We start from the raw sequence: 57,671 nt of genomic DNA on the forward strand, positions 1-57,671 counted from the left end.
TTTTTTTGTATGCAAATTTAAAACCCTCATCCCTAACCCTTCTCCCTTAAAAAGGGAGAAGGGAACAGATTGTGCAATCGGTTTAAGTGTTGCCATTGATTTTCTCGCTCCTCCCTTTTAAGGGGGAAGGGAATAGTTTGTATAACCGGTTTAAAATGTCGCTATGGACCACCTCCCTTCTTCCTTAAAAAGGGAGAAGGGAACAGATAGTGCAATCGGTTTGAGTGTTGCCATTGACTTTCTTCTTCCTCCCTTTTAAGGAAGAAGGGAGTAGTTTGTGCAGCCGGTTTATAGTGTTACCTATCTACCAGGTCATTTATGTTACCTATGTTCCGGCCATACACTTCTGCTGGTGAATATTTTGGATTATGATCCAGCGCATTGAATCGAATCAATAATTACCGGTATTTGTCTTATGTATAAATTATGTTTCAATGTTCCTGAAACCCATCTTGAATTAGTTAAAGATGCTATTTTCGCAGCTGGAGCTGGAATTATTGGTAATTACTGCAAATGTTCATGGCAAATATTAGGAGAGGGGCAGTTTATGCCGCTAGCTGGAAGTAATGCATTTGTTGGTGAAATGAATCAATTAGAAAAAATAGCTGAATATAAAGTAGAGACGGTTTGTCAGAATGAATGCATCAAGGAGGTTATTGATGCTTTAAAAAGCAGTCATCCCTATGAAACACCTTCATATGAAGTCTGGAAGCTAGAGGCATTTTGATAGGAAAAATAAATAATGTCTTGGTTGTTGATTGATTCGGTTTAAACCTTATAACCAGAATAATCGTACCCAAAGGTATAAGAGGGACATTCCTATAACTGGAATAATGACAAAGCCAAAAAATAGGTGTATCTGAGTTCGATTTTCTGCAGATGAGCGATAATATTTTAAAAATTTTTTGAACACAGACATTCCATTCAGCCATTTATCAATTAAATTCACAACAGAATACTATGAATTCTTTGTTTGTTGAACATTCCGTTTACTAAAGATTCATCAATGAACATTAAAAATGTTGAATTAATAAATGCTAACGAAACGATTTGGCATTTTTCGTAAGTCCTAAAACTTGCAGGGTTGAAAAAACAGTATGCTGTATTGCATACTGCATTCCTGACATTAATAAACAAAGATCGCAATGAATAAACTACAGAAAATCTCCTGCCCAATCTGCGGCAAACAAAATACCTGGGATTCTGAAAATGCTTTTAGGCCCTTTTGTTCTGAACGATGTAAATTGATAGATTTAGGCGAGTGGGCCAGCGAAACCCGAAAAATTCCTGGAGACTCTATTGATTCAAACAGCCTTCCCATTGATAGCGATGCTGCTGATGAGCCTGATGATCCCTTCTTTAGATAGCACGGATGTTTATGGAAAGGGGACCTCAGAATAGTTAATCCTTTATTGGTGTCTCAACCCCGCATCCTGTTCTTTATGAAGCTCAGGCAAATTTTGTTTTATCGTACCAAGCGCCTCTTCAAGTGAATTGGCTTGTCTAATTGCAGTAAATACAGTGATGCGTTTATCTATTTGGCTGGTATCTCTGCTGGGATTTTGATCTTTGATTTCAACATTTTTCTCAATGCCTTTCTCTGCAATGGATTGAATCACTGAGAAATCATCATTTGCTTGTAACGCTCTGATTAAATTAGCTAAATTAGGGTATAGCTGTGATTTAATAGTGACTCCGGGCTCAACAAAGAGACCACTTTGCAGGATGGAACATAATTCACTATAGCAATTCTTATCCTGTTCAGAGTCTTGTTTCATCAATAAATCCTGATCAGTCGACGCTTGAGGATTGGAAGTTATTCCAAATTTATTTTTATATTGATTCCATTCATTCTTTAATGCTGTCATTTGAGGGCTGTCGTCCAAACTGCTCATATAAAGTTCTGTTAAATCAATGAATGCAGGAGTTGAGTGCTTAGTACTATTAATCAAAAGAGCGATCCCTTCACTCAATGCATAGGCCTGCTCATTTTCCTGATATTCAGTGGCGTTTTTTTCTAATGAAAATCTTCTGGAAAATAAGATGTTAGCTGATTTTTCGATTAAATTATTAACTTTGATATTTAATAAAGGACCGACTTCATTAATATTTTTCTCAACGATCTGAGTTAAACGACTTGCAGATATCCCGTATTTCGCCTTAATTTCCGACCATTCCTTTTTAATAGCAGTTGTTTCTTCAGTGTCGTCCAGAATATTAATAAACAGCTCTGTTATGTCAATTGTTTGTGCCGACAGTGGCGCTTTGTCATCAAAGAGAATAGACATGCCTCTTATAAAGTTGATGAATTGTTCATTTGATTGTATTTCTATTGGATCACTTAGAGTCGTGCTGTGTTCTAGAAGTATATTTTCTGTTTTGGAGAGCAATTGAGAGAGCTTTTTAGTACCTTCTTTCCATTTGGCAATGTTTCTATTGAGATGGCCTTGTCGAGTATTCAAATTATTCGCGGTATCTTCTACAAGAGCGATTAGTTTGGGTTCAATTTTGCTCCATTCATCAGCTGAAAATTCGCTTTGATGGTCATATAGAAAATCACTTAAAACATTTATTGCAGAAAAAACACAGTTCTTTTCAGTTAGGTCATTGGCTGCTTCGCGTTGGCCCGGCATTAGGGTATATTTTTTTTGAGTGTCTGCTTTAACTTCCTTAAAATACTCCATGAATTTGTCTATCATCTCAGTAGACATCTCAAAACTAAGCGTGTCTAATTTGGGATGTTTTAACATAGGACTATCATCTTGCCATGATGCTTCTTTGGAACCTTTAAGCTTTTGGGCGATTGAATGGTGAAGGATATTTTCCAGCCAATAACTGGCAACGGGTAGAACCATATCCAGATCATTATTGGGTGAGAAACCTTCTGTTACGACATTTCTTCCATGATTAACAACGTTAATAGCAGTGTGCCCACTGAACGTTCTTTTTTCTTTAATCCAATCAATAGGGTTTGTAGATCTGGGGACTGTTATTATCTGGATAGCGCTTCGGGCTGCTCCTGCGTCTAAATCATTCATGATGAATCTCAATTAATCACTATATAGTTACTATATTAGACTAATTTTAGATTTTCTGATTGATTTTTGCGCAGAATCACTGAAATAATCCAGGTATTGTTATCTTGAGGTATCAGCTGCTCGATCGGAATCCAAAGAGAGTTATTGAACAGGATCCTCGAGTCTTAATCTTGAATTAATCATAGCCTGTCCCACTGCACGCAATATACAAATGGTGTGTATAAAGGATGACAAATATGATGCTGCTGAAAATTCTCAATCAAGTAAAAAAAACGGATGAACTTTTAACTCGACTGGAAAAAGCGCATTTTGCACTACCTCACAAAAGCATGCCTGAATTGATCTTTGTATTTTATTTCTTTCCGACCAGAGTGAAGTAGCTCGTCATGAGATTCCGATAGTTTGGTATGTAGTTTGAGAACAATGTACCCAGTCCTTCGATGTCGTTACGCCAGTCGCGGTGCAATTCACAAGCCATGCCAAACCAGTTAATCAATTGTACGCCAGCGGCCTGCATTCGCAACCAGGCACTATGGCGGGTGACCTCATTAAACGTCCCTGAAGCATCAGTGATTACAAAAACTTCATATCCCGCTTCCAAAGCTGACAGTGCAGGAAAGGCCACGCAAACCTCGGTAACCACACCGGCGATGATGAGTTGTTTGCGACCGGTGTTCTTCACTGCATTAACGAATTCCTCATTATCCCAGGCATTGATGTTGCCAGGGCGTGCGATGTACGGAGCGTTCGGAAACATTTCTTTCAGCTCGGGTACCAGGGGGCCGTTGGGGCCGTTTTCAAAGCTGGTGGTGAGGATGGTGGGCAGATTGAAATATTTAGCGCAAGCTCCAACAGCCAGAACGTTGTTTTTGAACTCATTGGGTGTAAAATCTTGAACTAATGAGATCAAGCCGGCTTGGTGATCAACTAATAGCATGACGGCATCGTCTTTGGAAAGGCGGGAATACTTAAATGCTTTGCTCATGATTAAATCCCTTTCAATGTGATAACTTCAAGTTAATTTAGTTTAATGCTCAATGTGTTGCAGATCCTGTTTCATTTTAATATTGATAATCAGTTGTTTAAGCATGCTATGCGTGCAGATCATCATTCGGATACCTCCTCCCAGAGGGAGAGGGGAGAGAATTTTGACATTCACTGATTATTAATATGGTCGGAGTGACAGGAATTGAACCTGCGACCCCTGCCTCCCGAAGGCAGTGCTCTACCAAGCTGAGCTACACTCCGATAAGATTGACGAGCGATCGTTCTCCTTGTTTCTATACAGTGTGATTGAACGAAACTAATTATTCAAGGGTCGTTGTGTCTCTTGAGAGGGTTCATTCAATGCTATCATGCTATTAATGCCTGATCCGATAAAATCAATCAAATTGATTACAGGACTGGCTACACCGACAACGGCCGCTATAAAGGAAAAAACCAAATAAACTGCAGCATCTATAATATCGATTTTCGCAACCTGCGGATTTAATTTTGCCAGATTAACAATGGATTTGAGCCCGAGGTATACAGATGCTGCAGCGAGTTCCAGGGTGATAATTGTAAGGCATACAGGAGCAGTTATGGCGCTTGCTCCTTGGTAAAAAAATTCATTAGGAGATTTATATGGATTAAAAAAAAGAGATTTTATGGGGGTTCTTTTATCTAATCGTACATGGTCAAATACTGCATAGGTCACACCACATTGGTCAAATAAAAATTCATTAAATTTTTTTATTAATTCCTGAGTAGTCATAAGAATCTTAGGTAAATAGCTTTGTAATTTCATCATACATGAATATTTGTCTGTTATTAAAGAGCTATCATGGCTCTATTTCTGATTTTAATAGTGTGGCTGGACCCTGTTAACAGAAACAGGGGAGGGTAGACATGCAGAATTTTCGATTAGGTGTGGATCCGGCTAATTCGTGTTATTGATTTGCAAACAATCAGTTGGGTTATAGCGACCAAGGAAGAAACTTAAATGGTGTTCTTAGACTTTATGCACTAAATTTATTTATCGCAAAAAAAGTGATTGCGAGCGTTAGCGAGGCAATCCAGAGCGAATCGTCGCTAATAGGCTGTACTGAATTACTGCATGTCGTTCGTAACGACGACTTATTTGTAGTGAATTAAAAATTCGTTCACAGAACCCAGCCTTCTCGACATAAATGAACTCAGTTGGCAAGGATTTTTAGTAATTTCGTTCCAGAGCAAAATTGGCCAAATCAATCAGTGCTGTTTTATATTCTGAATCTGCAAGAACTGTTAAGCAAGACAGTGCTTTATCTACTTCCTGAGCAGCGATTCGTTTGGTATAGGCTATGGCCTTAGTTTGCTCAATCGCCAGAAGAATATCGGGTAAATGGTCTAAACTTCCCAATTTTAAACTGTTTTTTATTTGCTCTTGTTGTGTTGGCGTACCATGCTGTAATGCGTGGATTAAAGGAAGGGTTGCTTTGCCGTCCGCAAGATCGTCACCAATATTTTTACCCAGAGTTGCAGAATCAGAGCAATAATCCAGTGCATCATCAATCAGTTGAAAAGCATTCCCCAAATGCAAACCATAAGCATAGAGGCTATTTTGTACTTCAATGGGTGAGTTTCCCAGAATAGGACCTATACATGCCGCAGCTGCAAAAAGTAGAGCGGTTTTAGACCGAATAACATCGAAATAATCTTCAATACTCAATGCTGGGTTATGTCGATTTGCAAGTTGCTTGACCTCGCCACAACTAATTTGGTGTGATGTATTGGCGAATAGATTGAGAATCGCGGAAGTCCCGACTTCTACCATTAATTGTACCGATTGAGTAAATAAATAGTCTCCGACCAATACGCTGGCTTTACTACCCCAGATGCTGTTTGCGGTTTGTCTTCCTCTTCTCAAGGTAGATTCATCAACTACGTCATCATGTAATAAAGTGGCCGTATGAAAAAATTCAACCATGGCTGCTAAAGAGATGTGATCGGTACCTTTATAGCCGCAGGCATTGCTGGACAAAAGTACCAGTAAGGGGCGTAATCTCTTGCCACCGCTCTCAACGATATGATGGGACAAGTCATGAATTAAAACGATTTGTGATTGAATTTTATCAATAATCAAGTTATTAACCGCGTCAAAATCTTCAGTTACCAAGGCGCGTATACGGTCAATAGTCATTCTATATCCTCTACCAATTAGTCAATGCATGCTAAGGGGGGATATGTTAATTGTCAAGTATAAGAAGGAACTTGCGGTTTGCCCAACGGGCGTAGAAAAGATCTATTGACTATGTTTATTGTGTTTCGTTTTTATTTTTTTGTTTTTATACATGTTGTTGTCAGCCAGCTTGAGTAAGTTCTCTGCATTTGTAGCATCATCTGGAAAAATTGCTGTACCGATACTGATCGTACAATTTAAATCCAGATTTTTAATGTGAAAGGGTTCAGAAAACTCCTGTTTTATCCTTTTAATTATTGTATCGGATATCGACTCATTCGGTTTATAAGTGATGACTGCGGTAAATTCATCACCGCCTAATCGCGCAATAATATCGTTCGCCCTAAAGCAGTTTTTCAGTCTTTTACCAACCTGTAATAAGAGGATGTCACCTACGTCATGGCCGTATTTATCATTAATTTTTTTAAACCCATCCAGATCCATAAAAAATAAAGTGACTGTGTTTTGGGTTGATACAGCCAAATCGAGAATTTTCTGTAAATGAGTATTAAAATAAGAACGATTAGGCAAATTGGTTAATGAATCATGATTTGATAGGTAGTGAAATTTTTGTTTATCTGCTTTGAGTAAGAAATTTTGTTCCCTTAATACTGTTTCATAAAGTTTATTTTCTTTCAATAAATTATAGAGAATGGTGATCGTAAGTAAAAAAATAAAAATATGATTTATATTTTCGATGTAGAGAAGATATTCTGCAGGGACCTGGTATACCGGTGAGATGTATTGATAGACAAATATCAATACTATTGATGCAGATAATAGGCTGTAGAAAATTAATCCCTCAAGTCCTATTGTTGCAGCGGCAAGGATGGGCGACAGATAGAACCAGCCAAAATAGGAACTGGATATTCCTCCTAAACACAAATTACCTACAGTCATTACCAACAGGCATAAACTATTCAATACATGGCCACAAAGGATGATGCTGTATTTCTTCTTGAGTAATATCAAATTACCGATTGCAATAACGCTGGCAAAACATAAAAAATAGGCAATAATCCAAAAATGCAAATAAATATTGAGTGCAGCGAAATTAATACCAATGACAAGGAGTTCAACAGTGATTGTAGTGAGCAGGCGGTATTTTCTATCATGTTCACTGGGAAGTGGTAGTTGTGACTTACGATTCATAACCTCTTGTTCACCCAGTGTCATTTAAAGACCTCAGATTCTAGATATGAAGAAGTTAAATTATTTCATATCAATACCTACAGTATAGATTATTATTTGTACAGATTTGCATTGTTTATTCTATTCAAATTGATAAATTATCTTGATCATTAAGTCAAGAGAACAGCTAAGTTAAAGTCGAATACTGTTTAAAAAGAATTAAAAAAAGCGGCAAGTTCTTGGGGGTGGCTCTGCTAGCCCCAAACAGGAATTAAAACTGACGCGCGATCAGTACCTAACTCCTGTTTGGGGCATAATAAAACTACACGATTTCTGATGGGTAATCGCTACACATTAAAACGAAAGTGCATCACATCACCATCACAAACAATATAGTCTTTCCCTTCAAGACGTAGCTTTCCGGCTTCTTTAGCTCCCTGTTCGCCACGACAAGCGATGAACGCCTCATAAGAAATGACTTCTGCTCGTATAAAGCCTTTTTCAAAGTCTGTATGAATTACTCCAGCTGCCTGTGGTGCTGTTGCTCCCTTGTGAATGGTCCATGCTCTTACTTCTTTTACTCCGGCAGTAAAATAGGTTTGTAATCCCAATAGGTCATATCCTGCCCTGATCACTTTGTTTAACCCCGGCTCTGTTAATCCCAGGTCAGTCATGAATTCTTTGCGATCAGCATCATCCAGCTCTACCAGCTCAGATTCAGTTGCTGCGCATAAAGCCACAATGCGCGCCTGTTCCTGGGCCGCAAGATTTTTAACTTGTTCCAGTAAAGGATTATTTTCATAGCCATCATCATTAACATTGGCTATATAAAGTACCGGTTTTGCAGTGAGTAAAAACAGTCGGCGCGTAATGAGTTCTTCTTCAGGAGTAAGTCCTAAAGTTCGAACAGGATATCCAGCATCCAGGTGCGCTTTAATTTTTTCGAGAGTTTTCATTTCGAAAATAGCATCCTTATTGCCACTTCTGCTGTTTTTTCCTGCTTTTAGCATGGCTTTTTCAAGTGTTTCCATATCTGCTAAAGCAAGTTCTGTGTTAATCACTTCTATATCGCTCAGCGGATCAACACGACCTTCAACGTGTATTACGTCTGAATTTTCAAAGCAACGCACTACATGAGCAATCGCATCAGTTTCGCGTATGTTTGCCAGAAACTGATTCCCCAGTCCTTCACCGCTGGAAGCCCCTTTAACCAAGCCGGCAATATCAACAAACTGCATGGTCGCAGGTAGTGCCTGCTGTGGCTTTACGATGTCGCTTAATGCATCCAGACGAGGATCGGGAACAGTCACGATACCCACATTAGGTTCAATGGTACAAAATGGGTAGTTAGCCGCTTCTATACCTGCTTTGGTCAGGGCGTTGAATAGAGTTGACTTTCCAACGTTAGGTAAACCAACGATACCGCATTTAAATCCCATGTGTACTACCTCTTTGCTAATGTTCTAAATGAAGCGTCAATCGTGTGGATTGGATGGTTTATTTAGAATTAAGTGTTTAATTGATTCATTGCTCTGGCTATATCTCCAGACAATACCAAAGGCATTACAGCTATGCCTCTATCTATAGCATCATAAATTTTCTGTCTGTCATCGACGGAAGGTTTGCCCAATACAAATTGGTGGACGAGATCTCTATGGCCAGGATGGCCAATCCCAATTCGTAATCGGTGAAATTCACTGCTTCCTAACTGAGTTATGATGTCTCGTAAACCATTGTGCCCCCCATGGCCTCCACCTGTTTTAATTTTTATACGTCCAACAGGCAGATCCAGCTCATCATGTACGACCATAATTTCGTCTGGTTGAATTCGATAAAATTGACTGATTGCTCGGGTAGGTAACCCACTGTGGTTCATAAAAGTTAAGGGTAATACTAATTTGCATTGATGATGATTGATATCCAGATCAGCAATTTCCGCCTGCATTTTTTTATCTGACTTATAATGAGCACTGTGCCTTTGTGCCAGAGAATTCACCAACCATCCACCGGCATTATGCCTGGTTTGTTCATAGGCAGAGCCTGGATTACGTAAACCGATGATTAGTTTAATGGCCATAGACTGTAGTTTCTTAATAAATGTATCGGATTCATCGTAGAGTAGCAGAGCGTGTTTTCATTGAACTATCCTTACAAACAGACAGAATGAACATATTCTGGCTGTCTGCAAGAAATGAATCCAGAGTAAATCTTACTCTGCGCTGTTCTCTTCATCAGTAGTAGGTACCGCTGAAGCTGGAACTGATGTTTCTTCTTCTTCAGTTGAGCTGACTTTAGGTGCATGAATGCTCACTAAAGGTGCATCATGACTTCCATCTTTAACATCAACCGTCAAATGAACACCCTTAGGTAGTTTCAGATTAGACAGGTGAACTACATCATCCATTCCAACAGTAGTCATATCCACTTCAATGAATTCAGGCAAGTCTTTAGCTTGACAACGAATTTCAACCTGAGTCATGGTGTGGTTTATGATACCACCAGCTTTAACGCCAGCAGATTTTTGTTCATTGATGTAATGAATAGGAACAAGTTTAACCAGAACATCTTTTCCTGAAACACGTTGTAAATCCATATGCATAACGAGTGGCTTGTATGGATGGCGCTGTAATGCTTTCAAAATCACGTGTTCAACTTTACCGTCAACAGAAATATCAAAAACACTGGAGTAAATACTTTCAGTTTCCAAGGCTTTAATTACTTTATTGTGTAGAAAGTGGATTGATTTTGGTTCTTTATCACCGCCATAAATGACAGCGGGAACTTTATTTTCAAGACGACGTAGGCGGCGGCTCGCACCTTTCCCCATATCCGTTCTTGTTTCGGCTTCTAAAAGAATTGTTGACATTATATACTCCAATAAATTTAAGGATCCCTATTTAATCCGCGACCAGATTAAACACCCGAATACTCACTAAAAGGGAGTAATTAAACCGGGAAAGGGTGAAGAAGTATACAATATTTTAAAATGAACTTGAAGTCATAGCCATAATTTCATAGAATATGGCACTTTGTTGAAATTGTGATAGCCAATCAGGCGAGTTGGAGAATAGTTATGTATGCGGTAATCAAGACAGGCGGTAAGCAATATACCGTAAAAGAAGGTGATGTTCTAAAAATTGAATTGCTGCCTGAAGATGTTGGCAATGAGATCAAATTTTCAGAAGTACTGATGTTGGCAGATGGCGATAAAGTCGTGTGCGGCACTCCATTTGTTGCTAAAGCAGTAGTTAAAGCTGAAGTCCTTGATCACGGTCGTCACAAAAAAGTAAAAATTATTAAATTCCGTCGTCGTAAGCACCACATGAAACAAATGGGGCATAGACAATATTATTCGCAAGTTAAAATTACTGCGATAAGCAAGTAAGAGGGGATAGCAATGGCTCATAAGAAGGCAGGTGGTAGTACTCGTAATGGCCGCGACTCGAATCCAAAGTTTCTTGGTGTAAAGCGTTTCGGTGGTCAATTTGTTAATGCGGGTGAAATTATTGTAAGACAGCGTGGAACTCGTTTCCACCCCGGAACAGGTGTTGGTTGTGGTCGTGATCATACCCTTTATGCTCTGGTATCCGGTTTGGTACATTTTGCCGTTAAGGGTGAAAAGAATCGCAAATACGTCACTATAGTTGCCGAACAAACAGAAGAAGCTGCGAATTAATTTGCAACAATGCATCATGATTTGCAATGATCTTGCAAAGCACAGATGTATTTTAAAGTGATTTCAAAAATAATAGGATGTAGCAATTATTTTGTAGAACACATTTTTGATGGTATCTAAACGTTACGATATTTGTCATCCAGTTTATAACCCCGGTAACGGGGTTTTTTTTTAGTTTAAGGTTGGTCATGAGATTCGTCGATGAAGCAATTATTAAGGTAGACGCCGGTAATGGTGGAAATGGTTGCGTCAGTTTCAGGCGTGAAAAATTTATCCCCCGTGGTGGTCCCGATGGCGGTGATGGTGGGGATGGAGGCAGTGTTTATTTTGAAGCGAGCAGTGATTTAAACACCCTGGTAGATTTTCGTTATATGCGTCATTATAAAGCAGAGAACGGTCAACAAGGGATGGGTGGCAACTGCAGTGGGAAAAAAGGAGCAGACCTGATTATAAAAGTTCCTGTAGGCACCATGGTTTATGATATCGATACAGGTGAGTTACTCGGAGATATAAATAAACCCGGCGAACCCGTTCTTATTGCTCAGGGCGGGTTTCATGGATTGGGAAATACACGGTATAAAAGCAGTGTAAACCGATCTCCAAGACAATCAAGCCCAGGTAGCCCCGGTGAATGCCGGCATTTACGTTTGGAATTGCGGGTTTTGGCTGATGTTGGCTTATTGGGGCTTCCAAATGCCGGGAAATCCACATTAATTCGTGCCGTTTCCAGTTCAAAAGCAAAAGTTGCTGATTATCCCTTTACTACACTGCACCCAGGTTTAGGTGTGGTTAGTGTCTCATCACACAAAAGCTTCGTAATGGCTGATATTCCCGGGCTTATAGAAGGAGCAGCTGCAGGCGCAGGGTTAGGTCATCGGTTTTTAAAACATCTTTCCCGTACTTGTGTTTTATTGCATGTAATCGATGTTGCTCCTCTCGATGATAGTGATCCGGTTGCGTCAGCAAAGGCCATTATTAATGAGCTGGGTGAATACAGTCCTGACCTCTTGAATAAACCTCGCTGGCTGGTGCTTAATAAAATCGATATGCTTCCCGATGAAGCCAGCAGGCAGGAACGGGTAGAGGCCATCGTAAAAGGTCTGAATTGGACGGGTAAAGTATTTGCCATTTCAGCGATTAGTGGCCAAGGAACTCAACAACTGTGTTACTCATTGATGCAATTGATTGATGAGATGAAAGAGTCGGAAGCTTAACCACTCGGCTGCATAATAGACCACCAGAGGACTGCGATAAGGTATCTGGTGTGTCTCTCCTCCTTCCTGGATTTGATTACTGTAGTTTATGGTTAATTGCGTTGAACCTTTTGCCGGTTGTTGCGACCAATATTCCTCCAGGCCTCTGAGATGAAAATATAATCTTGTCGATTTAAGATTATGGAAGTGAATCAAGTGCTGAGTCCCTGGTTTTATTAAAAGGGATTGCAATAATCCTTGGGTGACTTCGTCTATTATGGTTATAGGTTCATTATTTTTAAGGATCAGTTCCCTCAGATTATCCGATGCTTTTTTGTCAATAGAAGCAATGATATGCGGAGACAGGATAGGATCGATAATGTCTTTAACTGTATCCACCAGATCACGGGTACAACGAACCTTGAATTCGATATAAGGCACGTCCAGGCGGTATCCTGTTTGACAATCAATATCAGCCAGCGCATCTTCCAGGGTCTGGGCAATTTCGCTCTCTGCCACACCAAAAATCCGCCACTTAATGATCTGTTTCGTGCTGCGCTCCATTGTCAAAAGGTTAGGAAGAACATGGTTATTGAACATGGGCAGACATTCACGGGGAGGTCCGGGCAGTAAGATAAAAATTCTATTATTCCATTGGTAATAACACCCTACAGCACTGCCGTTTGGGTTAGGCAGTATTCTGGCTTGTGGTGGAAACAGGCATTGCTGTAAATTTCCTTCGTTAATGACTACCTGGGCTGATTGCAGTCGTTTCTTGATATGTTCTAAAGCTTCATTATGTTGAACTAAAACATCACCTGTGTATTTTGCTAACGCAAAACGAGTCAGATCATCTGTTGTTGGCCCCAGCCCGCCGATTACAATAATTATTTCATGGTTTTGGGCTAAAAATTCCAGGCAGTTTACTATGTCTGTTTCTTTATCGCTGCACGCCATTTGCAATCCCAGAGACAAGCCTTCTGAACAAAGAATATGCGCAATATCATGACTATTGGTATTCATTGTGTCCCCATGAACGATTTCATCCCCTGTAGCTAAAATGGCAATAGTCATTTGTTTTTCCAATATTGAAATAGATTGTGAGAATTCTATAGTAGAATGTAAAAATAAGTAATATTTATTAACAGGAGGTTGACATTTAGGGTGTGGTTGGGTAATTACTAAATCAAGATTTTTATTTCGGAATTTACAAAATTTTCCGGCTTTGAGCCCTGAGTTATTTGTAATTCCTGTATTTATCTCCCTGAGTTGTCATCCCGAAATCATTTTGGGTTTTCTCCATTGTGTGACTTAAATTAATTCTTTATACCGAGAATAGAGCCACATTTTAAATAGAGTGTATAGACAATTGCTGGTGTAGTTGAAATATAAATGAGTGAAGGAGAAGTTATGGGGTTTGAAAGTCGTTATGTTGCACATATTCCTGACGCTCAGGGTATAGTCAATTATTCTGCAGAAGAAAACAGAATCTGGAATATATTATTTGAACGACAAATGAAATTATTGCCTGGTAGAGCCTGCGATGAGTTTTTGGCTGGTTTGAATACATTGGGTATAACCGGGAATGCAATTCCCCAGCTCCCAGAAGTAAGTCAAAAATTAAAGGCAAAAACAGGATGGCAGGTAGCCCCTGTCGCTGCATTGATTTCAGCACGGGAGTTCTTTGAACTTTTGTCAAATAAATACTTCCCGGCAGCCACCTTTATTCGTTGTGAAGAAGAATTGGATTATGTGCAGGAGCCTGACATATTTCATGAAATATTTGGTCATTGTCCTATGTTAACGGACAAGGTATATGCGGATTTTATCCATGATTATGCGTGTAAGGTTCTAAGCTTTCCAGAAACCGATTGGCCATTATTGCAACGAATGTTCTGGTTTACAGTTGAGTTTGGTTTGATTAATACAGCAAAAGGCTTAAGAGCCTATGGTGGCGGAATTTTATCGTCCATTAGTGAAACCGTTTACAGTGTAGAAAGTGATATTCCTCTGCGCGTACTTTTTGAGCCTGTTGCAGCATTTCGAATGCCTTATCGGATTGATAGGTTACAGCCAGTGTATTTTGTTATTAATGATTACCAGACCTTATATAATTTTGTTTCGTCTAATATCAATGATTTTTTGGAGCGAACACGACAACTGGGCGAGTATCCTCCGTTTTTTGATGTTGATCCTGATAACCCGAATATCCATATCAGAGCCTGTTAGCAGGAGAAGGAATAGGATGTGTATGTATTGTAATGACAGAAGAGTCTTGTTAACATCATCCAACACACTTTGTTCATTGGCTGGTTGGTCAAGGAGCATCATTTGATTAAAGTATTAATTGTTGATGACCATGCATTGGTTAGAATGGGTATTCGACGATTGCTTGAAGACATGGCGGATGTAGATGTAGTTGCGGATGCTGAGAGCGGTGAGCAGGCCTTGGCATTTGTAAAAACTCATAACCCTGATGTCGTTCTTTTAGATATGAAAATGCCTGGTATTGATGGTTGGGAAGTTACTCGTCGCTTAAAAAAATCAAATCCTCAAATTAAGGTCATTGCGGTGACTGCAATATGCACTGATCCTTTGCCTACTCGCGTTTTGCAATTGGGTGCCATGGGCTATCTGACCAAAGAGTCAGGAGCGGAAGAAATGGCGGCTGCAATTCGTAAGGTAGCTAAAGGCGAAAAATACCTCAGTGCTGAAATTGCTCAGAAAATGGCAATTAATAGCTTGCAGGATGCCCAGGATTCTCCCTTTGACATGTTGTCAGAAAGGGAAATGCAAGTCATGCTAATGATCACCAGCGGTATGAATGTGCAGGATATTGCGGATCGATTGTTTTTAAGCAGTAAAACCATCAATGGCTACAGATATCGTATGTTTGAAAAATTAGGAATAAAAAACGATGTCGAGCTTACCTATCTGGCAATGAAACACCGCGTTATCGAGCATCCTAATGATATAATCCAAGATGATTAAACCGGATAGTCCAGGTACATATTGTGTTGGGTATTGGTTTAATTGAATTTCCAAGTAGCAACAAAGCAACCAAGTATAAGCTATGATGCTATATAATTACCTTATTTTTGTCGTTTATGAATATTAGGCAGTCATCCGCTGAATTAACTTTATTTCTTAGTAAACTACCTGGTGAACCTGGTATTTATCGCATGCTTGATGAATCAGGTACCGTCTTATATGTAGGTAAAGCATCCAATCTTAAAAAAAGAGTGAACAGTTATTTCAGTAAACACACTACCGCAGTAAAAACACGATCTCTGGTCAGTCAAATTGCATCAATTGAAATATCGGTCACAAGAAGTGAGACAGAGGCTTTATTACTGGAAAGTAATCTTATTAAGGCGTTACGGCCAAAATATAATATATTGATGCGTGATGATAAGTCTTATCCCTACATCCATATATCAAATCATCCTGAATTTCCACGCATTGAGAGTTATCGAAGTAAAAAGAAACCCGTATCCGGTAATTTTTATGGTCCCTATCCCAATGGCTCTGCCGTAAAAGAGACCATTTTAACGATACAAAAAGTATTCAAGATTCGAAACTGTCGGGACAGTTATTTTAATGCCCGTTCGCGCCCATGTTTGCAATACCAAATCAAACGATGTACCGCACCTTGTGTCTCTTATATTAGTCCTGAGTCTTATCGTCAATCTGTGGACGATGCCATGCGATTTTTGCAGGGTAAATGTCAGGTGATTTTGGACGAGCTGACGGAGCGTATGGAACATGCTGTTGAGCAACTGAATTTTGAAGCAGCGGCAGTTTTTCGAGATCAGATTAAAAATCTGCGTCTGGTTCAGGAACAGCAAGCAGTGGTTCAGCTTAAGGGGGATGCAGATGTAATTGCTATTGAAGTTCATCCCGGTTTTGCCTGTATTCAGTGCGTTACGATTCGGGAAGGGCAGGTATTAGCCAGTCGTAGTTTCTTTCCTTCAGTTCCACATAAAGGATTGAATGAAGAGTTAGATGTTGAGGATCTATGGCAACAGACCTTTGAGGCTTTTGTTGGATTTTACTACTTGGATTCTATTGATCGAATTCCTGCGTTAATTATTACAAATAAAACACTCTCCGATCACCATTCTTTAGAGGAAGCTCTGACTGAGAAACGGGGCAAAGCATGTACGATCCAAATCAATCCCCGCGGTGTTAAATCTCGATGGATGGATTTTGCTGTCAATAATCTGCGAATCTCAATAGCAGAGTACGTCAGTCAACATTCTACGATTAAATCCAGATATCATGCTTTGGAACAGCTATTATCGCTTGATAAGCACATTGAACGAATGGAGTGTTTTGATATCAGTCATACACAGGGAGAAGCAACAATAGCTTCCTGTGTGGTTTTTGACGCAGAGGGGCCGTGTACTAAAGAATACAGGCGATTTAATATCGAAGGGATTACTCCGGGTGATGATTATGCTGCTATGGAGCAAGCCGTTACACGGAGGTTCAAACGATTGCTAGAAGCCCAATCTTTGCCTGATGTATTGATTATTGATGGTGGGAAAGGGCAGGTTGCAGTGGTTCAGCGTGTTTTATTGTCCTTGAATGTACACGATGTGATTCTCCTGGGCGTTGCGAAGGGACCATCTCGTAAAGCCGGTTGGGAAAAACTGATTTTAGTTAATGAAGATCGAGAGTTTACCTTGCCTGAAGATTCAAAGGCTCTGCATCTATTACAGCATATTCGTGATGAAGCACATCGATTTGCGATTACGGCGCATCGTAAAAAAAGACAAAAAGCCCGATTGGATTCGACTCTTGAGAGCATTGAGGGCGTCGGCGCCAAAAGGCGCCAGGCTTTACTGCACCGATTTGGAGGCTTACGGGAATTGTCCAAAGCATCCGTAGAAGAAATCAGCAAAGTTCAGGGGATTAGTGAACATTTGGCGTTGCGGATTTATCAGTATTTTCATGGATAATCAGGTTATCAAAAATCGTATTAAATTTGTTCAGTAGTGGAGTCTGAGTTTTTTCTAACTCGATTTTTTACTAGGGGCTGTTTACATTTCATTGTATTCAAGCCTACTTTCCGCGACTTGTTCGCGGAATCGATAGATCTTGCGTAAAACAAGAATATATTGCGCCTATAAAGAGTGAATTGGATCCTGCGAACAAGTCGCAGGACGTAGAAACTTGAATTGTCAACAGACCCTAAAAGAGTGTAAGAAAATTACTGTTTAAAATTATCCATCTGATTTAAAAAGAATTTGGTTCCAGGATTACAAATTGCAGCAATCCCCTAGCTGTTTAAGAAGGATATATATATTATTGAATTAATTGTTATTTTTTTGTTGTAAAAAATCCCCAATTTCCTGACACGTTTGGTCAATAACGGTTAAAACTTGTTGATAAAGGGATTCCAATTGTACGCGTTGTCCTGATTTATAATAACGCTCAATAAATTGACATGCCATTTTGAGTCGTACTGTTCCTACATAGACTGCGCCACCTTTAATTTTATGAGCTAAATGTTGCGTTTTGTCCCAATCCAAATTGGTATGAGCTTCTTGTATTAATTGCCTGTCTTTAGGAAGAGTATCTTCAAGCATAAAAGCTAGCATTTTTTCCAGTATCATTTTATTACCAGTAGCTTTAATTCCTTCTTCGAAGTCCAAAATAGGAAAAGGGGATAAGTCAAATAGTGATTGATTTTGTTCATGTACATCAGAGTTCTTCTTCGATGAATTTTTATGTGTAGATAGCTGAGCGTTCCCTGGCATAAATGCTTCTATGATGTCAGCACAATTTTTTGCTGTTAAGGGCTTTGTTAATACCGCATTCATTCCTGCATCAATACATCGTTTTTTATTTTCATCGCCGGCATGAGCGGTTAATGCAATAATTGGAGTATGGATCTTTTTAGTTAATTCATTAACTCGAATAAGATGTGTTATTTCATACCCATCCATATCTGGCAATCCAATGTCCATAAAAATTAAATCGTAGTGGTGCTTTTTCCAGTACTCAATGGCATTTTTCCCTGTTTCAGCGATGTCGGTGGTACAATTTAATTTGGACAAAATAGACTTTGCTACAATTTGAGCAATAGGATTGTCTTCAACAACAAGCACCTGGTGCAAATGTCCTGGATTATTTTGAAAAATAGCCTTTATTTCCTGAGAATGCCTTTGTTCATGAGTGGAATCCTGGAGCTCTTCAATTTCCTTATGGATTCCTAAATTATCATCAAGTAGTGGTTCTTGCAGTGGGATAACACAGGTAAATCGAGAGCCTTTTCCTGATTCACTTTCTACGTAAATTTCACCACCTAATTCATCAATAAATTGCTTGGCCACTGAAAGTCCTAAACCAACCCCTTTATATATGCCTTGATAGGATGGAGTAAGTCGTTTAAATTGAATATAGATTTCCTGTTGTTTGTCTTTGGGAATACCAATACCTGAATCTTCAACGACCAGTTTTATAATTAATTCTCGTTGATGACGTTTAGCAAGAATGACAGAAAGGGTAACATGGCCTGAGTCGGTAAAATTCAGAGCATTGGCTATCAACTCTAATGCTATACGATGAATGCGTACTTTATCACCGATAACGCAATATGGAATGTGCTCATCGAACCTTAGACTAAGAGCTATTTTTTTCTGGGCAGCTTTGGATCGATTTAATTTAATCACATGATTTAAAGTATCCTCCAAGTTAAATTTTTTCTTTAATTTGGGAATCTCCCCTGAGCTTACTTGTATTGCCTCGAGTACCTCATCAAGAAGATCGCGAAGTGCATGGCTGGAAGCTACCAAATTTTCAGAATACTCTTTAATCAAAGGATTATCGGATTCCATTTTGAGTAAATCGGCAAATCCTACAATTCCAGTTAAAGGGGTGCGAATATCGTGGCGCATGTTTTCGAGAAATTCAGTTTTGGCCTTATTGGCTACCTCTGCTTTTTCTTTTTCCTGTAACAAATCTGAAATATCGGTCGATATTCCTGCAACGCCTGAAATAATGCCATTCTTATCAAATAAAGGGACTCTGCTGGTTAAAAAATTAAATACCTGATTTTTTGTTCCAGGAATAGGGGGATCTTCTATTCCATATATGGCGCGCCCTGATTTAATTACCTTTAGGTCATCATTTTTTAATTTTTCGGCCAACCCTTCAGGCCAATGGCATAAGACTGCTAATTCTTCATAACTTTTCCCTTTAAATTCTTCTCTTGATAAATTCAACATATTTAATACATTTTGATTACATCCTACCATAAGGCAGTTTTTATCCATCCAATACACGTTACAAGGCATGTTTTCTATGAGCGCTTCCAGATTATGAATAGTATTTTCTTCTCCCAACTGCTTTTTGTTATTGGTTTGAATTAGAAAATAGCGTTGGTTATTTTCAGTTAATTCATTAATTTCCCAGGTAAGAGATTTGTATTGATAAAATTTAGAGATATTTGAGTCTTCACTACGAGATGCATATTCTTTAACAAAATGGCATAGCCCTGCTTCAAATTTGTTTTGTTGGCATAACTGATTAAAAGAGTGACCTATTGATTCGTTTGCTTCAGGAAGTAGGTTATTTTTTACTTCATCATTCATAAAGACGATATGCAATTCTTCGTTAAGGATAAAAATGTATTCTTCACTATGATTGGCAAAAAATTCCAGAAAAGGGGTATTTAATTTGAACAGTTCCTTAGAATGCACCATAAAGAGTATGTCCTTATAAGTATTATGAAAACTGGCTATTATTTTGATAACATGCTTTAATTGTAGTCGAAAGGGGGCGTAATGGAAAATAAGACTTGCATTTTGATTGGTGATGATAATCTATTAATCGAATGCGCCACGATACTGGTTCAAAGACAGTACACTATCAAGACTGTAATATCCTCATTTGAAGTCATTCAATTTTGGTGTAAGAAAAATAAAATCCCTTGCATATCCTTAGCTCAATATGATTTATCTGAAACACAACCCAGGGTTGATTATCTATTTAGTATAGTGAATGGTCACCTTCTAAACGCCAGGCATCTTCGATGTGTGCGCCATTTTGCCTTTAATTATCATGATTCTTTGCTTCCAGCCTATGCCGGTTTGAATGCAACAACCTGGTCTATCTTAAATAATGAACCTATGCACGGCATCACCTGGCATCTTATGAATGAAAGAATTGATGCTGGCGATATTGTTTATCAAAAATCGTTTTCTTCAGAAAATAACACAGCATTGAGTTTAAATTTAAGGTGTTTTGAGGAGGCGGTCATAGGATTCAATATTCTTTTGGATAACCTGGAATCTAATCAGTTAAAATTTTGGAAGCAATCCGCTGCTGGACGAAGTTATTATGGTAAAGATAAAGTTATTCCTCAATTGGGTTTTATTGATTGGAATACATCTGCTGAATTCATAGTTCGTATGTTTCGGGCACTAGCACATGGCCACTATCCTAATCATGTTGGAACACTTAAGTTGCTCACTCAAACTACTTCGTTAATTATTTCGTCTATGGAACAGACTAATACACACTCAACTCAAGCCAAACCAGGTGAAATCATTGCTGCTGATGAGCAGGGAATAGAATTGGCAACCAGCTGCGGTACCTTATTAATTAAGGAATGTCGCGCTTCTTCAGGAAAAGTAATTACACCTTTAGAATGTGCACAAGAATATGGGATGCAAATTGGATCGCATTTAGCTTGTTTTCAGTTACATGAACTTAATGAGCTGAGTCACTATTATATACAATCGCTAAATCAAGAAGCGTATTGGATAAACGAATTTCGACAGGTTGTTGAACACTCTCTTTTTTCTGAACGTGCTTATGTAAAAAAACAAGAAATGAACCAGTTTGGCTGTATTTCCTTTAAGGGTTTTGATGATGAGTTATTGAGTGTCACTTTCATTGCTACCGTATTGGTTTATTTATATCGGCTCAATGATTATGAGCGCTGTTCATGTTTTTTATTAAAATCACCAGAGCCAGTGGGGGCATATGCTGGACGCTATTTATTTGGAGATAAACTTCCGCTTTCAGTTGATCTCCAAGCAGACAATACTTTTGGTGATACACTGGCGTTTGTAAAAAACAAAGTGGAGTCCTTGACTCAAAGAGCACCGTATCTCATTGATTTATTAGTTCGTTATCCCTCACTTGAAGAGGTATTTATTGAACCTGTTATAACGCTCAGAATATCTCAAGATAACACTCAAACAATTCCTGAATGCTCGGTAATGCATTTTGAATTAAATGAACAAACATCAGAATTGAATCTTTTTCATAAATTAGATTTGGATTATCAACAGGGCGGTTTACAATCCCTGATACACCACGCTCCTGAGCATCTCTCGCAGATACTTCATCTGATTTTAGAAGCCCCAAAGTTACGCATAAATGAATTTGAACTGATTACCCCAATGGAGCGCCGTCATATTTATTTATGGGGATTTGGTGAGAAGCATCAATTGCCTTCTCAATCTATATACTCCATGTTTCACGAACAAGTGAAGAAAAGGCCGAATGCTGCGGCACTTTATTCAGAGCAACAAGTCATTACTTATCATACTTTATGGAATTGGGCAGAATCAGTCGCGAATTTTATAAGGTTATTGAATATTCCTCCACAGACTCCCATGGGCATCTATATGGAGCGTTCAAAAGAGATGCTTCCAGTAATACTTGGAATTTTAAGGGTAGGATGTATTTATGTTCCTTTGGATAGAAAATATCCATTTAAAAAAATCGAACTGATTTTAAAGGAAGCAAAGATTAACTGCATTTTTAGTAACGAAGAGTCTGCTAAAATACTCAATGATCATTTTCAAGATGATGAGTCAGTTAGGATATACCTGACCTCTGATCTCCTCTCTAATAAGCCTTGCGAAAATGCATCCCCTATTGAGGTAATTCCCTTAGAAAAGAACGATATTGCTTATTATATGTTTACCTCTGGTACAACCGGGATCCCTAAAGGCGTGATGATATCTCATCTTAATGTCATTAATTATTGCCACTGGTTTACTCAAACGACCGATTTTAATCAAGATTCCATCATTGATTTTTCCTCCTCCATTGCATTTGATTTATCCATTCCATGTACCTTAGCTCCGTTGATGTATGGTGGGGCTTTAGCGGTATGTTCCGATTATCAGAAGATGAGTCCTGAATTGTATTTGAAGCATTTACAAAAACATAAGATAACGCATACCGAATTAACCCCAGGATATTTGGATCTTTTGTTACAGCACCCAGATGAAATAAAAACACTTCATCATTTAAAATACTTAATGCTTGGGGCTGATACGGTTCATATCGAAGAGGTCAAGAAATGGATGAGCTTATGTCCTGATTGTCACGTAGTGAATGAATACGGTCCAACAGAAACTACCGTTTCAGTTACCTCTTTCCGTGTGCCATCTAACAAGACATTGACCGGTACAGTGGTTCCAATTGGACAGCCTGCCTTCAATAGTTCGTGCTACATAGTCGATAAATTTATGAATTTATGTCCTATCGGTATGAAAGGAGAGTTATGTATTGGAGGGTATCAGGTTTCCTTGGGTTATCTTAATAAACCCGATCTAACCTGTAAAAAATTTATTGAAGTGTCCTTTAATGGTAAAGATAGAGTATATAAAACAGGGGATTTAGTGAGTTGGTTACCTGATGGTGTAGTGCAGTTTTTTGGACGAAACGACCACCAGGTTAAATTGCATGGTTATCGGATAGAGTTGGCTGCAATAGAATCTATCTTGATGAAGCATGAGCACATATCTCAAGCGGTAGTGGTGATTTGCAATGAAAATACAAATAATAAAATGTTGCGAGCCTATTTGGTAAGCGAAGATAAGTTGCTTACTGTTAAACAGTTGAAGCACTTCTTATCGGAGTATTTACCTTCATACATGCATCCAAAAGAATATTATCTGGTTGATTTTATCCCTCTTAAAGAAAACGAAAAGATTAATTTTGATGTACTTGAAAAGCAATCTGGCAGGGTGGTGTCTTATGATCTCATTCAAAATGATACCTTAATGACTGAAATGGAGCGTCTATGCCTTGAATGTTGGAAAGAATCATTTCATATGAAAGATATTCACCTAGATGATGATTTTTTTTCAATAGGAGGTGATTCCTTAACCGCATTGCATATTATGGGGCAACTAAAAAGACTGATTTCAGTAGAAATTCATTTATCTTTATTGTTTCAGTTTCCAACGGTGCGCTCATTAGCCTCATATCTGGATGATAGATTAAATGAGCAGGAACACTCTGAAATATCTCATCTGAGAACTCAGAATAATTCACCACTTATCAAGTTGTCTTGTGGAGCACATAAAATACCGCTTATTTTGGTTCATCCAATTGGAGGCAGCGTATTTTGGTATCAACAATTAGCACAAGAATTACAGGGAGATTTAACGGTTTATGGAATAGAGGATCCTCGTCTTAATGATTCTAATATTAAATTTTCGTCGCTTGAAGAGATGGCAACATATTATGTTGAATGCATTGCTCATAAGTACTCTGGAAAGAGAATCTGTCTTGGCGGAGCATCCTTTGGCGCAAATTTAGCTTTTGCTATGGCTCATCACATGAAAACACGGGGAATGGACATACAATTTTTAGGTATATTTGATGGGTGGCTACACTATCCATCTACTTTGATGCAACATAATACACTAGATATGCTTACCCATAAAATTTCTGACCTGCCATCAGACGAATTATTCCGCTTGACTGCTTTAGAAGAATACAGAAGGAATTTATTACTCAGCTATAAACCTTCCCCTATAGATTGTGATGCCATCTTGTTCAAGGCCAATGAGTTATGGCCGCAATTTGCAACGGTAGATTCGTTTGATAATGGGTGGAAAAAGATTATAAGTGGTCAACTTGAAGTGAATTTGGTTCCTGGAACTCATGAAACCATGTTTTTTGCCCCTCACGTTAAATACCTAGCAGAATTAGTGAAAAAAATAATCTACGAGACCTAAATTCTGTGAATGAATTTTTAATTCGTTACAAATAAGTCATCTTTGCGAAGGAAGTGAAGCAGTACAACATGTTAGCGAAGATTCGATTTACTTCGCTAACGCTTGCAATGACATTTCTTTATGTAATAAATAAATTTTATTCAAGGAAATATATTTTTTGAACCGCTACATAAAATTTTGAGCTGGCCAGAAAAATTATTATTCCTAATGGCGGGCATCTCAACGAGGCTGCTGGTTATACTTCATTCCCCCAGTTACTTATTCATTTAAAATCATTATTAAGAATAGATAGTGGCGAATTTCATTAAAAAAAGTTCACCATGACATGGTCTGATAGAGTGGATTAGGTGAAATGATGCTCTTACTTGTCAGAATTGGTTAAGAATAACAACGTTTATTTTTTATCCCAAGGAATAAGCCAAAGAGCATCAAAGTTTATCAGGTCATTTTCAACGTACAAAAGAACATACTTTTTGAAAACTCAGAACATTGTTGTGTTAACGTGGGCTGTCATTAATCTGTTTTAAATCGTGTTGAGCTTGTTCTTCAGCAGCTTCATCAAAAACAGGACCATTATTGTATTTGTTTTCTGGTAAAGGATTAAAGAAGTTCAGTAAGCTGCCAATGATATGCCCAAAGACATTATCCGAGGAAGTAAAGCGTTTTACTTGGCTTACTGGTTCATCAACAGAGATTAAAATTTTATCAACATAGGTATGGCAATCATTGATGCCTACTTCGTAGAGATTATAAAATTTAACGAGATTATCGAGGCGGAGTTCATATTGATCTTGTAAAATTCTGTGCATGGCAAGCATTTTGATTAATTGTTCTCCAGTGGTTTCTCTGGATTCGCGTTGGGAGAATTCAGTTACTTCATTGGATGGTATTCCCATTTCAATCAGTTTAGGCTTATCAAGAACATCATTTATAGTGAATTTGATAAAACTATGATGCCCAAGAGTACCTTTTAATTTGGGGCTAAAAAATTCAGCCTCAATTCCCAAAATTTCATAGCGTTGTTTTGTTTTCAAGAACTCGTTGAATCGCTCTGAATCACCAGAAAAATAGTCATTCAGAACCTCATCTTTTATTTCATTCATGTAATCATGGTTTACCGAGGTCATTAGAGATTCAAAAGAAGTTTCCAGTTTCCTGACTGTATGGCGGATAAGTCGAGTTTCACTCTCTTTAAGCAGCGAGTGGGGGGCGCGATTACCCAGCACAAAGCCAACCAATAATCCGGTGAATGCTCCTATAAATAAACCTGTAGGCAAACGGAAATTGAAAATATCACTGATGGTTAGCGAAATAGAACCTACCACCGCGCCAAACACCCCGGTAATTAATCCAATGATAAAGCCGCCGAGCTTCAATAGAGCTTGTTTGGATTGATACAAGATACCATGAGCACCGGTTTCTTTAAGTAAGGCATTGTAATTTTTAGAAATTTGTTTTAAGGCTTCAAATTGTTCTTTTAAGGGGATTTCAGGATTTTTTAAGTCGTTTATATTTTTGATGAGTGAAATTAAGTGGCGTGCAATAGGTTCAATATCTTCAGGGGAACGCTCTGATTTTACGAGATGTTCAAAAAGAGGTAATAAATAATATTTACCTTCGAATTCATGACAATGATCAATTAATTCTTTTAATTTGTTTTGCGTTTCAAAGAATAATGCCACGGTATAGTTCCTTACTCAAATTACATTAATTAATTTTTTATGAACCTGAAACAATCCTGTGGCATAGCCTCCCAACAGGATTGATTCTTAATTCAAATTTATCTATTTAATCGACACTCACTCGTTGCTAGGCTTGGAACTGGAGTTGGTGAATGTTCTGTCTTCTCAAATAAACCAAGTCCTGGTGTATGAACTGGCTCATTGCCCGCTTCAGTTGGATTGACCTTGGGTTGAGTCGCTACAGGAACATGTTTAGGTTCTTCTTTAAGGGAAATGGTTCTGTTGGTAGTCAGGCCAAAAACGATGGCAGTCATACAGTTTTTCTCAAGCGATTCAATGAGGTTTTTGGTCTGACTGTAAAAAAGGCCTGCATACACTATGTCTTTTTTCAAGTGGATGTCTTTTACAGCATCTCTGAATTGATTCGTATCAAAAATATCATTTTGAAAACACGCTAAAACCTGTTGGAGTGCCTTGATTTTTTCCTGTTTTCTTCTTGGGAAAAATAATCCCCAAAAGCCAGTTAAATTGGACTCGAGATTTTTGATGTGTTGTTCCACGTTTTTTCGAGTCGTGTGTAACAGGCCTGGCAATTCTTTTTCAAATGTATTTTTTTGAATTTCCAGAAGTTCTCCACGGGATTTTTGTAATTGTGCTCCAGTTTCCAACCAGGAGGAATCATTGAGCTTTCCATCTTCCGAGCCTAAAAAGGTCATCATCCCAAATACGCTCTCCCGCATTGATATGGAGTTTTGCGATTGAAATGCTTTTTTCAACCCGTAGTGATTGAAGGAGTATTGTTGAATGAAATGATCAAAATCAATGGAATTAAAAACATAACCGTTGAATAAGAATTTCGCAATTGCTATTGGTCCAGTGGTACAGACTACTATAGACTTCAGATACAGGGTACGTTCCTTTTTCATGAGGTAAGCCAATAGTTTCTCATCAGACTGTTGCAGCGCCCCTTTAATTTCATAGTATTCATTTCTAAAGAATAACCATTTAAAGAATCCAAGCTGATCCTTTAATTCCTTTCTTAATCGTTGCGTTACAGATTGATGCGTTTCGTCTGCAGAAACTTTGTTGAAATCAAGAAATTTGATTGGATCATTCATTATTTCATTAATGTATTTTCTTAGTTCTCGTGAGGATGGTTCTTCTCCTTGGGTAAATATATTTTTAGAGCGAGCGATGTAAATCGACTCGGATCGATTTCTCATAAAACTGATTAGGTATTTATTTAAATAACTTCCCCTGCCAAACTCTTCTTCTGTATTTTCAATAAAATCATTGGTGTATTGACTTAATACCTGAATTATTCCTTGTTGCACTTTTTCGATTTCTTCTTGCGCAGCATTGGGATCAGCTATGGCAATGTAATCATTGTTAGATAAAATGATGTCTTTATTTCGGATTCGTAAACTGCCGATATTCAATAACAGCGGTGCTTTAACGCTAATTCGTGCAGGGAGTTTTGACGTATCGACAGGGACATCAAAATCGGTATATGTCCCTAGAGAATAAACAGGTGATAACCATCTGAGTATGTCGCTGGCAACAGCAAGGTTTCCACCTTCATTGAGATGAGTAATCTCATCTCTATAAAATTCATATAATTTTTTTTCATTTTCTGTTGTCAGGTTCTCAGGAAATTGATGCGCATCAACGGGGGTAATTCGATGTTCTGCACAGAAGCGGTATAAATTTTTGATCGCTTGTTCGTTTAGCAAGGAGGAATCATAAATCAGGCTAATTGAATCAGTGGGGTTTTTTTCACGCATGCTGATTAATCGCATCTGATTCTCAGTATTCATAAAAATACCGGGTTTGTTACTCAGCCAAATTTTGACATGAAGATGAGGATTATATTGATACACTTTCTTTGCGGAATCTGACATGGTGGACATCCTGAGTGCTAAAAGAGCAAATTAAAGACAATTGTTTGAATATGATACATTAGAAATCTTAATAAATTATTAAATGAGGCAAAAATTAAAATCAGTCAGGACGTTTTCAGAGGATGACTATTCATCATCGAACACTTGAAATTAAAAGCCTTTGATGTGGTGCCACGAAATGGTTGGTCATCGGGCAAATGCAGTTATGGCTTGTTTATTGTTTATGGGGACTAATCTCTTGTTTCATTGAGAATAGACGACAATTACCATACTTCCTTGGGGGAGGCGCAAAATTGCCGCTTGAGAACAGAATTTGCCGGGTCAAGTGACATCATGTGAATAGATCAAGCAGCATCGATGCATTGATAATGTGCCAGCACGTTGGGATTTTTTTAAAATGCCTCTGATTATTTATTAGAAGAGGAATGCGTATTAATGTATTTTTGCAGTTCTGAAAAAGGAATTGGCTTAGAGTAATAAAAACCTTGAGCGTATTGGCATCCAGTGGATTTAATCATTTCATGTTGTTGTTCTGTTTCAATTCCTTTCTGGAGGCATTGAATATTAAGATCTTTGGCTAATTGAACTATCCCTTTCAGTAGCATTCGGATTTTTGAGGTTTTTCCAATCCCTGTCAGTAATTGTTGATCCAGTTTCAGGTAATCCAGGGGTAATGATAATAGTTTGGGAAGGGACACTTGGGGGCTGCCAAAGTTATCGAGGCATATTTTGATCTCGCTTTGATGTATCTTTCTCAGTGATTTGGATATTTTATTGAAATGGGGGGCAATAATTCGCTCTGAAATGTCCAGTATAATTTGATTGTTAGGGATGTTGAATTGTTTTAAATTATCATTTAACGAATCCAGGAATCGAGGATCGTTTAATTGAGAGAATGAAATATTGATGGATAATTTTCCATCAAATTTGGATGCGAGAATGGAACGGTAATCCTGTAATGATTGTTCGATTAACCATTGGCTAATGAGATGAATACATCCGGTGTGTTCTGCTACCGGGATGAACTCCCCAGGCAGGATTAGGCCTTCTTGTGGATGATGCCAGCGTAATAAGGCCTCAAAACCTACCACTTTATTCGCGATAATATCTATTTGTGGCTGGTAATCAATGTACAACTCATTTTTTGCAACCGCTGATTTGAGTTCTTTTTTAATGACCTCATTGCGTTTATTTTGAATAAAATGCAAGGATCTCGAAAAAACAGCAAAATTATTTTTCCCTGCTTTTTTCGCCTGATACATCGCCAGATCCGCATGTTTTAACAGATCGCTAGGGCTTTCACCGCTATCGGGATAAAGCGCTATCCCGATACTGGCGGATATTTTCATTTGATACTCGCCAAATTGAAAACTTCTGGACAGCACCGTTATGATTTTATCTGCAATTGCCTCAGCTGAATCGATCGTTGCATGGTGTATTAATACGATAAATTCATCCCCACCTATACGAGCAATAAAATCGTTCTTTCTGATACAACGCACCATACGTTTTGTTGCTGCCTTCAACAGTTTGTCACCAATGGGATGTCCCATGGTATCGTTAATTATTTTAAAATTATCCAGATCAATCAGAAGCAATCCCAGATTTTTCCCTTTAAGTTGATGCTCGTAGATATTTTCGATCAGTTGTTCCTCAAAATATTGCCTGTTGGCTATTTGAGTCAGGGTGTCATAACGAGCTAAATTCAGCATGCTTTGTTCGGTTGATTTAAGCTGGGTAATATCAGTTCCGTAAATGTTGATTTGCTTGAATTCCGCTATCCAAATCAGTGTGAATAAATAGATTTTAGAATCTGCCTCAAGTTCTATTCGTATCACCTGATTGGTGTCTCGAGCCCTGTGGGCTTCGTTCAGCAATGATTTAGGTATACCTGAATGTAGTTCTTTCCAATGATTTAATATTATTTTTCCTTGATTGTTAGCAAAAATGACCTCTCCAGACGGTAGAATTCTTATAACCGGATTTGGATCCTGCTTGGGAATACTGGCTAAAAATTGCAAGCGTCTTTGGTTTAATAAACGTTCAATTTCTAAATTAATTCTACCCAGGAATAAGCGAAATAGCGTGTCATGCAGGCTGTTCATTTCTAAATTTCGGATGGTGAGAATACTGAGCAGCCCGACTACATCATTGTGGGTATTGATAATTGGCCCAGCCAGATAGGAATGTGCTTTCATTTCATTTAATAGATTATCATTGGGAAATTGCTGTTGAATGTCATTAAAATGGCAGACGGCTTTTTGCGATATCACTTGGTTACAAGGAGATTCAATGAGAGAGTAACTTATATTCTCTTCTTTTTTGCCAAAAGCATAGTAACTGACAGTATGAGCTATGCCATGACTATCAACCAGACATACTGAAGCATAATCAGCCGAGAAGGCATCGCTTATTATTTTCAGGATGTCGTCAAAAATAGCATTTTCTTCGCTGTGATTGCTTATTTGGGCCAAAGACCATAAAACCCACTCAATTATTTTCTCTTGTAAAATATTATTAAGCCGCGCAAAAATAACAGAAGTTCCGTGTAATTCTGTTTTATTTATCATAATATTATAAGCAGTGATCGGTTTTTGGGAGATACGCTCAATCCAGGTGAAATGTTGCGTGATTCCTTCTTTAGCTAGCTGAAAGAATTTACGCGCTGTAATAAATTGCCGTTTACGAGAATAGGTATTCAGTTTAAATTGGTTCCAGAACAATTGATTTATGAGTTTGTTATGGTCTTGTCCAAATACCCTGGCTGCTTCTTCATTCATGGCAATGACTTTTCCCTGCATGTCAAAAGCAATAATGCCATCTTGCGTTGTGCCTATTAATTTTTTAATAGAGTGCTCCAGCGCAGACGTATTGATTCTTTTGCTCAATGTAGGTGTTTCATAATGATTACTTGGACTATCCATATCTTTTATCCAATCAGTGCTAACTTAAATATAGACATAAATTATAAATTTTGTATTAGGTCTAAACTTATTATTGAAATGACCGAAAAGAATGTAAGTGCAAAATAAATAAGCTAAAAACAAAATATTTTAATTTTAAGCACAAATCTTGCATGTAAATATAATAAAAATAGGCATGAGGGGGAGACACCATGAAAAAAATACTTCTAACAGCATTCATGATGTCAATGGCGGCTGTGGCAAATGCTGCAAATTTTTATGGAACAGCGTTGTGTGGATATCCTCAATACGAATGTATCAAGGTAGCTGGAGGAGAGAGCTGGGAAAAATTGTTTCCCGATCCCGTCCAGCGTGATTTGGTACAAAGAGTGAATCGCAGTTATAACTATTTATGGGCAGGAAGAGAAATTGCCGTACCCAGAAACTTAGCCAATATTACGATTTTTGATATATCTCCTTTCCCGTTAAAAATTGAAGGAGAAAATGAAAAGCAAATCATTGTAGACCAGGAAAAACTTGCCTGGGCTGCTTATGATGCTGAAGGTTATCTGGTGTGGTGGGGACCAATTTCTTCGGGTAGGGATAAATGCTCTGATTCGAACAAGTCATGCCGTACTTTAACCGGTATTTTCAGGGTGTTCAGCAAAGAAAATGTCAAGTGTACCTCCGATGTGTTCCCGATCGGCAAAGGTGGAGCCAAAATGCCTTATTGCATGTATTTTCATAAAGGATTTGCTCTTCATGGTTCGGACGATATTCCTGGGCAACGAGCAAGTCATGGCTGTGTGCGTATGTTTATTCAAGATGCCAAATGGTTAAATGAGAATTTTGTTCAATTATCCAATGAACGAAATAACTTTATGGGTACAAAAGTTATTGTGCGTCCGTTAAACGACAGCGAGAAAAAATCATGAATAGAATAATAAATAGAGGAATTGCTTCAGTTGCAATCATATGTTTATCAGGGGTGTTTTATTTTACCTCAATTCAAGCCGCTCCTACGAAGAAGGTTACTGCTTCTGAAGAAAAGGGTGAGAAGAAAGATAATAATAAATTCCCTATTGGATGCACACCTGTAGGATTCAAACAAAGTCTCAAAGTGTTGTCACTTTATCCAGGTAAAGAAGGGGCATTACAATCCATGTACTTCTTTTATAATCAATTGCCTCAATCGGTCAGTTTGTATCAAATGAGGGATAAGGAAAGTGAATATTCCACGCGCTTTAATCACACGATCAAAGCGAATTCCTGGGCTGTTCTGGCAACAGGAGAGAGAGAGTTGAAGTATATTTGTACTTTAGGTGATGGTAAGACTTCATATGGCAAAATTTTGGACTGTGCTGATACAATTAAAGTATGTGAGTACGTCAATGTGAAATTTGGATTGAATAATAAAGGAAATTTCTGGATAGTAGATAGTAATTCAAGAAACGGGGCCGTCAGTGAAGTCGTACATTATGGCATTATACCTGGAGTATAAAGTGCCATGAAAAGAGGGGAATCTTCATGAAATCATTAGTACCATGGATATGTTTGGTTGTTGCATCAGCCAGTCAACAAGTATTTGCTGATGATGAGTTTAATGCCTATAGATTAGGTAATTATAATAAAGCTGCCGAGCCTTTAATGAACAGGACAGGCCAAGATGCCGTTGCGGATTATTATTTGGGCCGGTTGTATCTTTACGGCTATGGGCAGTTAAAGAATAACAGCCTGGCTATGCGTTATTTTAACAAATCTGCAGAAAAAGGTTATTTACCTGCGGTGCAGTTAATGGCTAAATACAGCTTGTTCCAGGTTAAAAATCCAGAAGAGGCCGCCCGCTGGTTTAAGCAAGCTGCTGCTGCAGGCGATGTAAATGCTCAAATGTATATGGCCGCAGCTTATTTGTATGGCTATGGCGTTAAGAAAAATGTGGATGTTGCCTCTCGTTATTATATTGATGCAGCAAAAAGCGGTAATTCAGTGGCTCAATATGCTTTGGCAGAAAATTTCATTGACAGCCGTCATTCATCCAATAACAAATTGGGACTGATCTGGTTAGCAAAGTCAGCGAATAGCGGTAATCCTAAAGCATTAACCAAATTGGGAAGTATTAATTTTGTAGGTAAACTGGTTCCCAAAGATGTTCCCAAGGCATTGGATTTATTGAATCAGGCTGCGTCACAAAATTATGTTCCTGCAATGATAGAGCTTGGTCAAGTGGCTTTGGCGCAAAATGAGTACGATCTGGCTTTGCAATGGTTTAATAAGGCTGCCAGTCAAAAGAGTCCGGAAGCTTATTTGCAGTTGGCCCATGCTTATTTACTGGAAAAAAGCCCAATTTATGATCCCAAAAACGGGTTCTTATGGACTTTGAAAGCCGCTCAGGATGGGTTAGTTGAGGCAAAAAGCGATCTGTCTAATCTTTACAAGAAGGGTATTGGCGTCAATTCTGATGAAGTATTAGCCAAACAGTGGGCGGATCAAGCTGCTGAAGATGCGAAAAAATCCTCTCAAACATCCCCTCAGACTCAAATGGCTTTATGGTTAAGTAATGATAAAACGGATAAGTTGGATGAAACTTCGTATCAGATGAGCGGGATCTTCAGTCCTTGGAAAAACCCGGCGGGACTAAGAAATAATACTTATAATCAACCACCTCAACTTGACGTAATTACCCGTCAGGAATTATTTAAACCTCAGTTTGAATTAACACAACCTAATGAAATACCTATTAATACTTATTATGATGCGTTGATCAGTAAACAGGTTGAGTTAAAAGACAATGAGTGGGCATTTCCTATCTATCATCTCAATAATCAAATCGAAGCATTAGAAAGGGCTTATAGCCCTGTTGTAGCAAAAAATAATTTACCCGCACCTTATACCGATGCCAGTTATTACACCGAAGATGATAACATCAGTGGTGATTTAATGGATATTTGGACCGAAGGGTGGCAAAAACAGGCAAATTATATGTCTGTGTTTAATCAAATGTATTTCCGAGCCATATTAGGTGATGCGCAATCACAATTTGAAATTGGCCAAATGTTTCAATATGGCATTGGGGTGGCTCAAAATGAACAGGCAGCGATTATTTTTTACCAAAATGCAACGGAACAACAGCATTTGGGCGCTGAATATAATCTGGGTGTTCTTTATCTAGAACATGCAAAAGATGAGGCTGATTACCAAACCGGGTTAAATTGGTTAACCGACGCTGCTTTTAAGGGTAATAAACGCTCTCAATATGCTCTTGCCAGATTATTAGAGAAAGGAAAGGCAGGACCAGATGGTAAGTTGTACATCCAGCCCAATCATGAACAGGCTATGTCCATGCTCTATCTATCCGCGGCAAATAACTATGGCCCAGCAGAATATCAATTGGCTGAGTATTTGGCTCGTGAATACAATGATGGTTTGAGTGTTGATGTTAAAAAACATAAAATCGCATTAATTCGTCAATTGTATCAGGGCGCAGCGGCGAATCACGTTGCTCAAGCCTTGTTGCCATTGGCTTACTATAACGCTATGGATACGGACAAACAAAAACAGGCTGAAGCCTTTAAAGTAGCTGAAAGTCAAGCTGATTCTGGGGATGAAAAAGCGGCTCTCTTATTGGGAATGCTCTATGATCGTGGCATTGGAATTAGCGCAGATCCAGCTAAAGCGATATATTGGTACCAGCAATCTGGCCAAAATCCAGTGAGTCAATTCATTATGGGTACCTATACAACTGAAGGTAAAGGCGTCGCTCAGGATAAAGAAAAAGGCTTAAGTTTACTGAGGCAATCAGCACAAGCTCAATTCTCTTATTCAGATTTCAATATGGCGGTGTTAAAACAACAAGATAAAGAAGATTTTTTACCTGACTTAATCACTTCTTATCGTTTAGGCAACAGTCATGCAGGAATTGTTTTAGCGGATTATTATCTTGCTGAAAATAATGATACAGACAGTATGAACCAGGCCAGGGAAATCTATTCAGGTTTGGCTGAAAAAGGAGATCAGTATGCCCAGTTGAAATTGGCATATATGATGGATAAAGGTCTTGGAGCAGCACCAGATCCTGTTGTTGCTGAACGCTGGTATCTTGCAGCAGCTAAGCAAGGTAATCCAGAAGCTCAATATTTATTAGGTCAATTTTACCAATTGGGCGAAGTTGGAGAGCCTGATTATAATTTAGCAAAATCCTGGTACCAAAAAGCGGCTTCCAAGTTACCCAAGGCCTCAGTTGCTTTAGGTTTTATTTATGAAACTGTAGATGATAATTATTCTGATGCCTTGAAATCCTATGAAGCAGCTTCTGAACAAGGTGATGCTTTAGGTGAATATAACCTGGCCTTGATGTATGAGTATGGTAAAGGAGTTCCAGTTGATTATCAAAAAGCCAAAGCTTTATTTACCTCTGCAGCGGATAAAGGTGTTGATGAAGCAATGAATCAGCTGGGGGGTATGTATTTTTATGGTTGGGGTCAACCTCGAAACACACAACAAGCTTTATCCTGGTATAAGAAAGCTGCTGAGCTGGGTAATAGCAATGCCCTTTACTCTCTTGGCCTTTTGTCAGAAACGGGTGTCGCTACCAAACTGGATTTTCCTGATGCTTTAAAATATTACAAAGAAGCATCTGATAAAGGAAATGAAAAGGCTATGTTGGCTCTCGCGAGAATGTACCATTATGGTTTGGGGGTAGAAAAAGATCCCAAAATATCAGCAGGGATTTATGAAAAACTTGCCGAACGACAAAATGCATATGCTCAATACCAATTGGGAACTTACTATATTGAGGGTACGGCGGGCGAGCAATCAGCCGAAAAAGGCAGGAAATTGTTGGAGCAGGCCAGTGAAAATGGCAGTATGCAAGCTCGAAAGGTATTGCGTCGATTGGATGCTCAAAATCAGGCGCGGGTAAGTTATGTGGAACCAGTCCAGTTAAATGATGCACCTCTGTTGGATGGTTCAAATGTTGATTTGATCTACCTCGAAGCCTTGAATGAATGGAATCGGGGAGATGAGGTTTTATCACGTATGATTTTACAACGATTGGTTACTCAGTATCCTAATTTTGTTCCGGCCAAACGTACTTATGAGCAGTTAAATCAAGCCAAGTTAACACGAATTTACAGTTAAGCCTGTTTGATGGTGTTTGGCTAAAATACTCTTATTCAATCTAGCCCCTTATTCAGGGGCTTTCTCTAGTTCCTGCCAGAAAAAAATTATTGCCTCTTTTCTAATATTTGCTCACAATCGAGTTGAAGGGGCATTAGTACTTCAGGTTGTAAACTTGTTTCAGTAATGAGCTCTACATTGAACTGATTGGGATGAGTTTGCTTTTTTTAAGTAGTGGGATGAACAATGAGGATGGTAATATGAAGTATGCGGTTACTTTTTGTACCTTTGATGGTGAAGCGGGCGCAAATCCTTTATGGCATAGTTGTATATTGCTTTCCAGAATGGATGAAGAGACCAAACAGCTTGAGGTAGTTGATAATTGGGGCTTTTATGGTTTACCTACCACTCAACGTGATAATTCATGGACCAATACATTAAAAATAAAGATCGGGTTGGACGTTGATTTGGTCGGTAATCATGGCATGTTGCGGCATGAAGAAATAAGGTATCTGGATCTTGGGCGTGGGTTGCATGGAGCTACATTTGAATTAACCAAAGAACAATTTGATCATTTGCAGGCCAAATGTTTGGAAATGGTCGAAGAGCAAAACAATGCGATTAACGAAATTGTTGAACCTTTGCGAATTAAAGGGAAATCTCCAAAAGAAACACGAATCTATCCTTTTGAACAACATTCTCCCGACATTTATAAATGGGAGAAAATCCGAGCAGCACAAGATCAGCGAGAACCCAGACTTAAACCTTTTGAGGTGCGATTATCCTGGGGATGGTCAGGTCCAAGTTTTGCTGAATCCAATACATGCAAAACGCAGAGTGTGGCCTTGTTGAGGCACGTGCTCTCAGATGAGCAAATTAACCGCCTTACCGATGGAGGCAAACATCCCACTGTGCCTCGATACAGCGGACCAATGGAAACAATATTTTTGCACAGCACGGGGCCTTTAAGGCAGCATGAAAAGAAATCCGGGGATAAAGTCTATTATCGCGATTCTCAGGATCCGGGTGTGCGATTATATTGGACTGTTCCCCCGCAGGAAGTTGAAGCATTATCCCCTGATACAATCAAGTTATTGACGATTGATAAGGACTATTGTCCAAAAGTTAAATCCGTAGTGAGGAAATTGCAGCAGCTTGAGTGGCTACTCAGAAATGCTCAAGTGCCTGAAGAATTTCAAATTAATAAAGATGCTTTAATTAATCAAGTGATTATGTGTTATAAAAATTTCTCTAAAATCAAACCTAAAGATGACAAACCATCTATAACGGGTGTACAGGGATTTTTTTATTCATTGCTTTCCTTACCGAGAAGCAAAGCCGAGCTGAGTTTACAAGAAAAAATCAAGCACGCGGAATTGTTGTTTAACAGCCTCTATATGGCCATGGTTCATCGTATGAAAATTGATAAAACACTGCCAATTGAACCTCTTTTTGCGATAAATTCTGAGGATGAGAAGAGTGAAGCAAGCTCTAGTGATGGACAGGCTGAGTTGATTGATGAAAATCCCCTGGAAGCTGTAGTCAGTTATTTATCAGAGAATGATCAAAGAGCGCTCTGTCGAATTATAGGACGTAACTATTGTGTCGATGAGGACTCTGAAGACGAACTTTCTGACGATGAGTATTCCGTACCGGAAGAGAATTTGTATTCAAATCATGAGTCACATAGGGAATCTTACAGTCCCAGATAACGCTCATTAAAGTACACGGTACGTTCATAGAGATATGATGTCATCCCATGTCAAACGAGTGATCTCCTGATCAAGGCACGAGCCAGCATCAGGAGATTCTTCACGGGCTCCAGGTTTGTCTCTAAGTCCTAACTTATTAATATCATATAAAAATTTTTTGCACCTTGATTCGAATACCAGGAAGTTCAGTTTTATTCAATGAGCTTTAGATCAAAATTTATCCTGTTGATTGAAAGAAAAACACCGCAAGGGTAAACTAAGCACACTTTATCAAACAAGTGAGCACAATAGGATGTATTTGAACTTATCAGAATTACTCGAACGGATTAAATGGATCAGAAATCAATTAATCACCTCAGCTGAAACATGGATTGATGCTCAACATGATGACATGCTTCAAGCTATTAAAAGTAATTGGCGGAACGCTGTAAGTTCAGCAAACAGAGATGAGATGCAGCGGAAGCTGCAAGAAGGTAATGTTCCTCTTGTCAGAGCGGATCAGTTACTGCATTCCATGAGTGTTGCTTCATCATCTTTAGAGGCACGTGATTCATCAGCACTCGACGTTGTGAATGAATTGTCTGAGGATCATCATTATCGAAGTGTATATCATCCCGTTGTTGACGATCCTGGTGCTCATTTAGTCTGTTTAAGCCAATTAACTACAGTTTTTGATCTCTTGTACCAATTAGAAGATTATTTATCTCCGTTGGAGTTTCATGTTTCATTTAGTGGTTTAAAGCTGGCACATGCTATGGGCGTCAGTATGAATAATGAGTGGCGCTTTGTAGAGAAGGGTGTGGAGACAGTGCGTTGCTATACTTCCCGTTTACAACAAGCAAGGCAGCAATTTCACCATGCCAACGTAGACGTTAATCGATTGATTCATTTAAACCAGGCTCAAATTAACATCAGAATGAGGCAATTTGATGAGACCTTACACTATTTGGTCTCCACTGTCAGTGTGGCTTATGAATTGCAAAACGATTCACGAAACAGGCTGGTTAGAATGTTCACCGCCTACCTTCCCTGGCATGCCATATTTCATCAATTGTTAACTGGTATATTCGGGGTCGATGCCGTACTGCATCCTGCAAAGGATTCAATAGTGTGTTTGGATTCAAGGATAAATGAAATCACAACTTTGGTTCAAGATCAAAATCAAATACCACAAGATGCGATTTTCGAGGAATACCAAACAATATTACAGGCTACAGAATCGGAGCTTAATCAATTTAATCGGAAATTAGAAAGCATGAGAGGAAATTTGGATGTGGCTGAGCAGATGGGAGCATTACATCATGTTGCGTTATTCTTGCCAACAAGTGTTACTGGTTTTTATGGATTTTTCAACAGGTTACAAAACATGCCAAGACTTTCAGGTCAAGCGGATGCTTCTTTAGGGTATGAGAATGAACGTGTGATCGATACAGAAGATAGTAATGGGCTGGGATATTAATAGAAAGGACCGAACCGGCATTGCCGGTTCGGGTGTTTTCGAACTTAGAGCGACGGAAACACTGGATTAAGCAGCCATCGCTTGAACACGAGCGACCAGACGGCTTTTAATACGAGCAGCTTTATTTTTATGAATCAAGCCTTTGCTTGCGGCTTTATCGATCACTGGTTGTGCTTTGGTAAAAGCAGCACGTGCAGCTTCTTGATCACCAGCTTCTACCGCTTTAAGCACATTTTTAATATATGTGCGGTACATGGAACGTGCACTGGCGTTGTGTTGGCGCAGTTTTACGTTTTGACGGGCACGTTTGATTGCTGATTTAATATTGGCCACTTAGAAATCTCCACTCATTCAGATAATACAAAAGATGGTGATCATGCACAATGAGTTAGAATTTGTCAATATAGACCTTGATGTAACTTTAATAAATTAGGTATATCATAGGAGAAATTTACTTTTTTATACTTAACGACATGTCAGCGACGGATATTATGGTACCAAAAAAACAAAGTTTATTACGATCGACTACTTTAGTTTCAGTAATGACCTTTGTCTCTCGGATGGCAGGATTTGTACGTGATATGGTTCTTGCCAATTTTTTTGGTGCCCAGGCAGGAATGGATGCCTTCTTTGTGGCGTTTCGAATACCCAATTTTATGCGGCGTCTTTTTGCAGAGGGGGCCTTTGCCCAGGCGTTTGTTCCGGTTTTGGCTGAATACCAAAAAACACGCTCCCCAGAAGATGTTCGTGCGTTTATTGCCCGTATTTCAGGATATTTAAGTGCCATTCTTACGTTGGTTACTATGGTCGGGATTATTGCTGCGCCTGTTATTATCTTTTTATTCGCTCCCGGATTCAGCCACGACAGTGTTCGTGCCGATTTGGCGACTGAAATGTTAAGGATTACATTTCCATTTTTGATGCTTGTGTCTTTAACTGCGATGGCTGGTGCAATACTCAACACCTACGGATATTTCGGAGTACCTGCATTTACTCCGGTTTTGCTGAACATCAGTATGATAGTAGCGGCTATTTATTTATGTCCTAATTTACCTCAGCCGGTTGTTGGCCTGGCCTGGGGGGTATTGATTGCTGGTATTTTGCAGTTACTGTTTCAGCTCCCTTTCTTATATCAGCGGAATTTATTAATAAAACCCCAAATCGTTCGAGATGATCCCGGGGTTAATAAAGTGCTTAAGCTTATGATTCCAGCCTTATTTGGCGTCTCAATCGCTCAACTCAATCTTATGGTTGACAGCATTTTTGCTTCCTTTTTAAAAGTAGGGAGTGTGTCCTGGCTGTATTACACGGACCGATTAACGGATTTTCCTTTAGGGGTGTTTGGAGTCGCTATTGCAACGGTCATTCTTCCTCACCTGTCACGCAAACACGCAGAACAAAGTCTCACTCAATATTCGCGTGCTCTCGATTGGGGACTGCGATCTATTTTGCTGATTGGAATTCCTGCAGGTTTGGGTTTGGCACTATTTGCCATGCCTTTGATTGCCAGTTGTTTCGCCTACGGCAAATTCAATGTGCATGATTTAATTCAAACCCAAAAAAGCCTCATTACTCTTGCAATGGGTGTTCCTGCTTTTATGATGGTTAAAGTTTTGGCTTCAGGATTTTATGCACAACAGGATATTAAAACGCCCGTTAAGATCGGGGCCATATCCATGGTGGTGAATACATTATTATGCTGTATTTTTGTCTGGCATTTTGCTCATGCTGGTTTAACTTTGGCATCTGCTTTGGCAGGATATGTGAATTGTGGTTTGTTATTGTTTCTGTTAATTAAAAGAGATGTCTTTCAACCGTCCCCAGGTTGGTTGAAATACAGTATGCAATTAGTGATAGCAAATCTGGCCATTGCTGTATATTTGTATTGCATGAGTGGAACGGTATCTTATTGGCTAAGTTTCCCACCAATTCCCCGATTAAGTTTGTTATTGGCGCATGTATTAGCAACAGTCGTGTTGTATTTATTGGTTTTGGGCCTTTCCGGGCTTAGACCGAGTCATTTCCGTGGTCAAATGAAGGAATAAGAATGATGCAAGCTGATTTATTTTATGAAACCCATAATGATAGAGCAATTCCTCTTTATTTAATTTCTCAAAATCAATGGGAAGAGGGTGTTGACCATCTAAGCCCCTCAGAGCGAAATTGTTTTGCCTTGAGACAGTTTAAGGGCAAACTGGGAGATTACTGCGTTATTATTAACGCCGATGGTGTGGTTGATAAAGCCTATGTTGGCTCAGGAAGTGGAATTCAGGAATCTGCTTTGGCTCAAGCTGCTGTTCTATTGCCCCCTGGCAGCTATCAAGTACAGGAACAATTGAATCAACGGGCTGCTGTTAACTGGGGATTGGCTCAATACCGTTTTACAGGTTATAAAAAATATGAGGTGCAACCTCGCCTGTTATTATTAAAAGAAGAACATTTTGCCGCCGTGTTGGCTTTAGTACAATCCATCTATCTAGTACGTGATCTGGTTAATACGCCTGCCAGTGACATGGGGCCTGCGCAATTGTCTCAAGCAGTTGAAGAGTTGGCCAAAACCCATAATGCGCAATTCAGGCAATGGGTTGGTGATGAGTTACTCAAAGATAACTTTCCTGCTATTCATGCCGTGGGCAGAGCCTCAGCTTCTGCTCCTCGTTTGTTGTCTTTAACCTGGGGGAATGACACACACCCTCGGATCACTTTGGTGGGCAAAGGCGTTTGTTTTGATAGCGGTGGTCTGGATATAAAACCCTCATCAGGCATGCGTTTGATGAAAAAGGATATGGGCGGTGCAGCTCATGTGATTGGTCTTGCTCAATGGGTTATGTTACAAAAATTGCCTGTACGATTGCAGGTTTTAATCCCAGCCGTTGAAAATGCTATTGGTCCCGATGCATTTCGTCCTGGAGATGTTCTTACCATGCGCAATGGATTGACTGTTGAAATAGACAATACCGATGCAGAAGGTCGTCTGATTTTAGCTGATGCTCTGGTTAAGGCCTGTGAAGACAATCCTGATGTGATTCTTGATTTTGCGACATTAACTGGAGCAGCGCGTGTCGCAGTGGGAACTGAGATGGCCGCTTTGTTTTCCAATAATGATCAATTGGCTGCAGAGATAACAGCAGCTGCTAATAAAACACTGGATCCGGTGTGGCGTTTGCCTCTGTTTGCTGCTTATGAGGATTTATTAAATTCAACAATTGCTGATTTAGCAAATTCGAGTAGTGCGCCATATGCTGGAGCTATTGTTGCCGCGTTGTTTTTACAGCGCTTTATTACAAAAACGGTTCCCTGGGCGCATTTTGATGTGATGGCGTGGAATACCAGTTCGAAACCCGGAAAACCTGAAGGGGGAGAGGCAATGGGCGTCTGCGCTGTTGCTGAGTATTTATTACGTGTCTATGGTCAGAATTAAAAAAGGAGATTTTTATGTTCATCACCTTCCGTTGCGATGCTTATGAAGACATTAGCTACTTTAATGATGTTGCAAAACGATTATTGTCTTTAATGGGGCATAGTGGAACAGTTCCGGGTGCGCTTACCTCTGATCAGGTGCCTGCTGCGTTACACAATTTACAAAGCGGCCTTGAATTGGAACAGAGCAAGAATCCTCCAGTGAGGCAAGACAGGGATGATGACAGCGAGCCTGAAATCAGTCTGGCAAAACGTGCGGTTCCTTTGTTGAGCCTGTTGAAAGCTGCTGAAAAGAACCAATCTGATGTATTGTGGGTTTCGTCAAAGTCTCCCGGAATTTAGTTTTGCAGTGAGCGAGTACTCCCTCATTCAGGTGAGTACTCCCTCTGTGTCAAGAGGTGTATTGTTATCCGGGCACGACCATCCCATTAAAAAAACCTCATCCTGAGCGTCGCGAAGGATCTCCAGAAGCTGCCACTGTGCCAGATTCAGGATATTCTTCATTGCATTCGGATTGATGAAGATCGTTTTAAGACCCAATAGGATGTGTATGTAACTCATATTTTTTGGCTCTGTATTCCTTATAGTGCAAACGACTTAATTCTTTTTCAGCTTCTATGTTAGAAACCAGTTCCATTATTCGTTTAAATTTTCCATGAAAAAGAGGAATAGCACTCCCCATATTTAACAAAATGTCATTAAATCCTCTGGGTTCTTTATCATAACCAATCTGAATAGGGGGAGGAGGCTCTGGACCTTCGCCCTGCAGGTTATGAGGAATGAAACTGTCATCTCGAAATGTCCATAACAATTCATCAAGGTGTTCCGCATCCTGTCTGTTGTCACAAGAAACAAAAACACGATGTCCTCTGGCGTAGGCTTTTTCCAGAAGGCGACATGCGACCAGCCATTTTGCATCGGGCTGGTCACTGGTTAATAAATAAAAATCAACGCGAATTGGCGACATGGCGTATCAACTGAGTAAGTAAAGGAACGGGTCTGCCTGTAGCATTGCGTTTTTTTCCGGATACCCAGGATGTACCAGCAATATCCAAATGTGCCCATCGATAGCCTTCAGTATATCGAGACAAGAAACAGGCGGCAGTAATGCTTCCTGCAGTACGATCAAAACTGGCATTAATCATATCGGCCAGAGGACTGTCCAATGCTTCCTGATATGCATCATCTAAAGGCATGCGCCAAATTTTGTCCTGACTTTCAATGGCGGCCTGTTCCAATAATTTAGCCAGTTCATCATCCTTGGTCATATAACCTGTAGCGATAGAACCCAGAGCGACTATCATGGCACCAGTTAAGGTAGCAATATCAAGTACAAATTCTGGATGATATCGTTCTGCATAAGTGAGTGCATCTGCCAAAACAAGACGTCCCTCTGCATCGGTATTAATAATTTCAACGGTTTGTCCAGACATACTGGTAACGATATCCCCTGACTTAACCGCTGCGCCACTCACCATATTTTCAGCGCTGGCAATGAGACCTATCACATTAACAGGAAGTTTTAACAGAGCACAGGCCTTTAATGTGCCCAGGACACTGGCTGCGCCGGACATATCATATTTCATTTCATCCATTGCATTGGCCGGTTTGATGGAGAGTCCACCTGAATCAAAAGTAATTCCTTTACCCACCAGTACAATAGGCGCGGCATCACCAGCTCCTTTGTAATGAAGGTCGATAAATCTTGGCGGTTCATTACTGCCTTGCGATACGGCCAGCAGGAGCCCCATTCCCATGGCACGCATTTCATCAGGTCCCATAACCTTACAGCTCATTGAATCAAATTGTTTGGCCAACTCAAGTGCCTGCTCACCAAGATAAGTTGGCGTACAGATATTTGCTGGCATGTTTGCAAGATGTCTTGTCATTTCAACGCCAGAAACAATGGCTTTTGCTAACTCCAATGATTTCTCCCTTGCTCCAGGCAAATAAAAGCTAATGGACTCTAATTTGTGTGATTTTGGATTTTTCTTTTTGAAATCAAGAAGTTGATAGCGAATATTGTCGATTTGCACTATCATTTGCTCTAATTGCCATTCCGCAGATTGATTATTTAACTGAGGCAGACAAAGCAGGGCTGATGAGAAGCGTTTTTTGATTAACTCATCCGTTATTTCAGTGATTCGTTTTTGCAGGACTGTCGATTTAAACTCGTTTTTTTTGCCGAATTGAACCACTAATAGACTCTGTCCTTGAACATCCATCTGCCATACTGCATCACCCGGTTCTGTGGCTCTCTGGCTAAGTCTGGTAATAACTCCATCGTGTTCTTTATCTAGATTTATTGCGTAATCGGGTAGTTCTGCATCGGAAAAAATACCCAGAACAAGACACTCACTGATCGTGAGTGAGGGGTTTTGAATGAGTCCGTAATTCATCGTGAGCTCCTGTTGCCACTTAAAGAGGCTTAGTTTACCTAATCTATTCAAGCAATGAAACCAACATTTTATCGTGATTTTAGGTTAAATAGTGTCCTTTGAATTATCATGAGACTATGCCTTTATGGTATCCTGAACATTGGAACCGCATCCATCATCCTCACGATAGGGGTACTGAGTGATAATTTTTCGTTATTTAACCAAAGAAGTATTTTTAACTTTAGTTTCATTAACTGCAATTTTAATGCTGATTTTTATGAGCAACCAGTTTGTTCAATATTTGAATCGAGCTGCTTCAGGAAATATACCTGGAGTGATTATTATGAAGTTAATGATGTTGGAAATGCCCAATTTGATGGGATTGCTTCTGCCGTTAGGATTTTATATTGCAGTACTTTTGGCATACGGTCGATTGTATGCAGAAAGCGAAATGACCGTGATGGTTGCTTGCGGTTACGGCCCGAATCAGCTGTTAAAACACAGTTTTATCATGGCTCTTGTTGTGGCAATTATTGTTGCCGGAGTTATGGTGTTTGCAAGTCCTTTGATTGCTACCGAACGAGCGAAGCTGCTGAGATCAACCGGAATAAAAACCTTAATTCAAACCATTATGCCGGGACGATTCCATGCCATTAACGGCGGTCAGCAAGTGTTTTATGTCCAATCAATGAATCGTGAACATACCAAAGCAGAACAGGTATTTCTTGCAAAAAACTCAGTCAAGGATGGCAGGATTCAATGGGATATACTCTGGGCTGATAAAGCATTCGCTGAAATGGACCCCGATACTGGTGAGGAATACATCGTGTTACAGAATGGAAAAGAATATCAGGGAATACCCGGACATGCTGACTATCAGGTGGCTCGATTTGCCGATTATAAATCACGGCTACCTCATCCAATAGTGCGAATTAATGAAGACATTCGAACGGCTAAAACCGCCAGTTTATTACCATTTAATAATCCCGATCGGGAGAAAGCAGCGGAGCTTCAGTGGCGATTATCCATTCCTGTGATGGTTCTAGCGTTAACATTCGTGGCTGTTCCCTTAAGTCGGGTTAGCCCTCGAAGCGGTAAATATGCAAAACTTCTGCCGGCTATTGTTATTTATATTTTGTATGCCAATTTTATGTTTGTTGCTCGTGACGCAATAGTGTCCGGAACAATACCTTTATGGATAGGCATGAGCTGGATTCATCTTGCAGTGGTATTTTTGGGGCTGTTTTTAATCTGGCGTAATCAGGTGAACTTGGCATAATTATGAAATTAATTGATCGTTATATTGCTAAAACGGTTCTCTCGGCGATAGGTTTGGTTACCCTGATGCTGGCAGGATTACAAGTATTTATTTTATTTGTTAATCAGCTTGATGAGTTGGGGCGTGTGGATTATGGAATTGCCCAAGCCGCAGTTTTTGTCTTTTTGCAAATGCCCTATCAGGTGTATCTGTTCTTTCCTATGGCCAGCCTGCTGGGTTGCCTGATAGGTTTGGGCCTTATGGCCAGTCATAGTGAGTTGGTCGTCATGCGCGCGGCTGGAGTATCTATTGGACAAATAACTGCTGGTGTATTAAAAGCATCTATAGTTGTTGTGATTTTGGTTACTGTCTTAGGTGAAGTATTAACGCCAATGATGTCGCATTATGCCAATGATTATAAAATGGCAGCAATAAGTGGCGGGCAAACATTACGGACGCCTAAAGGAATATGGTTGCGTTATGGTAATGACTTTATATCCATATCGTCAGTTCAGCCCGATAACGTATTACAGAATGTATATCAATTTCGATTTGACGAGCAGCATCATTTGCTGCTTGCCCGAGAAATGAGGGAAGTACGATATGCCAACCATTTCTGGATGGCTTATGATGTGACTCAAACTGAATTTGCTGCAGATCACACCAAGGCCAGCCGATTGGTTTCGCTCCCTTGGGATATTCCGGTTAAACCACAAATATTGGAAATTACAGGTTCCAATCCTGATGAAATGACGCTGCATGAATTGAACCGTTATTTGCGTGAACAAAAGCGTAGCCAGCAAAATGCGCAAAATTACAAGATTGCCTTTCTGCAAAGAATCATTCAACCGCTAACCACTATGGTGATGATGTTATTGGCAATTCCTTTTATTTTTGGTCCTCTCCGTTCTTCTACGATGGGATCCAAATTATTGGTTGGAGCAACGGTTGGATTTGCATTTCACATTCTGAATCAATTTTTTGGACCGGTGAGTCTGGTATTCCAATGGCCACCGGAAATCGCCGCCTTAGGGCCTACTGTTATTTTTGCCTTGATTGGATTTTATTTAATGAGGCGAGTGAAATAATGGCGCTAATCAGGCATTTGATTGAATTGCTCATTAACCCTTTTTTTCTGTGTTTGGTGTTATTGGGAGTCTGTGCTTATTGGCTTTGGTTTCGTTCTCATCTTTTGTTTGTTCGCAGAACTTTGCTTTTAGTGCTACTGATACTGATCGTAATCAGTACGGGGTGGTTGCCACGATACATGACGTATGTTCTGGAGTCGCGGTACCCATTGGTGACTGAAGCCGATCCCAAGGTTGGGTGGGTTGTTGTTTTAAGTGGTGGTCAAACTCAGGCTTCGGGTTTTCCTCCTAATGATTTATTGTCCTCTGCGAGTATGAAGCGGTTGATTGAGGGGATAAGACTGCTGAGAACATTGCCTAATGCGAAGCTGATTTTGTCGGGTGGCGGATCTGCAGGCGATCAACCCGAAGCATTGCTTTTGGCAGAATTAGCTCACTGGTTTTCCATCCCGGATCAAAAAGTGGTTTTGGAAACTCATTCCATTAACACGGCAGATCAGGCTCGAGAATTAGTACCTCTTGTCAATCAGGAACCCTTTTATTTGGTAACCTCCGCGGTTCATATGCCTCGAGCAATGGCTTTATGTCAAAAACAAGGTCTTCACCCCATCGCAGCACCCACTGACTTTACTTTTTTCTGGAGTACCGACAGTTGGGGCAAATTGATTATACCTAATGCATACAATCTGGCCTATTTTTCCATCGCCTTGCATGAGGTATTGGGTAGTATATGGGCTTTCAAGTTTAAGGGGCAATGACATGCCCCAAAGATTATGGAACGATTGAAATACTGCAAAGACAGGGTCAGACGCGGTATCTTGTTTCAGCAATGGTAGTATTTTCACTGGTCAGAGGGAGAGTTTCATCCAGCTGATATTTAAAAATCGCTTCGTCATTCTGGCTCGAGTGTGCAAACATTCCGCTGATGCTGGCTGCTCCCTTGTTTTCTTGTGGAATATGCCTTAATCCTATATGAGCAATGGGTGATTTTTGTATTGCTTCACGGAGTTGTTCGAATAAACCAACAGGCAACCTCCCTAATAAATTGTTATGAAGGTACAATTCTTTTAAATGAGGGAGGGCAATTAATTTAAGGATGCATTGAAATTTTTGTGGATTAAGGCAGCAGGATTTTAGAGATGTCTTATTAAGGCTCAAGGAGGTGAGCGATTGATTGTGCTCTACCTTTGCAACAAATGCGCTCCAATATTGTTCACTCCATTGATCCAGATTGGCATGATCCAGGATTAATTGGGAAGATTTATTGACGCTATTCAAGAATACGGCCATTTCTTCTGACCCCATTTGACCTAATTCATTTTTTTCATAAGTCAATGAGCTACAGACCGGTAGGGCATGTACTATTTTGTTTAATTCCGCCAAATTGGCTGCACCGGATTGCTCGTAAACAAAATTGCCAAAGATGGTTAACTCCGGCGCGAATACTCGGAGGCAAAATAACAAAATGGTTTGTTGCTCAGTGCTTAGTTGAGCTATGGTGTCCAAATCAGCAGTAAAGCGAATGGGATCATCGGGTTTTGTTATGGCTTCATAATGAAAAGTCGCGACAATTTGGACCGGATAACTGATATGAAACAACATAGTCTCGATCGGTTCGTGTGGTGCATGCCGATAACATGCTTCGGTTAATGCATAAAGGAAATTTGAGCGTGTTTGCTGAGTTTTACAGGAGCTTATGTATTTAACCGCAATAACAGACTCTTCTGAGCTTTCTCCTAAAAGAGTATTGGGGTGAGGTTGTTTCATGTAGTACATAATGAGATCGCTAAGCGAGACTAATTTATCGATTCCCTGGGTTTGGGAATAGTTTAAAAATGCTTCGATAGCGTGTTTGCATTCTTCAAAACTGAATTTGTTGAAGGGGCCAGGCATAATTCTCTCCTTGAACGCTAGGTTCCGCGCACTTATCTATTATTATCTCGGCCAAATTGAGCTTATTTTTGCGCTTCGATGCTCACATACTGATGTATGCCCCGCTTCAGTGCTCAAAAATAAACCCATTTTGACGCAAGCTAGCGTTAAGTGCACTGAGCCTAATGCTTTAAATCATTTAAAGTATTTTGATGCATTAATTAAATCGTACCAGAACGCACTGTTTAATATAATTAATAATGTCCAGACTATAATGATCCTTCATTAATATCAACCTGAATTCTTATTAATATTGGCAGGGGGAGCTTATACTGCTTGACCCGCCGCCCAACCAGAGGACCAGGCCCATTGAAAATTATACCCTCCCAGCCAACCGGTTACATCCACTGCTTCACCTATAAAATACAGCCCTGCGACTTCATTTGCTTCCATCGTTTTTGACGATAGGGCATGACAATCAACCCCGCCTATGGTGACTTCAGCAGTACGGTAACCCTCAGTTCCATTGGGTTTGACTATCCAGCTTTGAATCAGATGAGTTACAGACTCCAAATCCCTGTTTGACATTTCCGACAATTTTGTTTGTGCCTGATGTTTAGGAATAAAGACTTCGACTACTCGTTTGGGTAAGAAATGGGACAATATGGAATTCAATTGCTTTTGTGGTGTTTCAACCCGAGCTTCTTTTAAGCGTTCAAGGAGTTCATGCTCTGGTACCATATTGATATGGATTGGTTCGCCAGGGTTCCAGTAGGAAGAGAGTTGTAAAATTGCTGGGCCGCTTAGTCCACGATGAGTAAATAAAACATGCTCACGAAATTGGTTTCGTTCATTTGATACTATGCTATCGACACCAATACCTGAAAGTACTGAAATTCGTTCCTTATCGTGTACATCTAGAGTAAACGGGACCAGCCCTGCGCGAGTTGGCCATACTTTTATGTTAAATTGCTCAGCAACCTTGTAGGCGAATGGACTGGCTCCCATGGTTGGGATGGACAGTCCGCCGCTGGCAATCACCAGGGAATGGCATTGAAAAGTTCCACGACTGGTATTTACCTTAAAACACCGGTCATCCGTTTTTTGTATTTTTTCAATAGAAGTATTTAAATGAATTTCGGCTTTGAATTGCTCGCATTCTGAAAGCAACATGTCCACAATATCTTTTGATTTATTGTCGCAAAATAATTGACCCAAGGTTTTTTCATGAAATGGGATGTTGTGTTTTTTGACCAGATTTATAAAATCCCATTGGGTGTACCGTGACAGAGCCGATTTAAAAAAATGTGGATTGTTTGAGTAATATTTGTCTGGCTCAATGTAATAATTGGTAAAATTACAGCGTCCCCCTCCTGACATTAATATTTTTTTTCCTGCTTTATTCGCATGATCCAGGATAATGACGCGGCGGGAACGTTTACTGGCTTCAATGGCGCACATTAAGCCGGCTGCACCAGCGCCTATAATGATGACATCTATTTCTTGCATTCAGGATTGCACTCGTTAAATACCAGCAGATGAACCGTATGAATTTAAGCTTGGGCTGTATGGGTTCTTTAGGTGGAGTACCAGTCAAATTTAACGCATAATGTATCATTTTATAATCCGTGAATCCATAAATAATCCAATTATAACGAAGTGCCAATGACTCAGGCGGGAGAGTTGTTTCTGAATGGAATAGGCTTGAATGCTTGAACTCGTGGATCGGTTGACAGTGATGAGGGGTTCTGTATGAGTTTCGATTTTTGTTGACGGGACTTTTTCTTAATTTCACGCTCCAGTTTCATGGCGAAAGACTTATCTCCATCTATTATCCAGCATTGAGCAATATGGAGTGGTTTAAAGCTACGGGTATACTTGCATCCGCCAGTGCCGTTCACATGGGATAAAAAACGTTTTTCCAGATTATCAGTATAACCCGTGTAATAACATTGATTGTCACAGAGAAGGATATAAACCCAATAATCTTTTTTAGACATCTACCCATCCTTAATCTATTCTTTAAGCAGAATGTTTGACTACAATCAATGATACCTTTTGAATCGTGATCAGTATTTTATTATAGAAAGGCTACACTGCCTATTTTTAGCAGATAATTCGTTGTTGTGACATAGGAATATTAAACAATAGAATTTACTGAAAAGGAGTTTGGTATGAATGTTTCGTTTATCGGTCTGGGTAAAATGGGATCGGCAATGGTCGAGCGCCTGTTGCATGCAGGTTATTCTGTTACCGTATATAACAGAACCCCCTCAAAAGCCCTGCCGCTTGTTAAATTGGGTGCCAGATATGCTGATTCCCTCATTCAAGCAGTACAAGATGCCGATGTGGTGATGAGTTGTTTATTACATGATCAGGCGGTTCTTGATATGGTTCATGATTCTGTGCACCATTTTAAATCAAAAGCAATTCATGTGTGTTTGTCAACAATATTACCTGACACATCAGTACTGCTTAAAGAATTGCATGAAGCTAATAACAGTCATTTTGTTTCAGCTGCGGTTCTGGGCATACCTAAAGTAGTTCAAAAAGGTGGGGTTACTGCTTATTGTGCTGGGGCTGATAAAAATCTGGAAGTCATTATTCCTTTACTCAAATCCTTTTCAACTGAAGTCATATGTCTTGGGGATAATATTAAAGCAGCAAATACAATGAAAATATGTCTCAATTACAGTTTGGCAACAGCATTGGAGCTTATTAGCGAATTATATGTCTTTGCAGAAAAAAGTGGTCTTGAAAGTGAATTTGTAAAAATGAGCCTACACCAGATTTATGGCCATCCTGCGTTCCAACTTTATGTTGATAAGATTCAGGAGCGTAATTTTGATGAGGTGAATTTTGACATGATAGGTGGAAACAAGGACATCACTATTTTTCAGGAGGCCTTCGCCCGGGCTGGTGTGGTACCTGAATTAGGAAACGTGATTAAATCCCGATTTATTTCTGCTTTAGCGAATGGTATGGCGCATAAAGACTGGAGCGGCATCTATGAAGTCATCAGAGAACAATCGGGGTTGGCTGAATAAGTGACCAGCACTTGATTGAATCTACACCTATCTTCAGTTTCGCAATCAACATGCCCGCATCAAATCAAGAATGATGCGGGTTGGTTATTGGGGATTATTTCAATATCGTTCCATCTCGACCCTCAATAATTTGGGTTCTGCCAGCATTGGTTATTTGCCTTAAACATTGGCTAAACAATGAAAGTGCATGGATAATTGTGTAACTTGCTGACATAATATGGCAGTAAGTTACAACTGAATAAGGTATACCCTTGTCCCGTACAGACCGATTATTTGAGTTAATCCAGATTTTGCGCCGGCATCGATATCCAGTGAGGGGCGCAAATCTGGCCGAAGAGTTAGGTGTAAGCCTGCGAACTCTTTATCGTGATATTGCTACCTTACAGGCGCAAGGCGCCAGCATTGATGGAGAACCAGGATTAGGATACGTGTTACGCCCCGGATTTATGTTGCCGCCATTAATGTTTTCAGAGGATGAAATCGAAGCTTTGGTTCTTGGTTCTCGATGGGTTGCGAAACGCACGGACAGCCAATTAAGTTCGGCAGCAAAGAATGCTTTGGCCAAGATAGCTGCTGTACTTCCTGACGATTTACGACATCAGCTGGATGCCTCCGGTTTATTGGTGGGCCCAGCCAATACCCTTTCAGCAGGTGATGAAGAGTTGGCGACGATCAGAAAGGTGATTCGGGGCGAGTGTAAATTGTTAATCTCCTATAAAGACAGTAGTGAACAATTAAGTGAGCGAATTATCTGGCCTTTTGCTTTGGGTTTTTTTGAACAGGTTCGTATAGTCATTGCCTGGTGTGAACTTCGACAGGAATTTCGTCATTTTCGAACGGACAGAATAATCAAGATAACCCGCCTGGATATTCGCTATCCCGCCAGGCGTCAAACACTTTTGAAAAAATGGCGTGAGCAACAAGGTATTCCCGTTCAATAATCCATCAATCATTACTGACATATTCTGTCATTAATATCTCGTACACTGGGTTAATAACTCCCAATCTTTTGGTGCAAGGAATTATTAATTCAGTCATTTAGTTTATCTAAATACCTTTATTTACTTTCCTTTTATCCCTTGATTCGGGGAAGCTTTAACCACATCAGGAGTGTTTTTCATGAGTCAAAATTGGTTGGCAGTAGCTTCAGCTGAGCATGTGCGTCGTGGTCGCGAATCAGGATTTATGCAGGTTTGTCATGGTAAGAAAGCACCGTTAAAGCGAGTTCATCCGGGTGATACCGTTCTTTATTATTCGCCTACAGTCAGTTTTGGTGGAGCAGATAAACTTCAGGCCTTTACTGCTATAGGAACAGTAGCGAGAGGAGAGGTCTATCAAGTTGATATGGGTAATGGATTTTATCCCTTTAGACGGGATGTTGACTGGTATAAGGCTACAGAGGCATTTATTGCTCCCTATCTGGATGAACTTGAATGGACCCGGGAACGAAGAAATTGGGGATATCAACTGCGATTTGGATTGTTATTAATCAGTAATCACGATGTGAAGCTGATTGCTCAGGCGATGAATATTGAGTTTAATTTTTAGGCATCAAAATTAGGGCCTGTTGACAGTTTATCTATTTGCCCCTACTTCTCGCGCTTTATGTGCGTAACGTAGGCTATGGGCGCAATGGTTAACAGACCCTGGTTCAGGTTATGTATTGTTTTGTTATCAGGAGAATTAGGATGATTAATGAAGAACCGAGAAGGGTGGAAGTCGATGGTTTCAAGGTAGCCGGTTTCAGTGTGCGTACAAAAAACAGCGATGAGTTCAACCCTGAAAAGGCCAGGTTACCGTTACTGTGGGAGCAGTTTTTTTCTTCCGGACTTACTCAAATAATTTCCCATCGTTTAGAAAATGAACCGATTTTCGGAGTGTATTCACATTATGAATCGGATGAAATGGGCCACTATAACGTAACTGCTGGTCTTGACAGTTCAAATGAAACCAATGTTTTGGAGTTAAACCAGGTTGAGGTAATGAAAGGAAGCTATCTTGTTTTTGAATCTCAGGGCGCCTTTCCAGACTGTGTTGTTCAGACCTGGGAGCGTATATGGACTTATTTTCAGAATAATGATTTTTATAAACGAGCCTTTCAAAGTGATTTTGAATTGTATTCAGGTCCAAATCAGATTGCAATTTACATTGGCATTTGTTCGAAACAGGACCCGAGATGACGGTCCTGCCTGATGGAGTAGCCTAAATTTGAAATTTCCCTGTTTCGGTCTAATATTGTGTAAACAGAGAACAATTATCTCAAAAGATGGAATTCATGATGAATGAACTGGATATTTTGCACTTATTTTACGATGAAATGAAAGAGCACAGTGTGACGCGCGATAAAATTTTTCTAAGCATTGATCAACAGGCTGTGGACAAATTATCGCAAAAGAAAGGCACCCAAATTTCTTTAGAGGCTGCGCATAAATTAACCGATATTTGCATTGCCAATGAATGGCTGGAACGTACAACAGCTGACACTCATTACAAATATTTATCGTTGACTGAAGCAGGCTTACAGACGGTTCTCTTGAGTGAGTACAGTAAAGTGAGATGATGAGTTTGCTCAAAATAGGACATAGTTTGAGAAATTAACTGAAAGAGTGTTAGATAAGGGTATAATCTTTAGGCAAAACTCGGTAAAATAGATCACTTTATTCTTTTTTTTGTTGCCACTATGCCAAAACGAACTGATATTAAATCGATCCTGATTCTTGGAGCCGGTCCCATTGTTATTGGACAAGCATGTGAGTTTGATTACTCAGGTACTCAAGCAGTGCGTGCTTTGAAGGAAGAAGGGTATCGGGTGATATTGGTTAATTCAAATCCAGCAACCATCATGACGGATCCTGAGCTTGCTGATGCGACTTATATAGAGCCTGTGCGTTGGAAAGAAGTTGAAAAAATAATTGAGAAAGAACGGCCTGATGCTTTATTGCCCACTATGGGCGGACAAACTGCATTGAATTGCGCTCTGGATCTGGTACGAGAAGGAGTTTTAGCCAAATACTCTGTTGAAATGATCGGCGCTACACGAGAAGCAATAGACAAAGCAGAGGATAGAGAAAAATTTCGTCAGCTGATGATAAAAATCGGCCTGGATATGCCCCGATCCGCTATTGCCCACAGTTTGGAGGAAGCAATTCAGGTTCAGGCGCGTTTAGGTTTCCCTGCTATTATTCGCCCTTCATTTACCATGGGCGGCAGTGGGGGTGGGATTGCTTATAATCGTGAAGAATTTGAAGAAATATGTACCCGAGGCCTGGAGCTTTCTCCAACGCATGAGTTGTTGATTGATGAATCCGTTCTCGGTTGGAAAGAATATGAAATGGAAGTGGTCCGCGATAAAAAGGACAACTGCATCATTGTATGTACCATAGAAAACCTTGATCCTATGGGGGTGCATACTGGCGACTCGATTACGGTCGCTCCAGCTCAGACACTTACCGATAAAGAATATCAACGGATGAGGGATGCCGCAATAAAAGTATTGAGGGCAGTTGGTGTGGATACCGGCGGCTCCAACGTACAATTTGCAATAAATCCAGAAGACGGGCGCATGCTTGTCGTCGAAATGAACCCCAGGGTATCACGAAGTTCTGCTCTGGCTTCGAAGGCAACCGGGTTTCCAATCGCCAAAGTGGCTGCCAAATTAGCTGTTGGTTATACACTTGATGAATTAAAAAACGAAATAACAGGCGGTAAAACTCCTGCGTCCTTCGAGCCGAGTATTGATTATGTCGTAACCAAAATCCCACGGTTTAATTTTGATAAATTCCCGCAAACGCCCAATACCTTAACTACTCAAATGAAATCTGTGGGCGAGGTGATGGCAATAGGCTCCAATTTCCAGGAATCGTTACAAAAAGCCATTCGTGGTTTGGAAATAGGGCGATGCGGTTTACATTCTCTATTTCAAAAAGGAGATATGGCCCGGTTACGAGGACATCTGCGTGAGCCTACTCCTGATCGACTTTGGTATATCGCAGACGCATTCCGTCAAAAGCTTTCTCTTGAAGAGATTCATATGGAAAGCCGTGTTGATCCCTGGTTTTTGGCACAGATTGAAGAGCTGGTTCAATTAGAGCGTTCTGTTTTTGGAAAATCCATTCATGAGTTGGATAAAGCAACCCTTGGATTATTAAAGCATCGCGGATTTGCTGATGCCTACTTGGCCAAATTAATGTATTGCACCGAAGCACAGGTCAGGACACGTCGTGTTGAATTAGGTGTTATTCCTGTTTATAAGCGGATTGATTCTTGTGCTGGTGAGTTTCCCAGTGATACAGCCTACTTATACTCCTGCTATGCAGGCAGTTGTGAAGCTCGACCAGAAAGCAATAAGAAAAAAATCATGATTCTCGGTGGAGGTCCCAATCGCATAGGACAGGGTATCGAATTTGATTATTGCTGTGTACATGCCGCGATGTCTTTGCGAGAGGCGGGTTATCAAACGATTATGGTTAACTGTAATCCTGAAACCGTGTCTACCGATTTTGATACTTCGGATCGCCTGTATTTTGAACCAGTAACCCTTGAAGATGTTCTATCCATAGTGGATGTGGAACAACCAGATGGTGTTGTCGTGCATTACGGTGGACAAACTCCGCTAAAACTGGCTAGAGATCTTGAAGCCAACGGGGTAAAAATCATTGGAACTTCTCCTGATGCCATTGATATGGCAGAAGATAGAGAACGATTTCAGCAGCTCGTTAATGAATTAAAGCTGCATCAGCCGGATAACGGCACTGTACGAAGTGAAGCTGAGGCTATTGAATTGGCCAATCGTATTGGCTATCCATTGGTTGTACGGCCCTCTTATGTTCTTGGGGGCAGAGCCATGGAGATTGTCTATCATGAAGATGATTTGCGCCACTATTTATCGCATGCTGTCGCCGTTTCTAATGATTCCCCAGTTTTACTGGATAAATTTCTAAATGATGCCATAGAAGTTGATATTGATGCGGTCTGTGACGGCAAAGAGGTATTAATTGGCGCTATAATGGAACACATAGAACAAGCAGGCATTCATTCAGGTGATTCTGCCTGTACTTTGCCACCGTTTAGTATCAGTGTGGTTGTGCAGCAAGATTTAATGGAACAAATGCGGCAAATGGCTCTAAAATTGGGAGTAGTCGGTTTGATTAACGCTCAATTTGCGATTCAGGCGGATGATATTTATGTTTTGGAAGTGAATCCAAGGGCTTCAAGAACAGTACCTTTTGTTTCGAAGGCTACAGGATTACCCTTAGCTAAAATTGCCGCATTGTGTAAAGTGGGTATTAGTCTGAAAGAGCAGGGTTTAACACAAAATCATCACATGCCTTCGTTTTATTCAATTAAATTACCTGTGTTCCCATTTATAAAATTTTCTGGAGTCGATTCCATCCTGGGCCCAGAAATGAAATCAACTGGTGAGGTTATGGGTATTGCCAAGCGTTTTGGTCAGGCTTATGCTAAAGCGCAGCTGGGAGCCGGTTGTAACATAGCTAAACGACGCCGTGCTTTTGTTTCTGTTCGAGATGCGGATAAAACCCGCGTGGGGGAGATAGCTAAACGATTAATTGAATTGGGATTTGAAATTATAGCGACAC

At 39.8% G+C, this 57,671-nt stretch carries 45 protein-coding genes and 1 tRNA gene (1 of these 46 running past the window's edge); 26 read left to right on the forward strand and 20 right to left on the reverse strand.

All coding sequences use genetic code 11. The features are described 5' to 3' along the window. Positions 1-415: 415 nt before the first annotated feature. Both G543_RS0102490 and yacG read left to right on the forward strand, forming a co-directional pair. A complete protein-coding gene (locus G543_RS0102490) occupies positions 416-727 on the forward strand; it encodes a YqfO family protein (protein ID WP_028383123.1) in 312 nt (103 codons plus the stop codon). Positions 728-1,145: 418 nt separating this feature from the next. Further along, a complete protein-coding gene (yacG, locus tag G543_RS0102495) occupies positions 1,146-1,367 on the forward strand; it encodes a DNA gyrase inhibitor YacG (RefSeq protein ID WP_028383124.1) in 222 nt (73 codons plus the stop codon). Between the two features lie 42 nt (positions 1,368-1,409). Here yacG and G543_RS0102500 read toward each other — a convergent pair whose 3' ends face one another. The 9 genes from G543_RS0102500 to G543_RS0102550 form a co-directional block, all read right to left on the reverse strand. Further along, on the reverse strand, positions 1,410-3,038 hold the full coding sequence (locus G543_RS0102500; protein WP_028383125.1) for a hypothetical protein: 1,629 nt from the start codon (positions 3,036-3,038) through the stop codon (positions 1,410-1,412). 352 nt (positions 3,039-3,390) lie between these two features. Continuing rightward, entirely contained in the window at positions 3,391-4,023 is a 633-nt protein-coding gene (gene ycaC, locus G543_RS0102510) for an isochorismate family cysteine hydrolase YcaC (RefSeq protein WP_028383126.1), read from the reverse strand. 186 nt (positions 4,024-4,209) lie between these two features. Beyond that, positions 4,210-4,286: transfer RNA gene (locus tag G543_RS0102520), tRNA-Pro, on the reverse strand. Positions 4,287-4,341: 55 nt separating this feature from the next. Then, entirely contained in the window at positions 4,342-4,830 is a 489-nt protein-coding gene (locus G543_RS0102525; RefSeq protein WP_051190554.1) for a hypothetical protein, read from the reverse strand. 402 nt (positions 4,831-5,232) lie between these two features. Next, on the reverse strand, positions 5,233-6,201 hold the full coding sequence (locus G543_RS0102530; protein ID WP_028383128.1) for a polyprenyl synthetase family protein: 969 nt from the start codon (positions 6,199-6,201) through the stop codon (positions 5,233-5,235). 102 nt (positions 6,202-6,303) lie between these two features. Next, positions 6,304-7,416 (reverse strand): GGDEF domain-containing protein, encoded by a 1,113-nt coding sequence (locus G543_RS0102535; protein ID WP_028383129.1) that lies wholly within the window; start codon positions 7,414-7,416, stop codon positions 6,304-6,306. 302 nt (positions 7,417-7,718) lie between these two features. Then, the gene (ychF, locus tag G543_RS0102540) at positions 7,719-8,810 is read right to left on the reverse strand and encodes a redox-regulated ATPase YchF (RefSeq protein WP_028383130.1); all 1,092 of its coding nucleotides are present in this window, start codon (positions 8,808-8,810) and stop codon (positions 7,719-7,721) included. Between the two features lie 68 nt (positions 8,811-8,878). Beyond that, the gene (gene pth / locus G543_RS0102545) at positions 8,879-9,448 is read right to left on the reverse strand and encodes an aminoacyl-tRNA hydrolase (RefSeq protein WP_028383131.1); all 570 of its coding nucleotides are present in this window, start codon (positions 9,446-9,448) and stop codon (positions 8,879-8,881) included. Positions 9,449-9,580: 132 nt separating this feature from the next. Next, positions 9,581-10,237 carry a 50S ribosomal protein L25/general stress protein Ctc gene (locus G543_RS0102550; protein ID WP_028383132.1) on the reverse strand — a complete coding sequence of 219 codons (657 nt, stop codon included), beginning with the start codon at positions 10,235-10,237 and terminating at the stop codon, positions 9,581-9,583. 207 nt (positions 10,238-10,444) lie between these two features. Between G543_RS0102550 and rplU the strand changes: the two genes are divergently transcribed. The 3 genes from rplU to cgtA all read left to right on the forward strand — a co-directional run bounded on the left by rplU (position 10,445) and on the right by cgtA (position 12,261). After that, complete coding sequence (rplU, locus tag G543_RS0102555) at positions 10,445-10,756, forward strand: 50S ribosomal protein L21 (protein WP_028383133.1); 312 nt, start codon at positions 10,445-10,447, stop codon at positions 10,754-10,756. A gap of 12 nt (positions 10,757-10,768) precedes the next feature. Continuing rightward, positions 10,769-11,047 carry a 50S ribosomal protein L27 gene (gene rpmA / locus G543_RS0102560; protein WP_028383134.1) on the forward strand — a complete coding sequence of 93 codons (279 nt, stop codon included), beginning with the start codon at positions 10,769-10,771 and terminating at the stop codon, positions 11,045-11,047. Positions 11,048-11,235: 188 nt separating this feature from the next. Continuing rightward, entirely contained in the window at positions 11,236-12,261 is a 1,026-nt protein-coding gene (gene cgtA, locus G543_RS0102565; protein WP_028383135.1) for an Obg family GTPase CgtA, read from the forward strand. Here the strand turns inward: cgtA and G543_RS0102570 are convergent. Further along, positions 12,217-13,314, reverse strand: a complete 1,098-nt coding sequence (locus G543_RS0102570) for a competence/damage-inducible protein A (RefSeq protein WP_028383136.1) — start codon at positions 13,312-13,314, stop codon at positions 12,217-12,219. The genes cgtA and G543_RS0102570 overlap by 45 nt on opposite strands. A gap of 336 nt (positions 13,315-13,650) precedes the next feature. Between G543_RS0102570 and phhA the strand changes: the two genes are divergently transcribed. The 3 genes from phhA (at position 13,651) to uvrC (ending at position 17,204) form a co-directional block, all read left to right on the forward strand. Next, positions 13,651-14,469 carry a phenylalanine 4-monooxygenase gene (gene phhA / locus G543_RS0102575; RefSeq protein ID WP_028383137.1) on the forward strand — a complete coding sequence of 273 codons (819 nt, stop codon included), beginning with the start codon at positions 13,651-13,653 and terminating at the stop codon, positions 14,467-14,469. A gap of 102 nt (positions 14,470-14,571) precedes the next feature. Next, on the forward strand, positions 14,572-15,231 hold the full coding sequence (gene letA / locus G543_RS0102580) for a two-component system response regulator LetA (protein WP_028383138.1): 660 nt from the start codon (positions 14,572-14,574) through the stop codon (positions 15,229-15,231). A gap of 116 nt (positions 15,232-15,347) precedes the next feature. Beyond that, positions 15,348-17,204 (forward strand): excinuclease ABC subunit UvrC, encoded by a 1,857-nt coding sequence (uvrC, locus tag G543_RS0102585; protein ID WP_028383139.1) that lies wholly within the window; start codon positions 15,348-15,350, stop codon positions 17,202-17,204. A 354-nt stretch (positions 17,205-17,558) separates the two neighbouring features. Here uvrC and G543_RS16910 read toward each other — a convergent pair whose 3' ends face one another. Next, positions 17,559-19,952, reverse strand: coding sequence for a PAS domain-containing sensor histidine kinase (locus tag G543_RS16910; RefSeq protein WP_115343450.1), 2,394 nt, complete (start codon positions 19,950-19,952; stop codon positions 17,559-17,561). Positions 19,953-20,033: 81 nt separating this feature from the next. Between G543_RS16910 and G543_RS0102595 the strand changes: the two genes are divergently transcribed. After that, positions 20,034-24,239, forward strand: coding sequence for an amino acid adenylation domain-containing protein (locus G543_RS0102595; RefSeq protein WP_028383140.1), 4,206 nt, complete (start codon positions 20,034-20,036; stop codon positions 24,237-24,239). Between the two features lie 497 nt (positions 24,240-24,736). Here G543_RS0102595 and G543_RS0102600 read toward each other — a convergent pair whose 3' ends face one another. The 3 genes from G543_RS0102600 to G543_RS0102610 all read right to left on the reverse strand — a co-directional run bounded on the left by G543_RS0102600 (position 24,737) and on the right by G543_RS0102610 (position 30,746). Continuing rightward, complete coding sequence (locus G543_RS0102600; protein WP_028383141.1) at positions 24,737-25,921, reverse strand: hypothetical protein; 1,185 nt, start codon at positions 25,919-25,921, stop codon at positions 24,737-24,739. A 98-nt stretch (positions 25,922-26,019) separates the two neighbouring features. Further along, positions 26,020-27,822 carry a glycosyltransferase family 88 protein gene (locus tag G543_RS16915; protein WP_115343451.1) on the reverse strand — a complete coding sequence of 601 codons (1,803 nt, stop codon included), beginning with the start codon at positions 27,820-27,822 and terminating at the stop codon, positions 26,020-26,022. Positions 27,823-28,229: 407 nt separating this feature from the next. Next, on the reverse strand, positions 28,230-30,746 hold the full coding sequence (locus tag G543_RS0102610) for an EAL domain-containing protein (RefSeq protein ID WP_028383142.1): 2,517 nt from the start codon (positions 30,744-30,746) through the stop codon (positions 28,230-28,232). A gap of 191 nt (positions 30,747-30,937) precedes the next feature. Between G543_RS0102610 and G543_RS0102615 the strand changes: the two genes are divergently transcribed. The 5 genes from G543_RS0102615 to G543_RS0102635 all read left to right on the forward strand — a co-directional run bounded on the left by G543_RS0102615 (position 30,938) and on the right by G543_RS0102635 (position 39,011). Further along, entirely contained in the window at positions 30,938-31,660 is a 723-nt protein-coding gene (locus G543_RS0102615; RefSeq protein WP_028383143.1) for a L,D-transpeptidase, read from the forward strand. Further along, positions 31,657-32,226 (forward strand): hypothetical protein, encoded by a 570-nt coding sequence (locus tag G543_RS0102620; protein ID WP_028383144.1) that lies wholly within the window; start codon positions 31,657-31,659, stop codon positions 32,224-32,226. Before G543_RS0102615 ends, G543_RS0102620 begins: the two co-directional genes overlap by 4 nt. Before the next feature lie 26 nt (positions 32,227-32,252). Further along, complete coding sequence (locus G543_RS0102625; protein ID WP_028383145.1) at positions 32,253-35,861, forward strand: tetratricopeptide repeat protein; 3,609 nt, start codon at positions 32,253-32,255, stop codon at positions 35,859-35,861. Positions 35,862-36,100: 239 nt separating this feature from the next. After that, on the forward strand, positions 36,101-37,552 hold the full coding sequence (locus G543_RS0102630; protein ID WP_028383146.1) for a hypothetical protein: 1,452 nt from the start codon (positions 36,101-36,103) through the stop codon (positions 37,550-37,552). Positions 37,553-37,850: 298 nt separating this feature from the next. After that, on the forward strand, positions 37,851-39,011 hold the full coding sequence (locus tag G543_RS0102635; RefSeq protein WP_133141334.1) for a hypothetical protein: 1,161 nt from the start codon (positions 37,851-37,853) through the stop codon (positions 39,009-39,011). Between the two features lie 66 nt (positions 39,012-39,077). Here the strand turns inward: G543_RS0102635 and rpsT are convergent, their stop codons facing one another. Continuing rightward, positions 39,078-39,344, reverse strand: coding sequence for a 30S ribosomal protein S20 (rpsT, locus tag G543_RS0102640; RefSeq protein ID WP_028383148.1), 267 nt, complete (start codon positions 39,342-39,344; stop codon positions 39,078-39,080). A 140-nt stretch (positions 39,345-39,484) separates the two neighbouring features. Here rpsT and murJ point away from each other — a divergent pair, with 140 nt between their 5' ends. Genes murJ through G543_RS0102655 form a run of 3 tightly spaced genes read left to right on the forward strand, consistent with a single transcriptional unit; the run spans position 39,485 to position 42,773 of the window. Further along, a complete protein-coding gene (gene murJ / locus G543_RS0102645) occupies positions 39,485-41,056 on the forward strand; it encodes a murein biosynthesis integral membrane protein MurJ (RefSeq protein WP_028383149.1) in 1,572 nt (523 codons plus the stop codon). 5 nt (positions 41,057-41,061) lie between these two features. After that, the gene (locus tag G543_RS0102650; RefSeq protein WP_028383150.1) at positions 41,062-42,432 is read left to right on the forward strand and encodes a leucyl aminopeptidase family protein; all 1,371 of its coding nucleotides are present in this window, start codon (positions 41,062-41,064) and stop codon (positions 42,430-42,432) included. A 14-nt stretch (positions 42,433-42,446) separates the two neighbouring features. Further along, positions 42,447-42,773 carry a DUF1840 domain-containing protein gene (locus G543_RS0102655; protein WP_028383151.1) on the forward strand — a complete coding sequence of 109 codons (327 nt, stop codon included), beginning with the start codon at positions 42,447-42,449 and terminating at the stop codon, positions 42,771-42,773. Between the two features lie 187 nt (positions 42,774-42,960). On the opposite strand, the gene G543_RS0102665 is transcribed toward G543_RS0102655, so the two are convergent. Together G543_RS0102665 and G543_RS0102670 are read right to left on the reverse strand one after the other, a co-directional pair. Beyond that, a complete protein-coding gene (locus G543_RS0102665) occupies positions 42,961-43,398 on the reverse strand; it encodes a DNA polymerase III subunit chi (protein WP_028383153.1) in 438 nt (145 codons plus the stop codon). Then, positions 43,379-44,830, reverse strand: coding sequence for a leucyl aminopeptidase (locus G543_RS0102670; protein ID WP_028383154.1), 1,452 nt, complete (start codon positions 44,828-44,830; stop codon positions 43,379-43,381). Before G543_RS0102670 ends, G543_RS0102665 begins: the two co-directional genes overlap by 20 nt. Before the next feature lie 178 nt (positions 44,831-45,008). Between G543_RS0102670 and lptF the strand changes: the two genes are divergently transcribed. From lptF to G543_RS0102685, 3 genes are read left to right on the forward strand one after another with little or no spacing between them, the layout of a single operon-like run. Next, positions 45,009-46,088 (forward strand): LPS export ABC transporter permease LptF, encoded by a 1,080-nt coding sequence (lptF, locus tag G543_RS0102675; RefSeq protein WP_028383155.1) that lies wholly within the window; start codon positions 45,009-45,011, stop codon positions 46,086-46,088. A 2-nt stretch (positions 46,089-46,090) separates the two neighbouring features. Further along, positions 46,091-47,155 (forward strand): LPS export ABC transporter permease LptG, encoded by a 1,065-nt coding sequence (gene lptG / locus G543_RS0102680; RefSeq protein WP_420795216.1) that lies wholly within the window; start codon positions 46,091-46,093, stop codon positions 47,153-47,155. Then, on the forward strand, positions 47,155-47,913 hold the full coding sequence (locus G543_RS0102685; protein ID WP_028383157.1) for a YdcF family protein: 759 nt from the start codon (positions 47,155-47,157) through the stop codon (positions 47,911-47,913). Before lptG ends, G543_RS0102685 begins: the two co-directional genes overlap by 1 nt. Positions 47,914-47,959: 46 nt before the next feature. Here the strand turns inward: G543_RS0102685 and G543_RS0102690 are convergent, their stop codons facing one another. The 3 genes from G543_RS0102690 to G543_RS0102700 all read right to left on the reverse strand — a co-directional run bounded on the left by G543_RS0102690 (position 47,960) and on the right by G543_RS0102700 (position 51,027). Continuing rightward, the gene (locus G543_RS0102690) at positions 47,960-49,048 is read right to left on the reverse strand and encodes a leucine-rich repeat domain-containing protein (RefSeq protein WP_028383158.1); all 1,089 of its coding nucleotides are present in this window, start codon (positions 49,046-49,048) and stop codon (positions 47,960-47,962) included. Between the two features lie 306 nt (positions 49,049-49,354). After that, positions 49,355-50,536, reverse strand: coding sequence for a BaiN/RdsA family NAD(P)/FAD-dependent oxidoreductase (locus G543_RS0102695; RefSeq protein WP_028383159.1), 1,182 nt, complete (start codon positions 50,534-50,536; stop codon positions 49,355-49,357). A gap of 161 nt (positions 50,537-50,697) precedes the next feature. Then, complete coding sequence (locus G543_RS0102700) at positions 50,698-51,027, reverse strand: GIY-YIG nuclease family protein (protein WP_028383160.1); 330 nt, start codon at positions 51,025-51,027, stop codon at positions 50,698-50,700. A gap of 174 nt (positions 51,028-51,201) precedes the next feature. Between G543_RS0102700 and G543_RS0102705 the strand changes: the two genes are divergently transcribed. From G543_RS0102705 to carB, 6 genes are all read left to right on the forward strand, one after another. After that, positions 51,202-52,074 carry an NAD(P)-dependent oxidoreductase gene (locus tag G543_RS0102705; RefSeq protein WP_028383161.1) on the forward strand — a complete coding sequence of 291 codons (873 nt, stop codon included), beginning with the start codon at positions 51,202-51,204 and terminating at the stop codon, positions 52,072-52,074. A gap of 251 nt (positions 52,075-52,325) precedes the next feature. Continuing rightward, complete coding sequence (locus G543_RS0102710) at positions 52,326-53,015, forward strand: helix-turn-helix transcriptional regulator (protein WP_028383162.1); 690 nt, start codon at positions 52,326-52,328, stop codon at positions 53,013-53,015. Between the two features lie 178 nt (positions 53,016-53,193). Then, positions 53,194-53,622, forward strand: coding sequence for an EVE domain-containing protein (locus G543_RS0102715; RefSeq protein ID WP_028383163.1), 429 nt, complete (start codon positions 53,194-53,196; stop codon positions 53,620-53,622). A gap of 140 nt (positions 53,623-53,762) precedes the next feature. Then, on the forward strand, positions 53,763-54,254 hold the full coding sequence (locus tag G543_RS0102720) for a GyrI-like domain-containing protein (protein ID WP_028383164.1): 492 nt from the start codon (positions 53,763-53,765) through the stop codon (positions 54,252-54,254). Positions 54,255-54,352: 98 nt separating this feature from the next. Beyond that, a complete protein-coding gene (locus G543_RS0102725; protein ID WP_028383165.1) occupies positions 54,353-54,634 on the forward strand; it encodes a hypothetical protein in 282 nt (93 codons plus the stop codon). Positions 54,635-54,754: 120 nt separating this feature from the next. Then, on the forward strand, positions 54,755-57,671 hold the 5' portion of the coding sequence (gene carB / locus G543_RS0102730) for a carbamoyl-phosphate synthase large subunit (RefSeq protein WP_028383166.1). It continues 287 nt past the right edge of the window; only the first 2,917 of its 3,204 coding nucleotides appear in the window; its start codon is at positions 54,755-54,757; the stop codon falls past the right edge of the window.

The organism is Legionella moravica DSM 19234 (assembly GCF_000423305.1).
In the GTDB taxonomy this organism is placed as follows: domain Bacteria; phylum Pseudomonadota; class Gammaproteobacteria; order Legionellales; family Legionellaceae; genus Legionella; species Legionella moravica.

Excerpts from the sequence above, each read along its gene's own strand:
- G543_RS0102490 (WP_028383123.1), top strand. The coding sequence starts at position 416 with ATGTATAAATTATGTTTCAATGTTCCTGAAACCCATCTTGAATTAGTT.
- yacG (WP_028383124.1), top strand. The coding sequence starts at position 1,146 with ATGAATAAACTACAGAAAATCTCCTGCCCAATCTGCGGCAAACAAAAT.
- G543_RS0102500 (WP_028383125.1), bottom strand. The coding sequence starts at position 3,038 with ATGAATGATTTAGACGCAGGAGCAGCCCGAAGCGCTATCCAGATAATA.
- ycaC (WP_028383126.1), bottom strand. The coding sequence starts at position 4,023 with ATGAGCAAAGCATTTAAGTATTCCCGCCTTTCCAAAGACGATGCCGTC.
- G543_RS0102525 (WP_051190554.1), bottom strand. The coding sequence starts at position 4,830 with ATGATGAAATTACAAAGCTATTTACCTAAGATTCTTATGACTACTCAG.
- G543_RS0102530 (WP_028383128.1), bottom strand. The coding sequence starts at position 6,201 with ATGACTATTGACCGTATACGCGCCTTGGTAACTGAAGATTTTGACGCG.
- G543_RS0102535 (WP_028383129.1), bottom strand. The coding sequence starts at position 7,416 with ATGACACTGGGTGAACAAGAGGTTATGAATCGTAAGTCACAACTACCA.
- ychF (WP_028383130.1), bottom strand. The coding sequence starts at position 8,810 with ATGGGATTTAAATGCGGTATCGTTGGTTTACCTAACGTTGGAAAGTCA.
- pth (WP_028383131.1), bottom strand. The coding sequence starts at position 9,448 with ATGGCCATTAAACTAATCATCGGTTTACGTAATCCAGGCTCTGCCTAT.
- G543_RS0102550 (WP_028383132.1), bottom strand. The coding sequence starts at position 10,237 with ATGTCAACAATTCTTTTAGAAGCCGAAACAAGAACGGATATGGGGAAA.
- rplU (WP_028383133.1), top strand. The coding sequence starts at position 10,445 with ATGTATGCGGTAATCAAGACAGGCGGTAAGCAATATACCGTAAAAGAA.
- rpmA (WP_028383134.1), top strand. The coding sequence starts at position 10,769 with ATGGCTCATAAGAAGGCAGGTGGTAGTACTCGTAATGGCCGCGACTCG.
- cgtA (WP_028383135.1), top strand. The coding sequence starts at position 11,236 with ATGAGATTCGTCGATGAAGCAATTATTAAGGTAGACGCCGGTAATGGT.
- G543_RS0102570 (WP_028383136.1), bottom strand. The coding sequence starts at position 13,314 with ATGACTATTGCCATTTTAGCTACAGGGGATGAAATCGTTCATGGGGAC.
- phhA (WP_028383137.1), top strand. The coding sequence starts at position 13,651 with ATGGGGTTTGAAAGTCGTTATGTTGCACATATTCCTGACGCTCAGGGT.
- uvrC (WP_028383139.1), top strand. The coding sequence starts at position 15,348 with ATGAATATTAGGCAGTCATCCGCTGAATTAACTTTATTTCTTAGTAAA.
- G543_RS16910 (WP_115343450.1), bottom strand. The coding sequence starts at position 19,952 with ATGGTGCATTCTAAGGAACTGTTCAAATTAAATACCCCTTTTCTGGAA.
- G543_RS0102595 (WP_028383140.1), top strand. The coding sequence starts at position 20,034 with ATGGAAAATAAGACTTGCATTTTGATTGGTGATGATAATCTATTAATC.
- G543_RS16915 (WP_115343451.1), bottom strand. The coding sequence starts at position 27,822 with ATGTCAGATTCCGCAAAGAAAGTGTATCAATATAATCCTCATCTTCAT.
- G543_RS0102610 (WP_028383142.1), bottom strand. The coding sequence starts at position 30,746 with ATGGATAGTCCAAGTAATCATTATGAAACACCTACATTGAGCAAAAGA.
- G543_RS0102615 (WP_028383143.1), top strand. The coding sequence starts at position 30,938 with ATGAAAAAAATACTTCTAACAGCATTCATGATGTCAATGGCGGCTGTG.
- G543_RS0102620 (WP_028383144.1), top strand. The coding sequence starts at position 31,657 with ATGAATAGAATAATAAATAGAGGAATTGCTTCAGTTGCAATCATATGT.
- G543_RS0102625 (WP_028383145.1), top strand. The coding sequence starts at position 32,253 with ATGAAATCATTAGTACCATGGATATGTTTGGTTGTTGCATCAGCCAGT.
- G543_RS0102630 (WP_028383146.1), top strand. The coding sequence starts at position 36,101 with ATGAAGTATGCGGTTACTTTTTGTACCTTTGATGGTGAAGCGGGCGCA.
- murJ (WP_028383149.1), top strand. The coding sequence starts at position 39,485 with ATGTCAGCGACGGATATTATGGTACCAAAAAAACAAAGTTTATTACGA.
- G543_RS0102650 (WP_028383150.1), top strand. The coding sequence starts at position 41,062 with ATGCAAGCTGATTTATTTTATGAAACCCATAATGATAGAGCAATTCCT.
- G543_RS0102655 (WP_028383151.1), top strand. The coding sequence starts at position 42,447 with ATGTTCATCACCTTCCGTTGCGATGCTTATGAAGACATTAGCTACTTT.
- G543_RS0102665 (WP_028383153.1), bottom strand. The coding sequence starts at position 43,398 with ATGTCGCCAATTCGCGTTGATTTTTATTTATTAACCAGTGACCAGCCC.
- G543_RS0102670 (WP_028383154.1), bottom strand. The coding sequence starts at position 44,830 with ATGAATTACGGACTCATTCAAAACCCCTCACTCACGATCAGTGAGTGT.
- lptG (WP_420795216.1), top strand. The coding sequence starts at position 46,091 with ATGAAATTAATTGATCGTTATATTGCTAAAACGGTTCTCTCGGCGATA.
- G543_RS0102685 (WP_028383157.1), top strand. The coding sequence starts at position 47,155 with ATGGCGCTAATCAGGCATTTGATTGAATTGCTCATTAACCCTTTTTTT.
- G543_RS0102690 (WP_028383158.1), bottom strand. The coding sequence starts at position 49,048 with ATGCCTGGCCCCTTCAACAAATTCAGTTTTGAAGAATGCAAACACGCT.
- G543_RS0102695 (WP_028383159.1), bottom strand. The coding sequence starts at position 50,536 with ATGCAAGAAATAGATGTCATCATTATAGGCGCTGGTGCAGCCGGCTTA.
- G543_RS0102700 (WP_028383160.1), bottom strand. The coding sequence starts at position 51,027 with ATGTCTAAAAAAGATTATTGGGTTTATATCCTTCTCTGTGACAATCAA.
- G543_RS0102705 (WP_028383161.1), top strand. The coding sequence starts at position 51,202 with ATGAATGTTTCGTTTATCGGTCTGGGTAAAATGGGATCGGCAATGGTC.
- G543_RS0102715 (WP_028383163.1), top strand. The coding sequence starts at position 53,194 with ATGAGTCAAAATTGGTTGGCAGTAGCTTCAGCTGAGCATGTGCGTCGT.
- G543_RS0102720 (WP_028383164.1), top strand. The coding sequence starts at position 53,763 with ATGATTAATGAAGAACCGAGAAGGGTGGAAGTCGATGGTTTCAAGGTA.
- G543_RS0102725 (WP_028383165.1), top strand. The coding sequence starts at position 54,353 with ATGAATGAACTGGATATTTTGCACTTATTTTACGATGAAATGAAAGAG.